The 57671-nt window shown below is 37.9% G+C and carries 57 protein-coding genes, 1 tRNA gene and 1 other annotated feature (2 of these 59 running past the window's edge); of the genes, 15 read left to right on the top strand and 43 right to left on the bottom strand.

Going from position 1 to position 57671, the window contains the following annotated elements; genetic code table 11:
• The 4 genes from IGL23_RS02415 to IGL23_RS02400 all read right to left on the bottom strand — a co-directional run.
• On the bottom strand, positions 1-574 hold the 5' portion of the coding sequence (locus IGL23_RS02415) for an ATP-binding protein (protein ID WP_033594559.1). It extends 2138 nt beyond the left edge of the window; 574 of the gene's 2712 nt are visible here — the first part of the coding sequence; it begins with the start codon at positions 572-574; its stop codon lies beyond the left edge, outside the window.
• Positions 571-1806: a DNA repair exonuclease gene (locus IGL23_RS02410; protein ID WP_010824411.1), complete on the bottom strand. Its 1236-nt coding sequence runs from the start codon at positions 1804-1806 to the stop codon at positions 571-573. Before IGL23_RS02410 ends, IGL23_RS02415 begins: the two co-directional genes overlap by 4 nt.
• 155 nt (positions 1807-1961) lie before the next feature.
• Positions 1962-2303, bottom strand: coding sequence for a YlbF family regulator (locus IGL23_RS02405; protein WP_002355518.1), 342 nt, complete (start codon positions 2301-2303; stop codon positions 1962-1964).
• 62 nt (positions 2304-2365) lie between these two features.
• Positions 2366-4552 carry a PBP1A family penicillin-binding protein gene (locus tag IGL23_RS02400; protein ID WP_430619670.1) on the bottom strand — a complete coding sequence of 729 codons (2187 nt, stop codon included), beginning with the start codon at positions 4550-4552 and terminating at the stop codon, positions 2366-2368.
• 342 nt (positions 4553-4894) lie between these two features.
• Here IGL23_RS02400 and IGL23_RS02395 point away from each other — a divergent pair, with 342 nt between their 5' ends.
• Complete coding sequence (locus IGL23_RS02395; RefSeq protein WP_033594557.1) at positions 4895-5758, top strand: RluA family pseudouridine synthase; 864 nt, start codon at positions 4895-4897, stop codon at positions 5756-5758.
• 123 nt (positions 5759-5881) lie between these two features.
• On the opposite strand, the gene IGL23_RS02390 is transcribed toward IGL23_RS02395, so the two are convergent.
• The 5 genes from IGL23_RS02390 to IGL23_RS02370 form a co-directional block, all read right to left on the bottom strand.
• Entirely contained in the window at positions 5882-6436 is a 555-nt protein-coding gene (locus IGL23_RS02390; protein ID WP_002361240.1) for a GNAT family N-acetyltransferase, read from the bottom strand.
• Positions 6437-6459: 23 nt separating this feature from the next.
• Positions 6460-7968: a phosphoglucomutase gene (locus IGL23_RS02385; RefSeq protein WP_002398142.1), complete on the bottom strand. Its 1509-nt coding sequence runs from the start codon at positions 7966-7968 to the stop codon at positions 6460-6462.
• Between the two features lie 33 nt (positions 7969-8001).
• On the bottom strand, positions 8002-8457 hold the full coding sequence (gene argR, locus IGL23_RS02380; protein WP_002355509.1) for an arginine repressor: 456 nt from the start codon (positions 8455-8457) through the stop codon (positions 8002-8004).
• Positions 8458-8598: 141 nt separating this feature from the next.
• Positions 8599-10116: an ABC transporter permease/substrate-binding protein gene (locus tag IGL23_RS02375; RefSeq protein ID WP_002355507.1), complete on the bottom strand. Its 1518-nt coding sequence runs from the start codon at positions 10114-10116 to the stop codon at positions 8599-8601.
• On the bottom strand, positions 10117-11070 hold the full coding sequence (locus tag IGL23_RS02370) for an ABC transporter ATP-binding protein (RefSeq protein ID WP_010819750.1): 954 nt from the start codon (positions 11068-11070) through the stop codon (positions 10117-10119). It abuts the gene before it with no gap.
• Between the two features lie 236 nt (positions 11071-11306).
• On the opposite strand from IGL23_RS02370, the gene IGL23_RS02365 reads away from it, so the two are divergent.
• Positions 11307-12326, top strand: coding sequence for an acyltransferase family protein (locus IGL23_RS02365; protein ID WP_002355505.1), 1020 nt, complete (start codon positions 11307-11309; stop codon positions 12324-12326).
• Between the two features lie 181 nt (positions 12327-12507).
• Here IGL23_RS02365 and IGL23_RS02360 read toward each other — a convergent pair whose 3' ends face one another.
• From IGL23_RS02360 to IGL23_RS02345, 4 genes are all read right to left on the bottom strand, one after another.
• Positions 12508-12741, bottom strand: a complete 234-nt coding sequence (locus IGL23_RS02360; RefSeq protein ID WP_033594556.1) for a hypothetical protein — start codon at positions 12739-12741, stop codon at positions 12508-12510.
• A gap of 143 nt (positions 12742-12884) precedes the next feature.
• Positions 12885-14300, bottom strand: coding sequence for a dipeptidase PepV (gene pepV / locus IGL23_RS02355; protein ID WP_002358655.1), 1416 nt, complete (start codon positions 14298-14300; stop codon positions 12885-12887).
• A 133-nt stretch (positions 14301-14433) separates the two neighbouring features.
• On the bottom strand, positions 14434-15168 hold the full coding sequence (locus IGL23_RS02350; protein WP_033594554.1) for a pseudouridine synthase: 735 nt from the start codon (positions 15166-15168) through the stop codon (positions 14434-14436).
• Between the two features lie 108 nt (positions 15169-15276).
• Positions 15277-16926 (bottom strand): putative polysaccharide biosynthesis protein, encoded by a 1650-nt coding sequence (locus IGL23_RS02345; protein ID WP_002364837.1) that lies wholly within the window; start codon positions 16924-16926, stop codon positions 15277-15279.
• A gap of 203 nt (positions 16927-17129) precedes the next feature.
• On the opposite strand from IGL23_RS02345, the gene IGL23_RS02340 reads away from it, so the two are divergent.
• Positions 17130-18656, top strand: a complete 1527-nt coding sequence (locus tag IGL23_RS02340) for a UDP-N-acetylmuramoyl-L-alanyl-D-glutamate--L-lysine ligase (RefSeq protein WP_002373306.1) — start codon at positions 17130-17132, stop codon at positions 18654-18656.
• Positions 18657-18721: 65 nt separating this feature from the next.
• Here the strand turns inward: IGL23_RS02340 and IGL23_RS02335 are convergent, their stop codons facing one another.
• Positions 18722-19294, bottom strand: a complete 573-nt coding sequence (locus IGL23_RS02335) for an alpha/beta hydrolase (RefSeq protein WP_002358653.1) — start codon at positions 19292-19294, stop codon at positions 18722-18724.
• Between the two features lie 30 nt (positions 19295-19324).
• On the opposite strand from IGL23_RS02335, the gene IGL23_RS02330 reads away from it, so the two are divergent.
• Together IGL23_RS02330 and IGL23_RS02325 are read left to right on the top strand one after the other, a co-directional pair.
• Positions 19325-20299, top strand: a complete 975-nt coding sequence (locus tag IGL23_RS02330) for a ring-cleaving dioxygenase (protein ID WP_002382960.1) — start codon at positions 19325-19327, stop codon at positions 20297-20299.
• A gap of 112 nt (positions 20300-20411) precedes the next feature.
• Complete coding sequence (locus IGL23_RS02325) at positions 20412-20585, top strand: hypothetical protein (RefSeq protein WP_002355495.1); 174 nt, start codon at positions 20412-20414, stop codon at positions 20583-20585.
• Between the two features lie 75 nt (positions 20586-20660).
• On the opposite strand, the gene IGL23_RS02320 is transcribed toward IGL23_RS02325, so the two are convergent.
• The 3 genes from IGL23_RS02320 to IGL23_RS02310 all read right to left on the bottom strand — a co-directional run bounded on the left by IGL23_RS02320 (position 20661) and on the right by IGL23_RS02310 (position 22552).
• Positions 20661-21131 carry a C-GCAxxG-C-C family protein gene (locus IGL23_RS02320; protein WP_002384891.1) on the bottom strand — a complete coding sequence of 157 codons (471 nt, stop codon included), beginning with the start codon at positions 21129-21131 and terminating at the stop codon, positions 20661-20663.
• A 52-nt stretch (positions 21132-21183) separates the two neighbouring features.
• Positions 21184-21912, bottom strand: coding sequence for a YebC/PmpR family DNA-binding transcriptional regulator (locus IGL23_RS02315; RefSeq protein ID WP_002361233.1), 729 nt, complete (start codon positions 21910-21912; stop codon positions 21184-21186).
• A gap of 130 nt (positions 21913-22042) precedes the next feature.
• A complete protein-coding gene (locus IGL23_RS02310) occupies positions 22043-22552 on the bottom strand; it encodes a VanZ family protein (RefSeq protein ID WP_002366143.1) in 510 nt (169 codons plus the stop codon).
• A 127-nt stretch (positions 22553-22679) separates the two neighbouring features.
• Between IGL23_RS02310 and IGL23_RS02305 the strand changes: the two genes are divergently transcribed.
• Positions 22680-24506 carry a M3 family oligoendopeptidase gene (locus IGL23_RS02305; RefSeq protein WP_002399760.1) on the top strand — a complete coding sequence of 609 codons (1827 nt, stop codon included), beginning with the start codon at positions 22680-22682 and terminating at the stop codon, positions 24504-24506.
• A gap of 24 nt (positions 24507-24530) precedes the next feature.
• On the opposite strand, the gene IGL23_RS02300 is transcribed toward IGL23_RS02305, so the two are convergent.
• The 8 genes from IGL23_RS02300 to IGL23_RS02265 form a co-directional block, all read right to left on the bottom strand.
• Positions 24531-25871, bottom strand: coding sequence for an MATE family efflux transporter (locus IGL23_RS02300; RefSeq protein ID WP_002366141.1), 1341 nt, complete (start codon positions 25869-25871; stop codon positions 24531-24533).
• 174 nt (positions 25872-26045) lie between these two features.
• Complete coding sequence (locus IGL23_RS02295) at positions 26046-26696, bottom strand: uracil-DNA glycosylase (protein ID WP_002355481.1); 651 nt, start codon at positions 26694-26696, stop codon at positions 26046-26048.
• Positions 26697-26783: 87 nt separating this feature from the next.
• Positions 26784-28184: a M24 family metallopeptidase gene (locus IGL23_RS02290; RefSeq protein ID WP_033594552.1), complete on the bottom strand. Its 1401-nt coding sequence runs from the start codon at positions 28182-28184 to the stop codon at positions 26784-26786.
• 12 nt (positions 28185-28196) lie between these two features.
• Positions 28197-28958 carry a DeoR/GlpR family DNA-binding transcription regulator gene (locus IGL23_RS02285; RefSeq protein ID WP_010825014.1) on the bottom strand — a complete coding sequence of 254 codons (762 nt, stop codon included), beginning with the start codon at positions 28956-28958 and terminating at the stop codon, positions 28197-28199.
• Between the two features lie 129 nt (positions 28959-29087).
• Positions 29088-29933 (bottom strand): VOC family protein, encoded by an 846-nt coding sequence (locus IGL23_RS02280; protein ID WP_033594550.1) that lies wholly within the window; start codon positions 29931-29933, stop codon positions 29088-29090.
• Between the two features lie 42 nt (positions 29934-29975).
• On the bottom strand, positions 29976-30572 hold the full coding sequence (locus tag IGL23_RS02275; protein WP_002355475.1) for a nitroreductase family protein: 597 nt from the start codon (positions 30570-30572) through the stop codon (positions 29976-29978).
• A 170-nt stretch (positions 30573-30742) separates the two neighbouring features.
• Positions 30743-31678 carry a LacI family DNA-binding transcriptional regulator gene (locus IGL23_RS02270; RefSeq protein WP_002366137.1) on the bottom strand — a complete coding sequence of 312 codons (936 nt, stop codon included), beginning with the start codon at positions 31676-31678 and terminating at the stop codon, positions 30743-30745.
• Positions 31679-31682: 4 nt separating this feature from the next.
• The gene (locus IGL23_RS02265) at positions 31683-31967 is read right to left on the bottom strand and encodes a hypothetical protein (RefSeq protein WP_002366136.1); all 285 of its coding nucleotides are present in this window, start codon (positions 31965-31967) and stop codon (positions 31683-31685) included.
• A gap of 115 nt (positions 31968-32082) precedes the next feature.
• Between IGL23_RS02265 and IGL23_RS02260 the strand changes: the two genes are divergently transcribed.
• Both IGL23_RS02260 and IGL23_RS02255 read left to right on the top strand, forming a co-directional pair.
• Positions 32083-32418, top strand: coding sequence for a hypothetical protein (locus IGL23_RS02260; RefSeq protein WP_033594548.1), 336 nt, complete (start codon positions 32083-32085; stop codon positions 32416-32418).
• A gap of 182 nt (positions 32419-32600) precedes the next feature.
• A complete protein-coding gene (locus IGL23_RS02255; protein ID WP_002403082.1) occupies positions 32601-33455 on the top strand; it encodes a M48 family metallopeptidase in 855 nt (284 codons plus the stop codon).
• 70 nt (positions 33456-33525) lie between these two features.
• Here IGL23_RS02255 and IGL23_RS02250 read toward each other — a convergent pair whose 3' ends face one another.
• Both IGL23_RS02250 and IGL23_RS02245 read right to left on the bottom strand, forming a co-directional pair.
• Entirely contained in the window at positions 33526-34539 is a 1014-nt protein-coding gene (locus IGL23_RS02250; protein WP_033594546.1) for a lipoate--protein ligase, read from the bottom strand.
• A gap of 186 nt (positions 34540-34725) precedes the next feature.
• A complete protein-coding gene (locus tag IGL23_RS02245; protein ID WP_033594544.1) occupies positions 34726-35343 on the bottom strand; it encodes a nitroreductase family protein in 618 nt (205 codons plus the stop codon).
• A gap of 111 nt (positions 35344-35454) precedes the next feature.
• On the opposite strand from IGL23_RS02245, the gene IGL23_RS02240 reads away from it, so the two are divergent.
• Complete coding sequence (locus IGL23_RS02240) at positions 35455-35802, top strand: winged helix-turn-helix transcriptional regulator (protein ID WP_002355464.1); 348 nt, start codon at positions 35455-35457, stop codon at positions 35800-35802.
• A gap of 13 nt (positions 35803-35815) precedes the next feature.
• Here IGL23_RS02240 and IGL23_RS02235 read toward each other — a convergent pair whose 3' ends face one another.
• Positions 35816-36775: a GDP-mannose 4,6-dehydratase gene (locus tag IGL23_RS02235; protein WP_033594542.1), complete on the bottom strand. Its 960-nt coding sequence runs from the start codon at positions 36773-36775 to the stop codon at positions 35816-35818.
• A gap of 20 nt (positions 36776-36795) precedes the next feature.
• Positions 36796-37764 (bottom strand): TDT family transporter, encoded by a 969-nt coding sequence (locus IGL23_RS02230; RefSeq protein WP_002355462.1) that lies wholly within the window; start codon positions 37762-37764, stop codon positions 36796-36798.
• Between the two features lie 141 nt (positions 37765-37905).
• On the opposite strand from IGL23_RS02230, the gene IGL23_RS02225 reads away from it, so the two are divergent.
• Entirely contained in the window at positions 37906-38733 is an 828-nt protein-coding gene (locus IGL23_RS02225; RefSeq protein ID WP_002355461.1) for a LysR family transcriptional regulator, read from the top strand.
• 46 nt (positions 38734-38779) lie between these two features.
• Here the strand turns inward: IGL23_RS02225 and IGL23_RS02220 are convergent, their stop codons facing one another.
• Positions 38780-39190: a DUF4809 family protein gene (locus tag IGL23_RS02220; RefSeq protein WP_002370887.1), complete on the bottom strand. Its 411-nt coding sequence runs from the start codon at positions 39188-39190 to the stop codon at positions 38780-38782.
• 15 nt (positions 39191-39205) lie between these two features.
• Positions 39206-39568: a DUF4809 family protein gene (locus tag IGL23_RS02215; protein ID WP_033594540.1), complete on the bottom strand. Its 363-nt coding sequence runs from the start codon at positions 39566-39568 to the stop codon at positions 39206-39208.
• 167 nt (positions 39569-39735) lie between these two features.
• Here IGL23_RS02215 and IGL23_RS02210 point away from each other — a divergent pair, with 167 nt between their 5' ends.
• From IGL23_RS02210 to IGL23_RS02200, 3 genes are all read left to right on the top strand, one after another.
• A complete protein-coding gene (locus IGL23_RS02210) occupies positions 39736-40689 on the top strand; it encodes an L-lactate dehydrogenase (protein ID WP_002358635.1) in 954 nt (317 codons plus the stop codon).
• 131 nt (positions 40690-40820) lie between these two features.
• Complete coding sequence (locus tag IGL23_RS02205; protein WP_002355457.1) at positions 40821-41327, top strand: phosphatidylglycerophosphatase A family protein; 507 nt, start codon at positions 40821-40823, stop codon at positions 41325-41327.
• A 138-nt stretch (positions 41328-41465) separates the two neighbouring features.
• The gene (locus IGL23_RS02200) at positions 41466-41915 is read left to right on the top strand and encodes a YehR family lipoprotein (RefSeq protein WP_002355456.1); all 450 of its coding nucleotides are present in this window, start codon (positions 41466-41468) and stop codon (positions 41913-41915) included.
• Positions 41916-41967: 52 nt separating this feature from the next.
• Here the strand turns inward: IGL23_RS02200 and IGL23_RS02195 are convergent, their stop codons facing one another.
• From IGL23_RS02195 to IGL23_RS02140, 12 genes are all read right to left on the bottom strand, one after another.
• Positions 41968-42885 carry a hypothetical protein gene (locus IGL23_RS02195; RefSeq protein WP_016634002.1) on the bottom strand — a complete coding sequence of 306 codons (918 nt, stop codon included), beginning with the start codon at positions 42883-42885 and terminating at the stop codon, positions 41968-41970.
• 356 nt (positions 42886-43241) lie between these two features.
• Entirely contained in the window at positions 43242-44648 is a 1407-nt protein-coding gene (gene nhaC / locus IGL23_RS02190; RefSeq protein ID WP_002363118.1) for a Na+/H+ antiporter NhaC, read from the bottom strand.
• Between the two features lie 124 nt (positions 44649-44772).
• Complete coding sequence (tyrP, locus tag IGL23_RS02185) at positions 44773-46191, bottom strand: tyrosine-tyramine antiporter (protein ID WP_002355453.1); 1419 nt, start codon at positions 46189-46191, stop codon at positions 44773-44775.
• A 202-nt stretch (positions 46192-46393) separates the two neighbouring features.
• Positions 46394-48256, bottom strand: a complete 1863-nt coding sequence (tdc, locus tag IGL23_RS02180; protein ID WP_002355450.1) for a tyrosine decarboxylase — start codon at positions 48254-48256, stop codon at positions 46394-46396.
• A 298-nt stretch (positions 48257-48554) separates the two neighbouring features.
• Positions 48555-49811 (bottom strand): tyrosine--tRNA ligase, encoded by a 1257-nt coding sequence (gene tyrS, locus IGL23_RS02175; protein WP_002355444.1) that lies wholly within the window; start codon positions 49809-49811, stop codon positions 48555-48557.
• A 191-nt stretch (positions 49812-50002) separates the two neighbouring features.
• Positions 50003-50217 (bottom strand) — a binding site (T-box leader).
• 291 nt (positions 50218-50508) lie between these two features.
• A complete protein-coding gene (cls, locus tag IGL23_RS02170) occupies positions 50509-51954 on the bottom strand; it encodes a cardiolipin synthase (RefSeq protein WP_002361214.1) in 1446 nt (481 codons plus the stop codon).
• A gap of 166 nt (positions 51955-52120) precedes the next feature.
• On the bottom strand, positions 52121-52603 hold the full coding sequence (locus IGL23_RS02165; RefSeq protein WP_002355441.1) for a VOC family protein: 483 nt from the start codon (positions 52601-52603) through the stop codon (positions 52121-52123).
• A gap of 22 nt (positions 52604-52625) precedes the next feature.
• Positions 52626-53501, bottom strand: a complete 876-nt coding sequence (locus tag IGL23_RS02160) for an aldo/keto reductase (RefSeq protein WP_016632874.1) — start codon at positions 53499-53501, stop codon at positions 52626-52628.
• Positions 53502-53781: 280 nt separating this feature from the next.
• Positions 53782-53855: transfer RNA gene (locus IGL23_RS02155), tRNA-Lys, on the bottom strand.
• A gap of 81 nt (positions 53856-53936) precedes the next feature.
• Positions 53937-54074: a hypothetical protein gene (locus tag IGL23_RS02150; protein WP_002355364.1), complete on the bottom strand. Its 138-nt coding sequence runs from the start codon at positions 54072-54074 to the stop codon at positions 53937-53939.
• 6 nt (positions 54075-54080) lie between these two features.
• Positions 54081-56231, bottom strand: coding sequence for a ferrous iron transport protein B (gene feoB / locus IGL23_RS02145; RefSeq protein WP_033594537.1), 2151 nt, complete (start codon positions 56229-56231; stop codon positions 54081-54083).
• Entirely contained in the window at positions 56228-56701 is a 474-nt protein-coding gene (locus IGL23_RS02140; RefSeq protein WP_002355361.1) for a ferrous iron transport protein A, read from the bottom strand. The genes feoB and IGL23_RS02140 overlap by 4 nt, the downstream gene beginning before the upstream one ends.
• A gap of 512 nt (positions 56702-57213) precedes the next feature.
• Here IGL23_RS02140 and IGL23_RS02135 point away from each other — a divergent pair.
• Positions 57214-57438: a redoxin NrdH gene (locus tag IGL23_RS02135; RefSeq protein ID WP_002355360.1), complete on the top strand. Its 225-nt coding sequence runs from the start codon at positions 57214-57216 to the stop codon at positions 57436-57438.
• Position 57439: 1 nt separating this feature from the next.
• Positions 57440-57671, top strand: partial view of a class Ib ribonucleoside-diphosphate reductase assembly flavoprotein NrdI gene (nrdI, locus tag IGL23_RS02130; protein WP_002355359.1) — the 5' portion only. The gene runs 146 nt beyond the window's last position; only the first 232 of its 378 coding nucleotides appear in the window; it begins with the start codon at positions 57440-57442; its stop codon lies beyond the right edge, outside the window.

Below are 57671 nucleotides of genomic sequence, written 5' to 3'. Positions count from 1 at the left end.
GTTCTTGATACGCCGCCAACTTCTGATTGAGTAATGGCTGCTGTCCTTTACCTTTAAAGATTTTTTGTGCTTCTTTAAAGTACGCATTTCGGTAAGTCAAAAGTTGTTGACTACCAGAAACACCAATGGCTAACAAGGATGTTTGCAGTTCCTCTTCTGTTAACTTGTCACTCGTAATTAATTGTTCTTGTTGGAAAGTAAAAACCTCTTGAAATAACTTTTTCGTTAGCGGATGTAACATTTGCTGTAAGGTTTTTTCATCCCCCATTTGTTGTTGATAATAAATGATTGCTTGCCCTTTATTTTTTTCTTTAAAACGCTCGACTTGAACTTCCCCAAACACAGGATGTTCCAACCACAAACGACCACCATACGAGCCACCATTTTTAGGTGCGTAATCGCGTTTTCTTTTGCCCTTTGTGGAAAACCCAAACAGCATTGCTTGAATGAATTGATACAATGTGGACTTGCCAACTTCATTTGCGCCGTACAGCAATTGATTACCAGATTCAAATGTAATTTTCTGTTGTTGCCATTTTCCAAAGCCCACAATCTCTACTGCGAGTAATTTCATAGTGGGTCCTCCTGAATAGTAAAGTCTTCATTAATTTGCTCATGTGCTAGGCGCAAGCTCTCTAATCGCCACTGCTCATCCATTGAAAAAATTCCAGCAAATTCTGGATAACGTAACAATTCCTTGGTGGTATCTTCAAAAATAACTGGATCTAAGTATGTTTTTTCTAATGCCGTTAATAAGTTGGGACTAGCGGCTAAATAGATCGGTTCTTTCGTTGGTTCCTCTGCTTGCAATATTAGGCGATAAACAAAAAAATCACCTTGCGTTTTTTGTAAAAGCTGCTGCTGTAAGTAGCTTAATAGTTCACCATTGACAATGGCTTGCACCACGGTCACATCCAAATGTTGCGTTTCTTTCAGTGTCAACGCCATCAATTGCTGTTGCTGATGCGCATGCCACTTCGTCAGCAAACTGGTTTCAAGATAAGACAAAACGCTTTGGGTGTCACGGCATTGCGCAAGCGATACTTCTTCATTCGTCCAATCTATTTCTGCGACTTTTTCAAATTGAACAGTCGCTTGATTTTGGGAAAGTGTGACCACTGCAACCCCTTGTAAAGACTGTTCTTTTTTCGTGTGTCCTTGAGGTGTTCCAGGATAAACAATTAGCGGTTGTTCACTAACAATTTGCGGCTGATGAATGTGGCCCAATGCCCAATAATTATAGCCAGTGGCTTTTAAATCCTTCCATGTAAACGGAGCATAATTTTGTTGCGCTTTCCGACTGGTGTCTCCATGATAAATCCCAATATGAATGTCAGAATCTGCTTGTTTGATAGGAAATTCTAGTGCTTTATTTTCATCAATCCAGGGATGCTCATAACTAAACCCCGAAACAGCCACTTGTTCGCCCGCTTTCGTTTCAAAATACAGTGTCTCAACCATTTCTTTTTCAAATAAAAAAACATTGTCTGGAAAAGAAAACCAATAGCGGTCTTTTTTATAGTAATCATGATTCCCAAATGTTAGAATCACAGGGATTTCTGCTTGTTTCAACTGTTCTAATGCGGCCATCAATTGGGCTTGCATTGAAATAGAGGTCTGACTTTGATGAAACGTATCTCCTGCAAAAATAACCAAGTCCACCGCTTCTCGAATGGCAACTGTTACGATGTTCATTAACAATTGTTGATTAGCTTCTCTTAAGCGCTTCGCTAAGGCTGTCGGGATCCCAGTTAACCCTTCAAAAGACCGATCCATGTGTAAATCAGCTGTATGCAATAGTTTCATCGTTTCCCCTCCTTTTCTCCTTCCTTTATCATATCATTTTCTGCCAGCTTGGTCAGTAAAAACATACGAAAATTTGTTCGTTTTTTTATTTTCAGTAAAAGAAAAACTCTGACAAATTGTCTTATAGACAACTTGTCAGAGTTCAATTACATAAATTAATCGTTATACATATCACGCACAGGAGTCATGATAATTCGGTTTAAATCATTGACAACTAAGCTAAACGCTTGTTCTTTTTGCATTAATTCGTTGATAACTGCTGTTTCTTGCACTTTCGTTGCAATGCTTTGTGCTTTTTCAGCATCTTCATCCGTGAATTCTTCGCCGCGCATTTGTTTTTCTTGTAGTCCTTGTTGGAATCCTTGGAATTCTTTAAACAATGTGTAAGCTGCTTCGTCTGCTTTTACTTCTTCATACGCTGCTTGTAATGCTTTAAATTCGTCTAACTCACGTAGTTCACGTTCAATCTGATTGGCTGTATCATAAATGTTACTCAATGGAATCCCTCTTTTCTCAATAGTTTCATCTTTATTGTACCATTTCTCTTAGGTTTTCCCAACTAATTTCCTAATAAGCCTCCGAAAATTCCTTCAATCTTGTCTTTGACTTTTTTCGCGCCGTCTTTAATTTGTCCCCCAACTTCATTCAATGTATCTCCGAAATTGCTAGCGCCATCTTGAACAGAGTTTCCAAAGTCTTTTAAGTTATCCCGCCAATTAGAATTGGCACCACCGGTTAAACTATCGTTGCTATCAACAACTTTCCCACCTGTGGCATAAGCATCCGCGACAGGAAATTGTGCTTGTTTGACTTGTGGCAAGATGCCACTGGCTTGACTGTTGAACACCTGAGAGGCATATGTGGCGCTACTACCTTCCAAATAATGGGTTTTACTGGTTTCTTGGAAGCCTAGCCAAGTAGCAATGACAACTTCTGGTGTATAACCAATCACCCACTGATCGTTCGTTTTACTACTATCGAAGTTGGTTTCTGTCGTACCTGTTTTACCAGCCATTACGTAGCCTGCTGGTTGTGCGTTGACCCCGCTCCCAGAACTAAAGACCCCTAGTAGCATACTTGTAATCCCATCTGCAACATCTTTGGTAATGACTTGCTCTTTCTTGACTTTAGTATTATCAACTACAATTGCGCCAGTTGAGTCGACGATTTTTGTAATTAAATGCGTTTCAGTTTTATAGCCTTCATTGGCAAAGGCACTATAAGCTCCCGCCATGGTTAGTGGCGAAACACCCGTTTGTAATCCCCCAAGTGCTAAACCATAATATCGATCTTTTTCTGATAATGGAATGCCAAATTTCTCTGTTTTTTCATAGCCTTTATCTAAACCAATTTGATGTAATAACCATACCGCTGGTAAATTTAAGCTTTCTCCTAAGGCTTGGTACATAGGAACTTCTCCACTGTACGTTCGGCTATAGTTTTGCGCTGGATAATAATCTTGTGGTTTATCTTCTAAAACAGAGTCTGGTTTATAGCCAGCCTCTAAAGCTGGTGTATAGACAGAAATTGGTTTTAAGGACGAGCCTGGTAAACGTTTTGTTTGCGTTGCAAAGTTAAAGCCTCGATAAACGTGTTCTCCTCGACCGCCCACCAGTGCTTGCACGCCGCCGGTTTTCGGATCAATGGCTACAGAGCCACTTTGAACCATGGCACCATCTTCTGCATTGGGTGGAAATAGTGCATCATTTTTATAAGTTGCATCCATCGCATCTTGATACCCCTGATTTAAAGAAGTGTAAATCTTGTATCCTTTATTTAAAATATCTTCTTCTTTAAATTTATAACGATTGACCGCTTCATCAATTACCGCATCAAAATAATATGGATATTTGTAACTATTTTCGTCGCCAACATAGGTGTCATTTAATAGACTCGCTAAGTTAACACTCGCTTCTTGATTGGCTTCTTCTTGAGATAGTTTTTTATTGTCGACCATTAGTTGTAAAACGGTATTCCGTCGCGCTGTGGCATTGTCAATATAATCAATTGGGTTATAAATTCCTGGCCCTTTTAACATGCCCGCTAGCGTTGCGGCTTCCCCCACTGTAACTTGGGACGCATCCACGCCAAAGTATTTACGAGCTGCATCTTGCACGCCCCAGACACCATTACCAAAATAAGAATTATTTAAATACATTGCCAAGATATCTTTTTTCGAATATTTCTTTTCGATTTCAATCGCTAAGAATAATTCTCTGGCTTTCCTATCTAACGTTTGCTCTTGCGTTAAGTAAGCATTTTTGGCTAATTGCTGCGTAATTGTACTTCCGCCACCACCGCCACCGATTTTCCCGAAGGTCAATTTTCCAACAACCGCACGGGCAATCCCTTTGATGGAATACCCTTTATGTTGATAAAACCCGCGATCTTCAGTTGAAATAACCGCATCTTGAATATAAGGAGAAATATTATCCAGTTCCACAAAAGTCCCTTTTTGCCCGAATAACTTTCCGACTTCTTTTCCTGATTCATCATAAACGCGTGTTGATTCACTTAGCCCCGATTTTAGGGTCTCAACGTTTGCGGACTTGGCTAAGTAAAATAAATAAATACTGGCACCTAAAGCGACTACCAAACCAATTAACAAGAAAATTTTATTGATTTGATACTTTTTCCAAATCCGCTTTCTGGCTTGATGGAATTGTATTAAATAAGGCTTTATCCACGTCCAAAAATGACGTAATCCGACACCGACTTTACTAAAAAATTGTTTAAGATTGTCCATAGTACTCCCTCTGTTTACGTTTCTTGGCTAAGTCTACCATATTCTTGTGGGTACGACCTAGGTCTAAAGCATGAAAAATTCTTGAAAAACAATTTCAATGGTCTTTTCGCTATAGCAAAGGAAATATGGCCTTCACTAGAGGTAAATAATTGCTTACGTTTAGAAACGAGTCTTTATTTAGCCTCTATTCTATCATGCTTTTCTTCGTTTTTTATGTAAATTTGTTTAAGAATCTCTCAAGGAACTGCCTTTCTAACAAATTTCAGCTTTTTTTCCGTTCTGACTTGACCTTTTGAGTAGCTTTGTTACACTAAATAGCGAATCAGTGAAAGGTGGGATTTGGTGGAATATTCAATGAGATTACCTGAAAATTTTTCAACAATGACTGTAAAAGAACTATTAGAAAATGAGTGGCTAGTCCCTCGAAAAGTGCGCCATTTTTTACGCACGCGAAAAAATGTCAAAATCAACGGAGAAACAGCTGCTTTTCATTTTCCAGTCCAAGCTGGCGATTGTGTCACCTTAACGTTTGAAGAAACCGATTATGTACGTCCCACTATTCATTTGGGGGAAGCAACGCGTGTGAAGGTTCTATATGAAGATGAACATTTAATGATTGTAAATAAACCTTATGGCATTAAAACCCATCCAAATCAGCCACAGGAAACAGACACCTTGTTAAATCATGTTGCTGCCTATTTAGCTGAGAAAAATCAGGTCCCTTATGTCGTTCATCGATTAGATAAAGAAACCAGTGGTGCGATTGTCTTTGCTAAAAATCCTTTTGTCTTACCTATTTTAGGGCGTTTATTAGAAACAAAACAAATTTACCGCCAATATCAAGCGATTGTGGCTGGTCACTTTAACCAAAAAGAGCAGACAATCAATCAGCCGATCGGTCGTGATCGACATGATTGCCGGAAACGACGGATTGATCCTCAAAAAGGGGATTCAGCGATTACACATGTCCAAGTGGTCCAAGCTCTTTCTAATAATCAAACTGCAGTTACCTGTGTTTTAGAAACAGGTCGGACGCACCAAATTCGGGTCCATTTAGCTAGCGAAGGGCATCCAATTATTGGTGATCCGTTATACAACCCAAAATCGCAGGCAGCTCGTTTAATGCTCCATGCTTCAAAACTTCATTTACTCCATCCGTTTACAAAAAAACAAATCGTTGTGACTGCAGCGCCTGGCCTATGGTAAAAAAACAGAAGAAATCGGACGGTAACCGCCGATTTCTTCTGTTTTTTTATTTTACCTCACATTCACTGCTGAGAACGGCATATCTGCGTTTGCTCAGTGTCTTGGTGTTAAACAGTTCCTGAGCTAACTCTCAGCCTTAATCATTTGTAGCCACTCTTTTTGTAAAATTCCGTAATTGTAGATATCCAGCCATTGGCCATCTTGAAATAACGCTTCTCTATCAATTCCTTCTTTTTTGAAGCCTACTTTTTCATAAACATGAATCGCTTTTTGATTGTTACTATTGACAGCTAATCTGATTTTGTGCAAGCCCAATTCATAAAAAGCAAATTTACAAATTAAAGACACCGCCTCAAAGCCATATCCTTGACCTCGTTGCTCTTTTTGTAAAATAGCAATCCCTAAATTGGCCCCTCTATTTTTCAACTGTACATCAGACAACGAGACCCAACCAATAAATTTCTCTGTCGTATTTTCTAAAATAGCAAATAGAAATCGATCATCTTCTCCTTTATTAATCGTGAAATCTTTCCATTCTTCAAGCCCCCACGGATGTAAAGCATCCCAGCTCAAATGCCGAAGCAATTCATTATCCCATTGCTGTTTTGCAATATGTTCGATATATTCTTCTCTAAAATGAGAAAAGCCAATGTGTTTTCCTTTTAAGACATTTTCCATAAGAACACCTTTAATTTCCTAGATTATTTTTCTATTTGCTGACTATCTATTTCCTCATATTTTTGTAAAAAAGTGGCAATTTTTTCGATGACACACGCATTTTTATCGCTTTGGTCATTCTCTACCTGAAGAACAAGCAACGGTTCATGCAGACTTAAGCGTAGCAAAAACCAACCACTGCCATATTGACCAGACACGTTTCCCCGAACACCTTCTTGGTTTTCACGGTCCACAGCAAAGTCTGCTTGATTTTCTACAAACAATTCAAAGTCTCGCAAGACTTGTTGCCCATAACAAGTAACATCCTCCGCAGTAATTTTGAAGCGAAATTCGTTGGTTTCTGCCGGTTGCTTCAATGTAGCAATCAGATCACCTAACGTTTGATTGTTTTGTTTCAATTCTGGTAACAACATTAAAATTTTTGCCACGACATATGCACCATCATCCAGATTGTAGTTTTCTTGAAACGCTGCATGACCACTGGTTTCAATGGCTAACGGTGTCTGAAAGCCCCCATGATTCAATTCAATCATTTTATTAATGACATTTCGGTAACCAGAAATATAACGAATCTGTTGGCCGCCTTTTTCTTCAATAAATGTTTTTAAATGACTTGAGGTTGGCGAATTTGTCACAATATAACTACCAGGCGCTTCTTTTAAAACAATTGCCGCTAAAACAGCAATTAAATTATTTCGGTTTAGTACCTCACCTGATTGGTCCACCACAGCCGAACGATCTACATCTGTATCAAAAATAATGCCCAAATCTGCCTGATTAGCTAAAACAGCTGTTTGAATACTTTTCATTGCTTCAGAATTATCTGGATTAGGTACATGATTAGGAAAATGCCCATCTGGTTCTAAAAACTGTGATCCCGTCGTATCAGCGCCCAAAACTTGAAGAACCTGCTCCGCAAAGAAGCCCCCAGCCCCATTACCCGCATCAACGATAATTCGAAAGCCCTGTAAAGGTTTCTCTTCTGGCGAATGAATTCCTTGGCGGATTTTTTCCACCAAATGCTCCGCATAAATTGGCAGTAACTCTTGCTTCATCAGTGTGCCATTTTCATTGGCCGTCAGCGGATCAGTATGAGATAAAATATACCGAATATCTTCTTTCTCTGCTCCACCTTCTGCTGTGAAGAACTTCAAGCCATTAAAGTAATAAGGCAAATGGCTAGCTGTAATCATAATCGCTGCATCACATTGAAGCGTTGGAAATTGAGTAGCCATAAACATAGCAGGCGTCGTAGCTAAACCAACGTCAATCACCTGAATACCTAATGAAAGAAACGTATCTACTAATGCTTGCTTAATCGGCTCCGCCGTTAGACGACTATCATGTCCGATTGCAATTGTCAGGCGCTGTTGTGCCTTTCGTGGCAGCTGTTTTTTGTCCTGTAACCAACGAACCACGCCCACCGCAATCTCGGCTACTGCTGTTGCGGTTAATGTTGCAGTTTGCTCTTCCGTATCCAAAGCAATTCCCCGAATATCCGAACCATTTTGTAGCGCTTTCAATTCTACCAAGAAAAAAACTCCCTTCTATTGATGCTTTCAATTTTAAAAAATCATATTTTCGATGCGTTCGATAAAGTGTTCCGCATCCTCTTCTGAACGTGTAATCACAATAATCGTATCCGCACCAGCCACTGTACCAGCCACTTCTGGATAAGCTACTTCATCTAAAAAGTTACTCACCACATCGGCATTTCCCATCTCTGTATGCAAGATGACAATAAATTGTACTCGCTCCATTCGAACAACTGAATCTTTTACTGATTCTCGTAATTTCTCTTCACTGCTTGTGCCTTGTGCTTGAGAAAAAATTGCATATTTGACACGACCATCTGCACCATGTGTTTTAACAATACTCATTTCACGGATATCTCTTGAAACAGTCGCTTGAGTGGCTCGGACGCCAAGTTCTTCCAAACGAGTGATTAATTCATCTTGTGTTTCAATTTCTTGTTGCATAATTAATTGTTTAATCAAACGTTGACGTTCTGCTTTTTTCATATAGACCACTCCTCTCCATTCATTTCTTTTATTATATCCAAAAATGAGCAAAAATACAGGTACTTTTCACATTAAACTCTTTATTTATCTGAAAAAGACTGGATAAATGTTTATATACCAGTCTTTTTCAGTAAAAAATACTTATTTAAGAAGATTCTTTTCTTTTAAATAGTCTTTCGCCACTATGCTAGGGTCTTGCCCCTCCACATTGACTTGATAATTCATTTCACTCATTTCTTCTTCGCTAATTTTTCCTGCCAATTTATTCAATATTTCTGCTAATTCTGGATATTTTTCCAACGTTGCTGTTTTAATAAGTGGTGCTCCTTGATAAGGCGGAAATAGCGCTTGATCATCTTCTAACGTTACTAAATCGTATTGTCTCAATTCACTATCCGTTGAATAGGCATCAATCACATTTACCTCACCATTATTAATCGCTTGATAGCGTAACGCCGGTTCCATCGATTGGACATTCAGATTTAAATGATATTTTTCTTGTAATCCCTTATAACCATCTTGCCGATCAATAAATTCTAACGTAAAACCTGCTTTCAACTGATTGCTGATTTTCTGTAAATCACTAATCGTTTTTAATTGATGCGCTTTTGCAAATGAGCGCTTAACTGCGACGGCATACGTATTTTCATAGCGCATCGGTTTCAACAAAGTAAGGTTTTCTTGTTTTTTCAAGCCAGCGCGTGCCGCTTCATAGACTACTTGAGGTTGATTGTCTAGCTGAGGAGGATTTTTTAAAAAGGTTTCGATTACTGTTCCTGTAAATTCCGGATAAAGATCGATTTCATCTGATTTCAAGGCATTATATAAAAAAGTAGTCTTGCCAAAGTTTGGCTTTAACGTCACCTGAATGTCGCTATTTTCTTCAATTAAGGCTTTATACATATTAATAATAATATCTGGTTCCGCTCCTAATTTGCCAGCAATTGTCAGCTGTTTTTCCTTTGAAGAAGTTTGTTGATTCCAGAAAAATGAACCACCTAACAAAAGGCCTAAAATAGTACCGCCAATGATTAGTCGCCGCCCATTCGCTTTTTCCAACCAATGAATTCCATAATTAAATAAGACTGCTAGTGCAGCCGATGAAAGGGCTCCAATAAAAATCAACGATAAATTATTTCGATCAATTCCTAATAAAATGAATGTCCCTAAACCGCCTGCTCCAATTAACGCTGCCAACGTGGCCGTACCAATAATTAAAACGGTAGCCGTTCGAATCCCAGAAATAATAAATGGTAACGCCATTTGTAACTCAAACTTAAACAATTTTTCTTTTTTACTCATCCCAAATGCTTCTGCGGCTTCTTCTAACGAAGGATCAATTTCCGTCAAACCAGTATAGGTGTTTTGTAAAATTGGGAATAAGGCATAAATCACTAGCGCAACAATTGCCGGTGGTCGACCAATACCAATTAACGGAATCAATAAGCCTAGCAAAGCTAAAGAAGGGATTGTTTGGAAAATCCCAGTCACTTGTAACAGACTTTCCGCTAACTTGCGATGACTCGTTAAATAAATGGCTAAAGGAATTGCAATCAACGCAGCGAATAATAACGAAATAAAGGACAATTGCATATGCTCGATTAACGCTTGCAGATATTCTTCTTTTCGAGCGAAAAAAGTTTCAATCAGTGCTTGCATCTACTGTTCCTCGCTTTCCAACAGCTGTTCCATAAAACGAGTAATCGTTTTTGAGGTGATACACCCTAAAACTTGTTGTTTTTCTACTAAATTTGCTTTCTCTTGCGCATTAATGAGTTGGACAATCTCTTTTAAATTGGTTTCCATGAAAACAGTCGGCACTGGCTCAATCGTCTCATCTGCGGCTTCTAAAAATGCAGTCAAGTCAGCGCCACAATAGTTCGCTAGTTCTGGCGAAGATTGTTTGAAAAATTGACCGACAAAATTATTTTTCGGATGTTTTTGAATGGCTTCTGGCGTATCGACTTGAATAATTTTGCCAGCGTCCATAATACAGATGCGCTCACCTAACAATAAAGCTTCATTCATATCATGGGTCACAAAAACAATGGTACTCGCTAATTCCTGATGAAGTTCTTTCACCAAACGTTGAAGATGATGTCTTGAAATTGGATCTAGCGCGCTAAAAGGTTCATCCATTAAAATCACTTCTGGTTCAGCTGCAATGGCACGTAAAATCCCGATACGTTGTTGTTCGCCTCCTGAAAGCGCTGCTGGCTTACGATGCAGATATTCCTCAGGATCCAGCTGAACTTTTTTCAATAGTTCAATGGTTCGCTCTCTGCGTTGCTCTTTGGGCCATTTTTTCATTTCAGGAATCAACTCAATATTTTCCGCCACGGTTAAGTTAGGAAATAAGGCAATTTGCTGAAGAACATAGCCAATTTTTAGTCGTAATTCACGTAAAGGGTAGTTGGTTACCGCTTGTTCATTGAGAGCCACTTCACCTGTCGTTGGCTCAATGAGCCGATTAATCATTTTCAAAGTCGTCGTTTTTCCACTACCACTCGGCCCTACTAATACAAAAAATTCGCCTTGTTGGATTGTTAAATTCACATCGGACAAAACAGCATTTTCTCGATATACTTTTGAAACATTTTGAAATTTTATCATTTATTTTCACCGCATCTTTCACTTCTTAATAAACAAAATCTTTGGAGGATCGTCACTCTTTCAGTATAATTTAAGACTAACATCCTGCCTAATTTTTTGTTTTAAGCGCAAGTATGTGGGGGCTCATTTAACGGCTGCCGGTTCGTATCTACAATTATCTACTCAATGAATGGAAAAATTGTCCTCTTCTGCCTTAAACAAAAGTGAACTGTTTTCTACTAAAAGGAGTGATCGTTATGGAAAACGACAAGCGAATTTATAAATGGGACAACGTGAAACTTTTTTTAATTTTCTTAGTGATTTTTGGGCATATTTTAGATCGTGAAGCTTCTCCTTCACGACTCATGGAAACGATCAACTTTTGGATCTATTCATTCCATATGCCAGCCTTTATTTTTGTCTCTGGACTCTTTAGTAAACATGCAATTAAACAACGAAAATATCTCCGCTTACTTTCCTTTGTTTGGCTTTATCTCTTAGCGAAGTTGTTGATTACGCTTGCTAATTTCGCCTTTGCAAATAAAATGAATTTTGATTTACTGAACGAAACAGGCGTTCCTTGGTACTTACTTTCCTTAGCAAGTTTCTACTTAATTACCATCTTTCTTCAGCGCGTTCAGCCGAAAATCATGTTGCCAATCATCATTGTTATCGGCTGCGCCTCAGGCTATTTACCTGTGGAAGGTTTCTTGTCTTTAGGACGGACTCTGGGCTTCTTCCCTTTCTTTTATTGTGGCTACTTAATGGATATTCAAAAGCTACAAACCTTTTTAGATCATCGCAAAGTCAAATGGGCAGCGATAGGCGTAATTTTAAGCTCCTTTTTATTTGTAAATAGTCAATGGTCATTGGCAACGAAATTTTGGGGCTTCTTAACTGGTTGGGCTTCCTACGCTGAAATTAGTCCGGCCTTTGAATACAGTAGTTTCATTCAGCTGTTCTTTTACGTTGCTGCAGCATTGGTGTCTCTTTCTTGGTTTGCATTATTGCCGAAACGAAAGTTACCTTTAAGCGCCCTCGGAAAAGATACCCTCTACCCTTATCTCTTGCATATGCCCTTAATTATTCTGTTGGAAAGTGGTTTACAATTAGACACACTCTTTAAAGAATGGTTTACTTTCCGAATCCTGGCACTTTTCTTCTTAGCCCTCTTCATTTTAGCTATTACGAATATGCCTGTGGTGAAACGGGGAGCGGATTATCTTTTTAATCCAATTGCGTATGTGTTGCCAAAACAATGGTTAAAAGTTAAATAAAAAAGAAGAGCGTGGGACAAAAATCACTTTGGATTTTTGCTCCACGCTCAAAAACTGTTAAACGGCGAGAGTTGCAATGTTTCACTGTGAAGCATGAACAGATGAAATCATCGTACCTACTTGGTTCTTGGAGCTAAACACTTTTGTCTCAGCCTCCACTTTTATCTCAGATTTTTTCCAACTATTGAAACAATCCTTTAATTTTATCAAACAAACCATCGGTCGTTGTATCAGCTAACATCGCTGTAATTTTATGATAGTGTTCGCCTAATTCATCTTTATGTTCTTCAATGAATTGTTGCGCATGTTCCACGTTGCCTTCTCTAATTAAATCTTTTGCTTTTTGAACTAATTCTTCTACGTTCATCTTCACACGTCCTTTGATTAAATAGTTAACAATAAGTGTTTCACTCATTGCCTTTTCTCCTATTTATCGTATCGTGGGATCCCTTGATTTGCAAGAAATTTTCAGTAAATTAGCGGTTCTGATTTTGGGTTTTTAAAAGGCAAAAATTGCAAAAAAAGCTGTTTTCGAAAATCGAAAACAGCTTTTTTACTTTACTTCGCTAAACGATAAATCGCATCTGCATAAATAGCAGCTGCTCGGAATAAGTCATCTAATTCCATAAATTCGTTGGCTTGGTGCATTGTGTCTGTGTAGCCAGGGAACATTGCGCCATAGGCAACACCACGTTTTAATAAGCGGCCATAAGTACCGCCACCAATGATTTGTTCTTGGCCTTTTTCGCCTGTATGGTCTTCGTAAACTTGTAGTAACGTTGCCACCAATGGATCATCAACTGGTACATAATGCGGTTCTTGGTTGCGATCTCCTTGTGTTGCAGTGACCGTTTCACCGACTGTTGCTTGAACTTTTGCTTGTAATTCTTCTGCTGAAGTTCCTTTTGGATAGCGGAAGTTTAATGTTACTAAGCTATTTTCAGGATTTTCTGGATCAAAGTTAACAATCCCAGCGTTCATTGTCAATTTACCCATTTTTTCGTCTTCAAAAGCCACGCCTAATTTTTCACCATAAAAATCTTCATGGATAAATTCAGCAATGGTATTAATAAAGCTATATGCGCCTTCTGCAAAGCTGTAATCATTTAAGAAAGTTGCCAAGAAAGTCGCTGCGTTAATTCCAGATTGTGGGCTAGCACCGTGAGCACCTTTACCAACTACATGGAAAGTCACTGTTTTATCTGAAAGTTCTGCGTTACCTGAAATTTTTGCTTCTTGTTTGATGAATGTTTCAAAGCTAGCAGCTAGTGAAGCCGCTTCGTCTGCTGAAGCAGCCGTTACAACAGCATCTGCTGTTCCCGGAACCATGTTTTCACGTAAGCCAGATTTGAAGCTTTCTAATTTATAATCAGCGCCGTTACCGCCTCGGAAAGTTAAACGAATAGTCACATTTCCTTTTTCCCCATTGATAATTGGGAACTCAGCATCTGGTGAGAAACCAAAGTCTGGCGCTTCTTCATGTTGGAAATAGTAATCCATATCGCCCCAGCCGCTTTCTTCGTCACTTCCTACTACGAAACGGATTTTTTTAGACACGGGTAAGCCTAATTCTTTGATAATTTTCATTGCGTAATAAGCAGCCATACTTGGGCCTTTATCATCGCTTGCACCACGTGCATAAATTTTGCCATCTTTAATGACTGGTTCATAAGGATCTGTTTCCCAACCATCACCAGCAGGAACAACGTCCATATGACCAAAAATTCCTAATGTTTCGTCGCCTTCGCCATATTCAATATGTCCAGCGTAATTGTCGACATTTTTCACCGTAAAGCCATCACGTTCACCATAAGCTAACATGTGTTTTAAGCCAGCAACTGGCCCAGGTCCAAAGGGCGCTTCAGGTGTTGCTTGTGCATCATCACGTTCACTGTTGATCCGTAATAAGTTTTGTAAATCTTCTAATAAGTCGTCTTTACGTGCTTCGACTTCTTTTGTCCAATCAATTGTCATTTGTTGTCACTCCTATTCATAAAGTTCTACATAGTCAATCATACCATTTTATGCAGAAAAAGAAAGAAACCCGACACTATTTTTCGAGAAAATTTTTATCTTTTCCGCAGAAAGGGCTGGGTTTTTGTTTATTTTAATTGAGGTATGATTGTTTAGGTTGTAGTTGTTGCAATTCGGCTTCTGTTAAGGGCCGATATTCCCCTAGTTCTAACGTTTCATCCAACCATAGTTCGCCCATTCGTAATCGTTTTAAATACGTCACAGGTTTGCCTACAGTGGCTAACATCCGTTTGACTTGATGGAATTTTCCCTCTTGAATCACTAAACGGACTACGGAAGTCCCTTCTTCCTCATTGATCGTCTCAATGACTAAACGACTTGGTTTAACTATTTCTCCATCTTTCAAGGCAAATCCTTGCGCAAACAGTTGACAATCTTCCGCTGTCACAAGTCCCTCAACTTCAGCTAAATATTCTTTATCCACATGCTTTTTGGGTGATAATAATTGATGCGCTAACTGGCCATCATTTGTTAATAGAAGCAAGCCTTCGGTATCTTTATCCAAGCGACCAACTGGGAACAAGTCGGCACGGTAATCCTGATCAGTTAACAAGTCAATTACCGTTTCATCTCGCTGATCTTCCGTCGCAGAAATGACACCTTGTGGCTTATGCAACATGTAATAAAAGAATTTCTGATACGTAAGAATTTCTCCCATCAAGGCAATTTGATCTGTTTCTTCATTTACTTGTATTTTGGCTTCTTTTACGACGTCACCATTCACCGTAACGACTTTTTTCTTTAACAATTGTTTGATTTCTTTACGACTACCGATACCAACATCGACTAAAAATTTATCTAAACGCATCGTCATTCCTCTTTCCTTTAAAAAAATAGCTTGGGACATAAATCGAATCGATCGATGTCTCAAGCCTTGTCTCTTAAGAGAATCTGCTGAAAGGAGTTCAATCAGCTATTATTTAATATTGAATTTTGCACGTAATTTTGCGGCATTTTTCCCTAATAAACGATCAGCTAAGCGAATCTTCAAGACCGAATAGCCATAAAAAGCGCCTCCTGCAGCAGCCACAATTACAACGATAATGAAGGCTTGGAAACGTCTAGTTGGATCTAAAAATAGATACAAGAACTGACGGAAAATCAAAGCGATAATCATCATGATGACTGTAATACAGAACATTAACAATGTTCGCCGTAAGGTTAATTTGTAATTAAAACGTGTCACTTGACGAATTCTTCTTAGAATCAATACGCAAGAAACCGTAAAGCCAATCATCGTTGCTAATAACGGACCGTAAACTTCAAATAAACGGATTGCGGGGAATTGCACGATTAATTTCACAGCTAAACCAATTCCTAAATAACGCATTGCGTCACGATTTTCATACATCCCCATTAACATATTTGACACTAACATATACAAGCCCAAGAATAAACTAGCATAACAAGCTTGCACTAATAAAGAAGTGCCTAAAGCATCTGGCATGTAAAAAACAGTGTATAGTGGTTGCGCTAAAACAATCATACCGAACGTTGCTGGCAACATTACAAACACAAAAAGTTGTAAATTATTACTAATCAAACGCGCTAACTCACGGTGATTTTTTAAGGTGACCGCTTCTGTAATCAACGGTAATCCAGTAGCCGAAATCGAAGTCGCTAAAGCCACGACAATCATGGTTAATTTGTCCGGATTGGCATTAAAAATACCGAAAAGCTCTCGTAATTGGGTATCTGAATAATCCGTAAACAAACGCATAAAGTTTGAGAAAGTAAACTGATCGACAAGTTTAAAGACCGTCACCCCTGAGCCAACTACGATAAAAGGAATCGCCTCTTTAAAAGTTTCAATCAATAACTCTTTTGGAGCAATTTCATGTTCATTGGCGCTGTGTTCTTCTAAATAATCAAATAATGGTTTTTGTTTGTACATGTAATAACCTAAAACCGCAAAACTTGCGAGCATCCCAATAAATGCCGCAAAAGTGGCTTGGGTCACCGCTGTAACGTAATTACCTTCAAAGACTTTCATGATAATAAAAGCAGTTAATAACATGTAAAAAACTCGTGCTACTTGTTCAACAATTTGTGATAAAGCAAAGGGCATCATTTCTTGATTTCCTTGGAAATAACCGCGAATGACACTCATGCTTGGGAAAACTAAAACGGCTAAACTTAATGAACGCATCGTTGGAACTAATTCAGGTCCTCCGCCAGACAAAGCTGCTAATGCCGGAGATGCCAAATACATCACAATAGCAAAAACCACACCTAAGCCACCCATTAGTTGTAAGGCACGATAAAAGAGCTGTCGACTAATTTTATATTCGTTCAATGAATTATAATGCGAGGTCTGCTTGGCAATCGCACCTGGAATTCCGGCGGTAGAGATCATTAGGAATAAGGCATAAATCGTATACCCCATTGAAAACAAACTGTTCGCTTCGTTTCCGTGCTCGCCCATCCAAGCGTACCAGGGGATGATGTAAATCGCCCCTAACATGCGGGAGATAATATTACTAGCTGTCATCCAAGCTGAGCCTTTGACCATTTTTTCTTGGTTCGTCAGGATTGGTTGATCAACTGAATTTGGTTGATTGATCATTTTGTCCTCCAATATTCTTTGAGTATGCTTTCTTTATTTTAATTGTTCATCTTGGGATATGCAACGACTTTCTCGAAGAATTATCCTATTTTAACATTTCTCATGGATTTTCTCACGCTAACGAGATGGTTTTTTTAAAAGAAAAATAATGCTATAATGACATCAGTTTTGAAATTTCGTTGAAACGTTTGGAGGCAAAAAAAGTGACGATTTCATTATTCGCAATTCGCGATTGCTTAGAAAAAGAAGATTTATTAAAAGAATTTATTTCACCAGAAGGCTGGCACTTGACCCTTTCCGACACGTTAGGTCAACGAGAAGTAACGGCTCTTTCTTACGATTCGAGAGACGTAACAGCAGAAACACTCTTTTTTTGTAAAGGATTAAACTTTAAAGAAATCTATTTAGAAAATGCTGTAAAAGACGGCCTAGAAATCTATGTTTCTGAGGTGCCTTATGAGGTTCCGGCGCAACTAGGAATTATCGTGACTGACATTAAAAAAGCAATGGCTGTGTTAAGCATGGCTTTTTATGATTATCCACAAAATAAATTAAAACTGATTGGCTTTACTGGAACCAAAGGTAAAACAACAGCGGCTTATTTCACCAAATATATTTTAGATGTTGCTACACAACAAAAAACAGCCTTGCTTTCTACCATGAATTCAACATTAGATGGCAAAACATTCTTTAAATCTGCATTGACTACACCCGAATCTTTGGACTTGTATCGAATGATGGCAACCGCTGTTGCTAACGGGATGACTCATTTTATTATGGAAGTTTCTTCCCAAGCCTACAAAACTAATCGTGTCTACAAGCTGTTTTTTGATGTCGGCATTTTTTTAAACATTACCCCCGACCATATCAGTCCAATTGAACATCCAACCTTTGACGATTACTTTTATTGCAAACGTCAATTGATTACACATTCTAAAGTCATTGTGTTGAATCACGAAGCTGATTATTTTCCATTACTTAAAGAAACCGCACAACAGCAAAAAGTCCCTGCCATTGTCTATGGCAGTCAGCCAGCTTCAGAAGTTGACTATTCATTCGCTGTTTCTTCAGAGGATTCCTTACGTTTTATCGTTGAAAGTCCTGCAGATGCGTTAGGATTGGCCGGCTCTTATCACCTTCGTTTAGGTGGTGATTTTAACAAAGGTAATGCGTTAAGTGCGGCGATTGCTAGTGTCCTTGTGGGAGCTTCAAAAGAAGAGTGTCAACAAGGGATCGCAGCAACCACCGTCCCTGGCCGGATGGAATCTTTAACGAATACCAATGGTGCAACCGTCTATGTTGATTACGCTCATAACTATGACAGTTTGAAGAATCTTTTAACCTTTGTCCGTGAAGAACATCCTGACGGCCGCTTAATTGTTCTTGTCGGTAGCACGGGAGACAAAGCGATTTCTCGCCGCAAAGACTTTGGTAGGGTTCTTTCTGAATTGGCTGATGTTGCAGTCCTAACAACCGATGACCCAGCCAGTGAAGATCCAGCAAAAATTTGCCAAGAAATCCAAGCCCATATTACCAAAGAAATGCCTGTTTACACCGTTTTAGATCGTGGCGAAGCAATTGCTCACGCATTATCTTTAAGCACAACGGCTGATGATGCGATTGTCTTAGCTGGTAAAGGCGCCGACCTTTATCAAAAAGTAAACGGCGTAGATGAACCTTACGCAGGAGACTTTGCCCTTGCGGAAGCTTTCATTAATAAAAAGAACTAAATCATTTGAACACACATGAAAAAACAAGCTGCAACCACTTATCAACAAAGGTTGCAGCTTGTTTTTTAAAGAACTTCTTTTATTTTCGTTACTTCTTCTTCTGATAAGCCATGACCGCCATCCACTAGTAAAAAGTCGACTGGAAAATGTTTCTTTAATTGGTTAGCTAAAGAAAGAACTTGTCCCGGAATACTCAACTCATCCTGAGCCCCTGTTGTGACAATCACTTTTGTCGCAAACTCACCAGATACATATTGATAGCCTAAATTGCTTGGATGCAGTAAAATAACAGTGTTAGCAATAGTCGGGTTCTTTTCTAACAGGCCTAAAATAAAATTGGCACCGTTAGAGTACCCTATAAAAATAACTTCATCGTATAACTTTTGCGGTTGCCAAACTTCTTCTAGAAACGCCGTCACTCGCTCATCAAAGTTAGCACGAGGTAATGCTCCATTGACTAATGGCGCAAAAAAGCGTCGCTGTTCGCCTACACCTTCTGTCCCTAAGTAACTTAGAACACTCGCTTCTGGATAAAGGGTTGCGATGGTGGTTAATAATTGATATTCATTGCCACCAGTACCATGGAAAGCGACAACTAATTGATTAGGTTTCGACCCTTTTTGAAAAAATTGTTTCATTTAATAAACCTCCAAGAAAGGAATTTTACTATGTATGCACAAATTCATCATATCTCTATTTTAAATCGATTGATAAAGCCTACATTTGACTTCTATCATAATACACTGGGATTAAAATTACTAATGAAAACGATCAACCAAGATGATCACACCATGTATCACTTATTTTTCTCAGATAATGAGCAACGAACAGGTACCGAATTAACTTTTTTTGAATTGAATGATGGCCAAGATCAATCCTTTGGGACAAATACGATTGAACGAACTATTTTAAAAGTACCAACGCGCGCCTCTTTGGATTTTTGGGCAGAACGTCTTGAGCAAGCGGGTATCTGCCACTATGGTGTGGAAACATTTAACCAACACCCAATTTTGCGTTTTGAAGCGCCCGATAATACGCAAATGGCGCTTGTTCCGTTACGTGAATTTGAAAATGCGGAAGATTATTTTCCAGCTGAGCATGCTGAAATTCCAGTAGAACATGCAATTTTAGGCATTGATGCAATTCAATTACGCGTCCAATATGCCGCAGCTACCAAACAACCTTTAGTGGATTATTTACATTGGCATGAAAAAGAAACAGTACCTTTTTTTGAAACTGCACATGAAGTAACCGTTCTGGAAAATCATCATCCACAGTTTTATCAAGAGGTACACATCATTGATGACCGTACCAATCCGCTTGCCATTGAAGGAATTGGTGGCGTTCATCACGTCGCCTTTGGGGTGGAAGATACGCAAGAATTAACGCAAGTTGATAGCCTATTGGATGAAAAGAATTTTACAAACTCAGGGATTAAAGACCGTGAATTTTTCAAATCATTGTATTTTAGAGAACCGAACCACTTATTATTTGAAGTAGCCACACAAAAAGGCCTGCTAGATGCCGAAGCCTATGAAAATCAAAGTTCAAACTTTGATGAAATCCCCCTTTATTTGCCTCACTTTTTGGCAGATCAAAGAGAACGAATCGAAGCGATTTTAGCACAACAACGCCATGAGTAAACAAAAATAGCGGTTCTAACCGCTATTTTTGTTTTTTAATATCCTATTATTGCCCTTTTTTGAAAAAAAGGAGTACACTAATAGTAGATGAACTGCGCAAGGAGGTGAGTACATGTTATCTAAGGAAGAAGTTCTACACTTATTGAACGAAGCAAAAAAAGAAGTCGATCGTTTAGAAACAAACCGCCAAGAAGATTTAGGTAATTCAATCAACTATATTGAAAATGAATTACAGCTCCAACGTGTCTTATCTCAAGTGGAAGCTTATGAAAAAGTACTTGGTTAATTGATTACGTATTAAATGAGAGAGGAGCAACCAGATTCAGGTGAATGAATCTGGTTGCTCCTCTCTCATTTTTTACTAGACTAATTCGTAAGCAAGTTCTCGTGCAATAATTTTTGCGGTTGTTTCAGCGATTTCTCCAGTAAAGCCAATGCATTGTTCCATATGCTCAGGTGAACCCATCGTCATTTTACTTGTCAAAATACTGCAGCAAACCACTCGATGCTTTTGTCGAAAACTTTGATGCAATTCGTTGGCTAAAGCCATCGTTTTATTTACTTGTTCTCCTTTGGCTTCTGTCCGACCAAAAAAGTAGCCCAGACACATAACCCCGCCTGAAAGAGCACCACAAATACACTTCGCTCCTCCAACACCTACAGGAAACCCAGAAGCCATGGCCACAGCTTCAATGGGAATCTCCGCATCGAAGTGTTGCCGAATGGTCGCCACAATCGCTTCCGAGCAATAAAAATCACCGTTACGATAATAGGCTTCCGCTTCTTCCCTGATTGCTTGTAAACAAATTCTCTTTTTCAAAATGCCCTCCATTCTGTATCCGCTTTCATTTTATGAATAAAAGGATGCCAAGCATCCCTTTATTTTATAGATTTTCTGCAGAGGTAAATACTTCTGACACATCATCATCGTCTTCTAACTTGTCAACCAAGCGCTCTAATTGCGCTTTTTGTTCATCGTTCAAGGTTAGTAAGGTTTGCGGAACCATTGTTAATTCAGCTTGTGCTAATGAATAACCTGCTTGTTCTAAAGCATCGCGAACCGCTGTAAAATCTTCTGGTGCTGTGTAAATTTCAAATACTTCTGGTGATGTTTCTAAATCCTCGCCGCCTGCTTCCAAAACGACTTCTAGCATGTCGTCTTCCTCAATTGCATGATCTTCTCGCTTAATGACAATATAGCCTTTACGATCAAACATATAATTCACCGAACCCGTTTCACCTAAAGAGCCACCATTTCGAGTAAACGCGACGCGAACATTGGTGGCCGTTCGGTTGCGGTTATCTGTTAGTGCATGAACTAAAACTGCCACGCCACCTGGCCCGTATCCTTCATAAGTTACCTCGTCATAATGTTCCCCTTCCCCAGCACTACTGGCTTTTTTTATGGCGCGCGCAATATTATCATTGGGCATATTGGCTGACTTAGCTTTATCGACTGCTAAACGTAAAGCAGGATTCATTGCGGGGTCAGGGCCACCTGCTTTTGCCGCCATATAGATTTCCCTTGAAACTTTTTGGAAAATTTTCCCACGTTTGGCATCTTGCGCATTTTTACGCCCTTGAATGTTGCTCCATTTGCTGTGTCCTGACATCCTTGATTCCTCCTGACTTTTCGTTACTATTCTCCTTTATTCTACTCTTCTTTTCAGTTAGGAACAAGCGCTACCAAAAAAAGACCCTCGCTTATCCACCTTTCTGACGAATAAACGAAGCTCTTCTAAATTAGCGTCTTCTTTTTTTATTTTTCTTCAAACCATGAACCACCAAACAAATAACGATGGCTGTCAAAGCACCCATGGCATCCAACATAACATCTTGAAAAAGAGGGGTCCTTCCGCCCGTGATCATTTGATGAAATTCATCTAAACCTGCATAGCCAGTAGCAGCTAGCCAGGAAACAACAGCTGTTAAAAACAGACCTTTGATTCTTGGCACTAATCCAATAAACCAACTACCACCTAATAGAAAATACGTACCAAAATGGGCTCCCTTACGAATAAAAAATTCAACAAATTTACTATAACCACTAGCTTGAATGCTCACTTCACTGCCAGCATATTGAAAAGAAATATTTTTTAATTGTTCTTCAAAAGGATGACTGCTCAGAAGTTTATCTAAAAGACCAACTTGTGATTGCTGTTCATACGTCTGTGATGAACTGAAAAATAAAATGGCCATAATAACAAACGCAATGACTAAATATAAATTACTATCTTTCAAATAATTTTTCATATAATCCTCTTTTCTTGGTTTCAAGTTGCCCCGTGCCTGCCACGGAAAATTCTTTTTTATTATAGTCGGTTTCGAGGGAAAAAGAAACAACTTCTCTTAGGTCTTATGATATACTGAAAAGAAAAAAATGAAAGAAGGATTGGATATGACCTATTCTATTACATGGGATTTAGACAGTATTTTCCCCAATGGGAGCGAGTCCAAAGAACTTAGCCAACGAATGACTCAATTAACCGAACAAACGAAAGAGTACCATCAATTAATCACAGAATGGACACCAGAAAGTGCCCAAGGCAAAGAACAATTTGCTGAAATCTTAACGTTACAAGGGAAAATCTCAAATGGCTTTTCACAATGTAATAGTTTTTTAACTGCTTTAATTTCTGCTAATACTAATGATACCAAGGCCAAAATTTTATCAGGCGATTTATACAATCTGTTGCCAGCGATTCAATTAGCTGAAACCATTTTTACTAAAAAAATCACCGAGATTTCAGCAGAACATTGGCAAGCCCTGTTAGCCGAAGAACCGTTTAAAACAATGGCTTTTCGCTTAAATGAATTACGCCGTGATGGAAAAAAACTGCTTTCCGAACAAGAAGAAAATATCATCAATACGCTTTCTCTAGATGGTTTAAATGCTTGGAGTACACATTACGATACGATTGTTGCTTCCATTGTGATTCCTTTTGAAGAAAAAGATGGCTCTGTGACAGAACTATCTGCAGGCCAAGCCTTTAACCGCATGATGGGAGATCCTGACAAAGAGGTTCGTCAACGTTTGTTTACAGCCTGGGAGAAAGCTTGGAGTGGCAAAGCTTCAATTTTAGCAGACACCCTAAATCACTTAGATGGGTTCCGTTTATCTGATTACAAATTGCATGGCACTACAGATTATTTAGAAAATCCCTTAAACTATAATCGAATGAGTCAAGAAACATTAACGGTTATGTGGGAAACCATCCAAAAAAATAAACAACCATTCGTCGACTTTCTAACGCGCAAAGCGCAATTATTCGGCAAAGAAAAAATGGATTGGCAAGACCAAGATGCACCAATTATTTTAGGTGATTTAGAAGAAAAAACGTATTCCTTTGATCAAGCCGCTGCCTTTATTTTAGAAAATTTCCGTAAATTCAGTCCGAAAATGGCTGATTTTGCCCAGATGGCTTTTGAAAAAAGTTGGATTGAAGCTGAAGATCGTCCAGGCAAACGTCCTGGGGGTTATTGTACAGAATTACCTGAAACACAAGAGTCACGGATTTTCATGACCTTTGGCAATTCAATCAACGAAGTAGCTACTTTAGCCCATGAATTAGGTCACGCTTTCCATAGTAGCGTGATGTGGGATTTACCTTCATTGAATCGAGAGTATGCCATGAACGTAGCAGAAACGGCTAGTACCTTTGCAGAATTGATTGTTGCTGACGCCACCTTAAAAGAGGCCAAATCAGACGTTGAAAAGATTAACCTTTTAGACACAAAAATGCAAAATGCCATTGCCATGTTTATGAACATTCATGCGCGTTTTATCTTTGAAAATAATTTTTATCAAGCGCGCCAAAAAGGTTTAGTAGCGGAAGAAGATATTACTGAATTAATGTTAGCGGCGCAAAAAGAAAGCTACAAAGATAGTCTTGGCAGTTATCATCCTCATTTCTGGGCGAGCAAATTGCACTTCTTTATTGATGATGTGCCTTTCTATAATTTCCCATATACTTTTGGCTATCTATTCAGCATGGGTATCTATGCGTATGCTAATCAACAAGGCAGCTCTTTTGAAGACCAATACATTGCGTTATTAAGAGACACTGCTTCGATGACAAGCGAAGAATTAGCGAAAAAACATTTAAATGTTGACTTAACAAAACCTGATTTCTGGCAAGCCGGCATTGATCAAGTCCTAAAAGATGTGGAACAATTCATGACTTTAACTGAAAACTATGTAAACTAAGCAAAAAAGAAGCAGTAACCAACATCAGGTTACTGCTTCTCTTTTTTTCAAATAGTTTCGATATGCAAGGTAGCCCACAAGCATTAGTCCAAACGTAACAAATTCAACTACGGGCATGGCTAGCCAAACACCGGTTAATCCTAGTAATTTCACCAAAATAAATAAAACTGGCACAATTAAAAAGAATCCACGCAAAGAGGAAATCATTAGCGCCATTTTCGGTTTACGAACTGCCGAAAAGTAATAAATCCCCATAAAATTCAATCCTGTAAACAAGAAGGAAATCGCATATAAGCGGATGGCTGTCCTAGCAATTTGCGCCAACTGGTCGTTCCCTTCGCTATTAAAGACCTCAATAATTTGTCCCGTAAACACTTGGCTGATTAAAAAGAACAGGAAGCCGGCGACCAAGTACGTAATAAAGCTAAGTTTAACAAATTTACGCAACACCTTCGTTTCCCCTAAACCATAATATCTGCTGAGTAATGGTTGCGCCCCTTGCCCAATCCCTGTAAAAATGGCAATCACAATAATATTGAGGTTGGCAACAATCGCATAAGCTGAAATCGCCACATGACCAACTAAGTTTAACAAAACAATATTAAATAAAAACATGACAAAGGCCGAAGAAAATTCATTTAAAAAGGAAGAAAAACCAATCGACATAATTTCTCGAACATCCTGAAATTTCACTTTAAACTTTTCAAAACGTAAAACTCGTTGCGGCGACCACTTATGCAACGTAATCAGTATTAAGCTTGTTAAAGGTGACATCACCGTTGCAATGGCCGCACCTGCCATGCCCCACCCAAATTGATAAATAAAGACATAGTCCAAAATAATATTGACAATTCCCCCACTGACAAAAGCAATCGTTGCCAAACGAGGATTATGGTCATTTCTTAAAAAAGTAATCAGGCAATTGTTTAAAATAAATAATAATGAACAGCTAAGGTAAATCATATAATATTCCTTTGCCAAACCAAACAAGACACCGGTCCCCTGAAGTCCCCGAATAATTTGATCGGAAAAAATCAAGCTCACTAAAGTAAAGAGACTCCCTATAACGAAAACTAACCCAATCGTTAAACTAAAATACTGATTGGCTTTTTTGATTTCTTTTTGCGCAACCGTGGTCGAAAACAACGTAGCGCCGCCAACCCCAAACATCCAACCTAATCCATTAATAATATTAACGAGTGGTAAGACAATGTTAAGCCCCGCCAACGCCTCGGTGCCGATCCCATTTGCAATGAAAAATGTGTCCGCCAAAATAAAAATTGATTGCGCCGCCATACTTAAAATTCCTAACAGAACATTTTTATAAAACAACGCAGTAAAATGGTTTTGCTGTGTTTGCTCCATACCCAAATCTCCTTCTAACAAAAAAAGGACTCATTCTTTTTGCTTCAAGGCTTACGCAAAAATCAGAATCCTTCAATTATTCAACCCAGCGATTAAATAATCTGTCTATTTATTGATACTTCTAGGGTAGCATTCTCTCTTCGAAAAAACAACCATCCTTTTATTTTTCTCATTTTAAACTTTCTTAAGCAGTTGCAGTTGTTTTTGAACCACTTGCCAATCTTCTTTCACGACTTCTTTTAAACGATAATTATAAAAGACAGCCGCTGGATGGAAGAGTGGAATGATTTGATAGGTTTTCTGCGTCCAATGATAGTTTTGTGATTGCTCATCAAATGTTTGAATGGGCGACTGAATGACCGTTCCGTGCACTGCAGTGATTGTTGGCTTTGGTCCTAAAAGTCGTTGCAACCCAATATTCCCCAGTGTCAAAATTAGTTCAGGTTGGCAAACAGCGATTTCCCAATCAAGCAAAGGCGCAAAAATTTTGATTTCTTCTTTGGTTGGCGTTCGATTAGGAAATTTGGTTACTCTTTCTCCCGTTTTTGCAATCTGCTTCGTTTTTACAGAAAAAGGCCGACTCCTAACCGCACTGGTGATATACACCGTTTCACGACTTAAGCCAACTTGTTGTAATTGTTCCATCAACAATTGACCTGAACGCCCTATAAATGGTACGTTTTCTTTAATTTCTTCTTTTCCAGGTGCTTCCCCAATCAGCATCACTTTTGGCTGTTGCGGGCCTTGCCCTTCCACAAAACCTTCTAATGGTAAGTCTTTCGCTTTAGCTAAAACTGCTTTTTTCAGATGTTCAGGATAGTGCATTTACCATCACGCCTCTCTTCTGGTGTTCTTCCTTCGCTATATTGATTATAAATAGGACCCAAAAGAAACTCAAAAAAAGGGACCTACTCATTTAGGAGCTGGTTTTTCTACACACAAAGCTTTGTCTTTAGCTAGATAAAAAGGCCGTAAGTAACCAACTAAATTAGACATTGGTAAAACCTCCGATGGTAAATCGATCTTTAATGTCTCCTTTAAATAGGCTTTGCGTGTCGCAATCCGTTGCCACATGTCTGGATAAGTTTGCTGAATCTCTTTTTGCAGTGTTTCATCAGCCAAAGCCACACATTCTTCTGCACTCACCCCTGTATAACCAGGTACAGAAGGAATAATATCCACTTGAAAGAGCATGCCACTTTCCAAGCGAATGGCTGAATCTGGATAAATAGGCGACGACATCCATTCATCATCCGAAACTAAATGCCCAGGATTCAAATGCCAGTGATAGATTTCTTTTGGTAACTGTTCTTCAATCGCTTGGTACATTTCTCGCCCTAACAGTCCGATTCGAATGGTTTCAAGCCAGTGAACGACAGCTTGAAAATAGGGTTTTGCTACGCGCTCTAAATAATCACGTTGCGCTTCTGGCAATTGCTGCTCGTTTTCAATAACAAAACCTGTTCGGCTAGACAAGCCGCCTTTGTAGCCTGTAGTTAATGATAAGGCATCACCTAACTGAATTTCTTTGGCAGTCGGATACATGTTTGCATATTCAAAACGTTGACCAGTTGCCGCAATGGTTACTACCGTCGGCGTTTGACCTTCATCATTTAACAAAGCCCCAATGTCCGTTTCACGCTGTCCTATTTCAATTGCATTTAAGGCCTTTAACATACTGCGAGAAGCCAAATTCGCCCCATATTCATAGTGCGCCAATTCGTTGGCATTATTTGTTGTGCGGGCCCCCTTTGCTCCAATCAATAAGTGGGTCCCATTTAGTAAACGAGCTTCTTTCGGCAGCGCTTTTTTCAGTGCTTCGACAATAAAATGTGGCACATCAAACATAGTAGCAGGTTCTTGCTGTTGTGTTGTAAACATTTTCCAACCAACGATACCTATTTTTTGAGCAGTTTCATCGAGAAGCGTTTCAAAAATCTGCGACAACTTTTGTTCCCCAGCCATTGGTTGATTAGGTAGTGAAAAAGCTGGATAATGAATTAAATCAGCTGAGATGCGTGCATGTTGGCACAGTTTTAAATTTTCATTGCCTAAAATAAGTGTCGCCATACCATCCTTATTTAACACAAGAAGTCCTTCTTCAAACCTTGGAATAAAGCCAGTTAAGTATTCAAAATTACTGCCATGCTCTTTGTCTGCATAGAAGACCAATTGATCGAATTTTTCTGTTTCCATTCGTTGTAATACTTTCTGCTTACGCGCCATCATCGTTTCATTCGTCAAATACGTTGGAAAAACATTCTCAAAAACAGTAGGTTCAGCAATATGTGTATAATTAATTTTTCGCTTCATTATTATCCTCCATTATTCATCTGCGACAATCAACGTTACGCCTGCTTGCGCTAACTGCTCACAGAATTTTTCATCAGGTCGTGCATCTGTCACTAAACAATCAATTTCTGTTAATTCGCAAATTTTAAATAAACCCGTTTTGTTTAATTTCGTTTGGTCTGCTAAGGCAATGACTTGTTTGCCTTGTTGAATCATTCGCCGTTTGACTTGACCTTCTTCTTCTGTGTGAATAAATAATCCTTGTTCAGATAACGCAAACACACCTAATAATGTATAGTCGGGGGCAAATTCCCCAACCTTAGCGACTGTTTCTGCCCCAAACAAAAAGAGTTGTTGTTTATGCAGTTGCCCAGGTAATACTGTAATTTTTGTCTGATCCATTTGCGCTAGAAGTAGCGCATGACTGAGAGAGTTCGTGATCGCGTGAATCGGACTATTTTCCATCGCTCGAATAGCTGCTTCCACCGTGGTTGATGAATCAAAAAAAATGGACGCTTGTTTGGGAATATTTGCCCAAACTTTTTGGGCAATCGCTTGTTTTTTCTCTGGATGCTTCACTATTCGTTGAGCATAATCGTAAATAGTTGCTTCAGACTGCACTGAGATAGCGCCACCGTGCGTTCTCTTTAAATGTCCTTCCTTTTCTAAACGAATTAAATCTCGCCGAATAGTATCTTTTGAAACGGAGACTTGCTCCGCTAACGCTTCCATGGAAATACTTTTTTGTTCATTCACTATTTTTTGAATCTTGGCTAAACGTTCTTCAATCAACATGCTTCCTCACCTCTTCTAAGTAAAGATAGCACCTTTTGCATAATTTTGCAAATAAATGCAAAACAATGCAAAAAAAGACAAAAAAACTAGTCCTTCATTTTCTAACGAAGGGCTAGTTTGAGAGTGGTTTTAATAGGTAAATTGAATAATCATGCCGCTAGGATCTTCTAACGCAAGTAAATGATCTTTGGCAATAAAATGTAACTTTGCTTCTTCCGCATTGGCTTGGACTATCTCTAAATCTGCCGCAGTTGGTAAACGGAAGGTGTAATTTTCTAAGCCAAATTGATTTTCTTGCATCGTTGGCAGCTGTTTGCCGCTCCATGTATTTGTCCCAATATGATGATGGTACTGACCCGCTGCAAAAAACTTCGCTTGTTGACCAAAGTTAGACTTTAAGCCAAACCCTAAGTTTTTATAGAACGTTTCAGTGGTATCTAAATCGGCCACTTTCAAATGAATGTGCCCAATTTTAGAACCTTCGGAAATTCCTAGCCAGTGACCGTCAGCTTCTGCAGCTAAACTATCACCGTCTAATTCTTCTGTCACACCGATAATTTCACCATTTGGACGAATATCCCAGACTTCTTCTGGTTTATCCCAATAAATTTCGATGCCATTATTTTCTGGATCACTTAAGTAAAGGGCTTCACTATAGCCATGATCTGCTGCGCCAATTTGTACATTTTCCTGCAAAAGCCACAGCAACATATTGCCTAAATCTTTGCGGGTTGGTAGCAGGAAAGCAATATGGTACAAGCCAGTGGTACCCTGATTTTCTTCCCCAGCTGTTAGTTCTTTTAAGACAAGAATTGCATCGTTGGTGCCTTGTGGCGCTAGCCAAGCACGTCCCTCTCCTTGTTTTAAAAGTTTTAAGCCAATTGTTTTCGTATAAAAGTTTACCATTTTATCTAAATCAGCCACTTTCAAAGTGACTTGTTGAATCCCAATATTACTTGGTAATGCTTGAACCATTTGCTTTCACTCCTCTCCTCTTCATTTTACTAAAGCAATGATTTAGTTGAATTCTTTAAAACGAGCACTATCTTCCATGTATTCTTTTTCGCCAGCTGGCGCTTCAATGGAACCAATGACCATTTGTGCACGTAAATTCCAGTTTGCAGGAATTGACCATTCTGCAGCAACCGCTTCGTCAATGACTGGGTTGTAGTGTTGTAAGTTTGCGCCAATATTTTCTTGCGCTAAGGCAGTCCAAACGTTCGCTTGTGTTAAACCAGTTGCTTGTTCAGACCAAACAGGAAAGTTATCCGCATATAATGGGAAGCTATCTTGTAAGTTTTTCACGATATCTGTATCTTCAAAGAATAAAATTGTGCCCGCACCAGCTGCAAAACCTTGTAATTTAGCTTGTGTGTTTGGAAATGCTTCTGCTGGAGTTAATGGTTTTAAGGCATCTTCAGTCATTGCCCATAATTTTTTGTGAGCATCGCCGAATAAGAACACAACACGTTGTGTTTGAGAGTTAAAAGCTGTTGGACTTTCTCTAACAACTTCTTTTACTAAAGCAGTTACTTCTTCTTTTGAAATTGGTAAATTTTCTCCTAAAGCATAGATTGAACGACGGTTTTTCATCATTTCAGTAAATTTTGACATAACATGTTCATCCTTTCGAATTTCCTCAGTAAATTCATTTAATTTTGTTTACATGCTTACTATACTACCTTACTAAAAGTAAGCAAAGTTTTTTGCCTTACTTTTTGTAAGTTTTTTTATTTTTTAGTGAAAAACCTTATTCTACCAAAGAAAAAACAACCAGCTTTTTTCTAAGAAAAAGAAAAATCTGGTTGTCGATTAATAAATGTAGAAGTCAATTGAATCGTTTTCGGCCGTTTTTCTTGAAATAAATGTGTGGCTTTTTCCCCTAATTCCATTAATGGATGACAGATTGTTGAAAAATTTAAAATTTCACTTAATAAAGTTTGTTCCTGTCCCACTAAAAAGAGTGGTCTTTCAATAACGGCTTGAATCCCTGCGGCAATTTCATCACCGTTGGTCACAACCGCCTGGAGCGTTGAATCTTGCCCACAGTGTCGTCCTACTTCACACCCATCTTCATAGGTTAAACAGTCCTTAAATAACCGATTTTCAGGAATCGCTCCATAAATTTCCTGATATGCGTCAACTAAATAGCGTGCGCTTGTACTTTTTTCTGGTGCACGGTTAATCGTAATTGCCACTTCACTACATCCTTGTTGTTTCAACGCTTGGAAAACCCGCCGATAAACGGTTAAACGATCGATATAGATACTAGCATAACTAGGGTCTTCTATTTTTTCACAAAAAACAACTTGCTCTTTATACGGAGCAAACACACTTAAAGGATTTGCCTTTGACAAAACAATCATGCCATCAAACGCACCCGTGGCCATTTTTTCCAAGTAACTTTTTTCAACTTCTTTATCATAATCCGTTGGTAATAAACTAACCATCATCCCTTGCTGAAATGCTTGGTGGATAATCCCACTTAAAATAGCATCAAAATAAGGTTGATTCGTATAAGGAACCATGACACCTAATGTATTACTTTTCCCAAAGCTAAGATTTCTCGCTAATATATTGGGCTTATAGCCCAACTCATCGATAATTGCTTGGATTTTCAGTCGTTTTTCTTCAGAAACATACGGATGATGATTAATCACACGCGAAACAGTCGTAACTGAAGATCCTGAAAGGCGCGCAATTTCTCGAATTGTTGTCATACTTTCACCTCATTACTTTACAAAATTGAGTTAAATAAGGCACAATCCCTGTCCCGTAATCAACAAAACGATAAAAGGTCTCCTGCCAAGCAAAAGAAATTTCCTGAATATCCTCCTGCTGTGTCAAGTGCCACTCCGTTATCTGATGGTACGGAATTTCTTGATGCCAAATCTTATAGTATTTTTTGGGACTATTTAACTGCAGACTTTTGGCCGTCGTAGTCACCGAGACAAAATAGTAATCCATACCAAGTCTATCGCTTATCTCCACTATAACATTCATTTTCATGCCCTCCAATATTTTGATACACCTAGATTACCTTATGAAACGCGTACCAGAGCAAGAGGAAAAATAAAAAAAAGTGAGACCATGTTATACTAGATGTATCATATAAAAGCAAAGGATGAGTGCAATGGAAACTGTTACAGTAGCAACAAAAAGCGACTTACTAACGAATTTGAACAAGCAAACGGATGAAATCATTATCTTGGGGGCACTTGCACAAGAAATTTACCACTTAAAAAAACAACAATTAACCGAAACGGAAGAAATGGGCTTTTTAGTGGGCAGCCAAGGTGCTGGCTCATTTTTAACCTATTTAATCGAGAAGTTATCCTATATAAATTCGGCGCTATCGCCAGAAGAACAAAAAATTGAACATGCAATTTTGCGTTTGTATGTTATTAAAAAATTAACTCCAGAAACTACTTTATTACGTCTAAAACAGTTAGATTATTAAAATTTTATTTAATCAAGGTAGACCAATTCCCTGCGTACAACGAGTCCCTTTCATTAATCACTTGATATAATTACCTTTATTCAAGTTCCCACCATTGTCATTATCGATTAACCAATGGTATATTAGAAGTAACAGATAAGTCATTTTATTTGAAAAAGTGTTTGGGAAATGTTTGGGGAGGAATGTTTATGTGTCAACCGCAGGAAAAAAAGAAAGAAATTTCTGTTGCTAAGTTACGTTATCGTTTTGAATTACCAATGATTATCATTGGTTTTGTTTTATTGTTTTTCGCATTGGGGTTAGTCGCTTTATTGATATTGAGTGATTTGCCGATTCCTGACTGGTTATTAATTGTCTTAATTGCACCAATTGCGCCAGTCATTGCTTTTTTTACCATTCGTTATATGTACATGGATACTGCTTCTAACGGAGTGGAAATTACAGAAAATCAGTTACCAGAAATTTATTCCTTGTATATTGATTTGGCAAAAGAAATGGGCTTTGGCACTAAAAAATTAAGGATGCCACGTCTTTATTTAATCAACGGGAATGGTGTCTTAAACGCTTTTGCGGCAAAATGCTCTTTACACAGACGCTATGTTGTCATTCACAGTGATTTGTTGGACATCGCGTACAATACAGGCGATTTTTCGCTGATTCGCTTTATTTTGGCACACGAGCTAGGACACCATAAATGTGGGCACACTAATTTATGGCGGCTAATGTTATCCATTATTTTAAAACCAGTTGCGTTAGATAAAAGTTTTACAAGAACGCAAGAATATACCGCTGATCGCGCAGGTTTATACTACGCAGAAGAAGGTGCTTTAAGCATGATTTATTTATTTTCAGGAAAATACATGGGCAGTCGTGTGGATTTAGAAGAATACTTTCACAGTATTGATTTACATGATGATACCATCTGGCTTAAGTTGAGTAACTTCTTATCCGATCATCCTGTTGGCTTCCGTCGAATGCAAACATTGAAAAAAGCCAAAGATACTGGCAATTGGGACGTTCATGGGAAATTTTTCTAGCAAGAGCCAACCATCATTAAATAAACGTGCTGGGACAAAAGATTCTTTAACTTTTGTCCCAGCACGTTTATTAATCCACCAATAAATGAACAAATTCTTCTTTGGTGATATTTACAAAGTAGTCTTCAAAGTTAAACGCTGCTAATGCTTGCCAAATTGATGAATACTGATAGTCCACACCTAATAAAGCTGCAACGATTTCCGCTGTTTCTTTTTTGGCAAAGTAATCACCATAAATCGTTAACTCAATTATTTTACCTTTTTCAACAGTCAAACGTGCATCCACAATGCCGCCTTTAAACTTTTCTTCTTTTTTGATCGTAAATTTAGGCGCTTCACCAAAAATCCAAGCTTCATTGCCATACACTTCAGCGACCAATTTCCTAATTTCCTGTTGATCTGCTTTAGTTAGGACATATTCTTTCTCCGCAATTTCAGTTAGAGATTCGACATCAAAGAGCTCCATCAGTAAACGATTGCGAAATTCCTCAATGGTTAATTGTTGATATTTTTCGTCTAAGTACGGCCGTAAATTGGTTACGCGTCCCCGAACAGATTTTGTCCCTTTTGATTCAATTTTTTTCTTAGAAACAGTTAAGACACGTTGAACTTCTGCCAAATCAACATCATACATCAAGGTACCATGAGTATACATCTTCCCCTTTTTTGTATACATGGCATTGCCAGAAAATTTTTTCCCATCAATTAATAAATCATTGCGACCGCTAATCTCGGCCCCCGTTGCGCCCATTTTACGTAATGCTTCAATAATTGGTTTAGTGAACGCTTTAAAATCCCCAAAAGCTTGATGTCCTTCCTGAACAACAAAACTAAAGCTGACATTCCCGAGATCATCATAAACAGCACCCCCACCCGATAAACGGCGAGTAATAACGATTCCCTTCTCTCTAGCATAAGCTAAGTCAATTTCTTCATAAGCATTTTGATTTCGGCCTAAAATAACACAGGGTTCCTGAATATAGAACAACACTAAGGGCTCTTCAAAAGAGAGAGTGTTTAATAGATAATCTTCCGTTGCTAAATTTTCACGAATATCTCGTGACTGCATTATGACATAACGCATAAGGTCGCCCCACTTCTTTTTCTTCTAGTGTATCACTTTCTTTCAAAATTGGTTCACTAAACGTCTTCTCTGGCCATTCTCAAAAGCGGATGATCAACAAAAAAAGAACGTGGGACAACAATCACTTTGGATGTTTGTTCCACGCTCAAAATCTAATAAACAGCAATTGCAGAACTGTTTAGCTTTTTAATCTAACCAAGTTACTACTTCTGAAACATCTCGTCGGACTGTTTCAAAGCCGGGTGTTTGAGCTTTGCCAATCGGAATAATCAGTCCGTTCACTAAATGATCCTCAATATTAAATAACTTGCGAACCGCTTCTGTTTCAAAACCAGACATCGCCACAGTATCATAGCCTCGATCTTTTGCAGAAAGCATCAGCTGCATTGCAACTAAGCCTTGGTCTAACATTAGCCACTCTCTTTTTTGTTCTTCGCTAACATCATAGTACCAAGAAACATTTTCATTAATTCCTTGACGAATTTCTTCCGTCATCGTTCCTTGTGCGACAGCTTTAGCACTGACTTCATCTGCATTGGCCACTGTATAAGCAGTCAAATCACCTAATAAAATAATCACCGCCGCTGCCCCTTTAACTGCTGGTTGTTGCATCGAAACTTCGTAAAGGGCCTCTTTTTGTTCTTTTTCTGTGACAATTAAAAAACGCCATGAATTTAAATTGGTACTATTTGGCGCGAACATCGCTTCCTCAATTATGGCCATTAATTCCTCTTTAGGAATCTCAACATCTGGCATAAAATCCCGAACTGAGCGGCGGCTGCGAACAACATCTTGATACATCATATTTCTTCTTCCTTCCTCTTACCTTACTTGACATAGTTATTATTACTCACTATGATGGAGAAAAAAAGTACGCACTTTTTATTCACCTAGGAAGAAAAAAGTAACCATTACGTGTCACAAGGAGAAACTATGACAACTGATAAACAAACCAGTATCAACTTAGCCCTTTCCACCATTAACGGCAAATGGAAATTATCATTAATGGATGAATTATTCCAAGGAACCAAGCGCAACGGTGAATTGATGCGTGCGCTCGACGGAATCACTCAGCGCGTCCTGACAGATCGCTTGAGAGAAATGGAAAAAGATGGCCTAGTCCATCGAGAATCCTTTAACGAACTGCCCCCTCGTGTGGAATATACGCTCACTCCGGAAGGATATGCTCTTTACGATGCCCTCTCTTCACTTTGCCATTGGGGCGAAACATTTGCACAAAAAAAGGCGAGACTTAACAAATAAGTCTCGTCTTTTTTTATCTATTTTGGGTATTATGGGTAAACTTAAGATATTTTTGAAGTCCTTCTTGAATTGAATAAACGGGTGAAAAACCTAAGCCTTTCAAAGCAGAACTATCTGAAAGAGAATATTTTATATCGCCATCTCGTTCCTTTTGATAAGAAACTGGCAAAGAAAGTCCCACTAATTGGTTCATTTCTTCAATTAATTGATTAAGGGAAATGGCAACTTCGGTACCCACATTATAAACATGTCCCAACGCTTCACTTTTGGTTGCTACTAAATTTAACGCAGTTAAGACATCATCAATGTAGATAAAGTCACGTGTTTGCTGACCATCTCCAAATATTTGAAATTGGCTCGCTTGCCCTTGTTCTAACTGGATATAACGATCCATCAAAATGGACAGGACACCAGAATAGGGTGAAGCAGGATTTTGATTGGGACCATAGACATTAAAGAAGCGAACTGCGCTCGTGGGTACCCCGTGTAAATGGTATTCATTGAGAACATAACGTTCAGCAGCAAACTTATCAATAGCATAGGGACTCAAAGGGCAAATCACCGAAGTTTCTCTTTTAGGCAACGTTGGCTCTGCACCGTAAACGGCTGCCGACGAAGCAAAAACAAAACGTTTGAGCTCTTTTTGATATTTTTTTATTGATTCCAATATTTTCAATACACTTAAAAAATTGACCTCATGTGTCTCTAGAGGCTGTGCCACAGAACTTGCCACGCTTGCCACGGCCGCAAGATGAAAGATATACTCAAACGAATGCTTTGAAAGTACTTCGTCCAATAATTGCTGATCCGTCACACTTCCTTTAATAAAAACCAACTGCTCAGTTTGTTGCAAATTTGACACTCGCCCCATGGACAAATCATCAATCACAAAAACTTGATACTGTTGACTATAAAAATTAGCCAAATTAGAACCAATAAAGCCAGCTCCTCCAGTAATTAATAGTTTCTTCACCTCTTTGCTTCCTCTCTTTTTTAATTTAATTCCACTTTTTTCGTGTTATTTTCTCTTTGGAATAAAAAAATGCAATATCGAATGAACACATAACTTACAATAGCCACAGCTAATAAGAGTTCAAAAGTAGACAAAATATTTAACAGACTCGTTAGGCCTACCTTTTCTGCAAATAAAGGTTTAACTTTGACTAATGCTGTCGCAGAAATCACTAATGGGAATGTAAAGGCAGCATAACTTGGATAGAATGTCACTTGCATAATTTTATATAGATTTACTACTACAATCCCATAAATACATTGAGATAAAATTAGCAAGAAAACAACTAATGGCATATACAAATGACCACCCATTGAAATATAGCCAGCTAAACATAACGAACCTGGCGCTGTCATAATCGTCAATAAAGGAATGGTCGATTCAGGCATTTCTTTCGACTTCGTAATTCTCTTGATTAAAATTGGTAACAAGAGTAAATAAAAGAACAACGCTACCCAAAAAACAATTTTTCCCAACTCATTGATAAACAATTGAGAAGTATTAGGAATAACGCCAATGCCGACAAACGTAATAAACCAGCTTGGATAAATATGTTCCAGTTCGATTTTTGTTGGAAAAATATGCACCGCTACAAAATAAATCATTAAAATAAAATGTAAAATCACTGCGCCAATCCACAACACGTTAATCCAAGCAGCATTGGTAAATATCCGATCTAAGAAAACACAGATAACCATTAAAGCCATTGTAAATGTTGGTGATACCGAAGCAATAATTGGATCATCTAAGGTGCTTAATGCATGTTTCATTGTAAAAATAATTTTTAAAATAACTAAAATCATTAAGAGACTGCCAAGTACACAATAAATGGTCCCAATTGTTGCATATCCCAAGGAATAAAGTAAATTCCCCAAAGAAACCATCCCTAAAATTAGTCCGCAAATGGGAATCGGGACTTTCCGCAAGAATTTTTTCGCACTTTCTACCATTATGTAGTCACACTCCGTCTTTATTTATTATTATTGATATTAATCAAAAGTATGTTATTATACTAAATGAAATATTTATATTTGTAAAATAAATATTTGCAATACCAACTATTAAGATAGTAAATAGAAAGAGGCGATTTTATGTTCGAATGGATCAAAACATTTATTGCTGTGTATGAAACCAAAAATTTTAGTGCGGCGGCCAAACAATTGTATATTTCTCAGCCAACTGTTTCTTTGCAAATCAAGAAATTAGAGCAACACTTTTCGATCAAGCTGTTCTATCGTAATGGAAAACAATCGGTTATTCCAACCAAAGAAGCTGATTTTTTATATCCAAAAATGCTCTCGATTATTGAAAGCTTAACTACTTCTTTTGCGCAAGCTGCAGAAAAAGAGAATTTTAAAGAAGACTGCATTATAGCCTCTTCAAATACAGTTGCTATTTATTTATTGCCAGATATTATGGAGAGTTTGGTTACCGCTTTTCCACTCATCAACTTTTCGATTCAACTGATGAATTCAAACGAAGTCGTGGATATGGTTCAAAATAATCATGCCCACATTGGACTAATTGAAAAACCCATTGAAACCAAAAATCTACACAAAGAAATTGTTTATGAAGATCAACTAGTTCTAGCAGGAGATGCCGCTTCAAAATTTTGGCTCTTAAGAGAAAAGAACTCTGGCTTACGTTTTTTCAATGAGCTTTATCTCAACGAACACAGCATCAACTTACCAATTATCGAATTAAACAACAACGAAGTCCTGTTACAATTGCTAAAAAATAACATTGGGCAATCAATTGTTTCTCGATTATCTATTTCCGATGAGATCCCTTGGCAACCAATTGATCAGTCCTTTGCTTCTCGAAAAATTTTCATTGTCCAGACCGATCACCATGCCAATACTTCCTTCTCTGAAGTTTATAACCGAATCGTTGAAAAAATTCGTGAACGACAAGCCTAAAAAACAGGAGAACGACTTAGCTTTCGCTAAATCGTTTTCCTGTTTTTTATTCATCAGTTTCTTCTACCAATTCAAATTCAAAAGGTTCTAACTCAAATAGTTGGTGTAAAATTTGCTGGGTTTCTTGGAACACTTGTTGTGGCTCTTTAGACAAAAGAGTGCTTTGAATGGTCTGTTTTTTTGATTGAAAAAGAATTCTCGTCTCCTCTTCCTTAAATACAACTTGATGAGTTTCCCTTTCAAACATCGTATATTCTTCGAACATTTCCATAACTAATTTTTGACGAAACCCTTCTTTGAGTGCTAATAAAGTTACTAAATCTGCAACGGTTAGCGTTTCTAACGCAATTGTTTCATCTTCTACATGAACAAGATAATTCGTACACTTCACATTCGGACAGGCATTGCAGCCGCCATTAATCAAGTCTGAGGTAGTTGTTATTTTCACCTGTTTCATCTTAATCCTTCTTTCCTACTTTTCGAGAAAAACACAAGGGGTCTCCTCAAAAATATTCAATAAAATATGATTGACTTCTTGAAAGACTTCTTCGTGATTTCGGCATTGTTTTTCCATTACTAAACGCAGATCATTCACAACAAAAGTCAACGTCGTCGCTTGTTGGGAAACATGTATACAACGGTTGCCTTTAACAAAACATTCTGTTTGTTCTTCAATGAATGGTTCTTTTTGATAGCCATATGCTGAAGCGATACATTCCAGAATTTCGTAGATTTCTATTTTTGGAAGTTCATAGCTACAGCTACCGATAACTAGTTGAAAACGGTTCGGCTGTTTTTCATTATTGCTTGCATAATACACTGTTGTCGTTGTCATTTTGCCTCCTTATCTCCTCTATTTTCCTACTCTTATCATAACAAAAAAAGCACGCTTCCCTTATTTAAATTGTTAATAAAGACTATTACAGATTGGTATAACCACACCTAAAAAGTTCGTGATATAATTCACTAAGAAAGAAATATTACAGAAAGAAGAGATGAACGATGAAAGTATTTAACAAAAAAGTCGCAATTATTGGTACTGGTTTTGTTGGCACAAGTATCGCCTATTCCATGATCAACCAAGGGATTGCGAATGAATTAATCTTAGTTGATATTGACAAAGCCAAATCTGAAGGCGAAGCAATTGACTTATTAGATGGTGTGTCTTGGGGTCAAGAAAATGTAAACGTCTGGGCTGGCGACTATCAAGACTGCCAAGATGCCGATATCGTCGTGATTACAGCTGGTGCTAATCAAAAACCTGGGCAAAGTCGTCTAGATTTGGTTTCAATCAATGCAGAAATTATGAAAACAATTGTTAACAATATCATGAAATCTGGTTTTGATGGAATTTTAGTGATTGCCTCAAATCCTGTCGATGTACTGACTTATGTGGCTTGGCAAGCTTCTGGTTTACCTGTTTCAAGAGTAATTGGAACTGGTACAACTTTGGACACAACTCGTTTCCGCAAAGAACTGTCTCAACGTTTAGCGATTGATCCACGCAATGTTCACGGCTATATTATTGGCGAACACGGGGATTCTGAAGTGGCTGTCTGGTCTCATACCATGATTGGTACCAAACCTATTTTAGAAATTGTGGATACGACAGAGCGCTTAACTAGTGACGATTTACCAATCATTTCTGATAAAGTGAAAAATACAGCTTATGAAATTATCGATCGCAAACAAGCGACCTATTATGGGATTGGTATGAGTACTGCACGCATTGTTAAAGCCATTTTAAATAATGAACAAGCTATTTTACCTGTCTCAGCTTACTTAGATGGGCAATATGGGCAACAAGATGTATTTACAGGGATTCCTGCAGTCGTTGGCAATCAAGGTGTGACTGACATTATTGAATTGAATCTGAATGCCGCTGAAAAAGAACTCTTCCAAAAATCAGTGACACAATTAAAACAAGTGATGGCATCGTTACAACCGAACGCTTAGTAATTTTTAACTAAAAATAACACTTCAACTAAATTATTCTCTACCAAAATAGATTCTAATTCCCCTTTATCGTTCTTTTTGGTACCATGAAAGAAGAACTTCAACTAAAGCAGAAATTAGGAGGACAAAAAATGGTAATCCAAGGAGATACGTTAGAAAATAGCGCACGTCGTTTATTGCAAGAACGTGGCGTAACAATGAATGATTTAGCTGAACTTGTGTTATTTTTACAAAAAGATTATATTGACAATTTAACATTAGATACTTGTTTAGAAAGTGTTGATGCCGTGTTAACAAAGCGTGAAGTACACAACGCGATTATTACAGGTGTCCAACTGGATATTCTGGCGGAAGAAAACAAGCTACTTTCACCGTTACAAGAAATTTTAACGGAAGATGAAGGGCTTTATGGCATTGATGAAATTATGGCGCTCTCCATTGTAAATGTTTATGGATCTATCGGTTTTACGAACTATGGGTATATCGACAAGGTAAAACCAGGCATTTTAAAAGAGTTAAATGCGCATGATGGCGAACATGTCCACACATTCTTGGATGATATCGTGGGCGCAATTGCGGCTGCAGCTGCCAGTCGGTTGGCTCACTCACAACCAGATTTAAGTGATATTACTAAATAAAAAACTTGCCTCTTCATTTTTATGAGAAGAGGCAAGTTTTTTATTTGCTGGACTTCTCACAAGCTTTCTACTTAACAGTAATTATTTGCCATGTTATGTTACAGTCAAGAATAAACAGCTAAAGGAGGTTATCTAGAAATGAAAAAATTTTTACGCGTATTTTTAATTTTTATTGGGGTATTCTTTCTTGCAAGTTGCGGTTCAAAAATAGAGACAAAAACCTTTGTAGGTTCGCCACAAGATGGGATTGATTCCACCTTAACCTATACGTACCAAGGAGATAAAGTCTTAACGCAAACGGCTAAAAACATTGTTTCTTATGACAAATTGGGGATTACAAAAGAAGAGGCAAAAACAGCGTTGGAACCCGTTTCTAAACAATATGAGGACATCAAAGGGCTTGATTACAAACTGACCTATGAGGACAAACAAGCCATCGAAAAATTGACGATTAATTATGAAAAACTTGATTATGATAAAGCCAAAAAAGTGGATGGTATCCAGATTGATGGAGATTCTTCTAAGGGAATCAGCATGAAGAAAAGCCAAGAATTGGTGGAGTCACAAGGTTATACAGAACAAAAATAATAAAAAGAAAGCGTGCGCCAATGTCCATTGTCGCACGCTTTCTTTTTATTATTTAAATCGATGTTGCCATCTTCACTGCTTGAATTGGGTCAAAATGGTGGATAGAGTAAACGACTGTACCGGCTTGCCAAACTACTGAGTTGCGATTATAGTCAGTGGTTCCTGCCACGTTCAGTGTGATTTGACCAACGGTATTCGGTGCTGGTAATGTTTCTTGTTCCAAAATGTTGACAACATTTTTCGCTAAATCATCAGGCGATTCCCCATTGATATTTGAGGCCCGTACGACTAAACTCCAATTGCCTTCTTGCCAAGATAAGTAACTAGAACCTGCCGCCCCTTGTTTATACCCAGTAATATTGTAACCTAAATCTACTGGTTGACCGCCATTGTCAATGATTTGGTTCACTGCATTTTTTGCTTCAGCATCAGAGCCATATGTTTTTTTCTCAAAAGAACTAATTGGCGTTAACTGATTAACACGTGCATCATTCACTGGAATCGCTTCTTTTTCTGCATAATATAAAACACGGAAATTGTTTTGATCCGCTTGTGATGTTGTCGCTGCAGTTAAAAAGTTATTCGTTTGACTCGTTAAAATTGCCTGCGGTAAGCCTTGACTAGGAAACATGTTTGCTAGCTGGTTAAGCACTTGCTTGGCTTGGTCATCTGGATTCGCATTTTTCGCTGGTGATTGTTTTTCTGCTGAGCCATTATTTGCCGCTTCCTTCGTAGAAGAAGCTGTTGCTTTCGAATCAGCTGTTGTTGTTCCTGACGGTTTCGCATCACTAGATTTTGTTGCTGCTTTGCTACTTGATTCTTTTGTAGCAGATGCTTTTGTACTCTCGACTGTGGTACTTTCCGCAGCACTGGAACGACTATCCGTATTTTCTGTACTTTTTCCGCCGCCACATGCTGCTAAAGCAAGGGTTAAAAGAAAAGCACTAGAAATAAGCCCTATCTTTTTCATAAGAATTCCTCCTTGTTTTCCCTACCCTTATTGTACCTTAATCATGTGTATCCGTCACTTGTTTGTGTTTCGTTCTAAGTTGGTTTAAATAACAGAAAGTGGACGGTAGGATTCGAACCTACACCTCAACATTGAGCAAGAATAAACTACTGTTAGTCTCTATGAGTTTAACACCACGTTCATCCACCTATTTGATTGATCCTTTGTATCATAACTTAGAATAATTAAATTGCCTTTAAGGAGCTTCAAAGATTATATGAAGAATTGTAAAAAATCTGTGACGAAAAAACGATTGAACCAATCAGTAGATACACTGAGGTTCAATCGTAACCAATTGTTTAATTATCTGAAAAAACTCACAATTCAACGTTAGTCCCTGGTGCTTTTTTGTTTTCCCCTTGTTGTTTTTTTAAGAATATCCCCAAAATGACAGTGATAATAGGACAAAGCAATGGGAAAAAGGCATATGGTAAGTATTCTAGTGCACCAACTTTTAACGTTCCCATAATGAAGGTACCACTAACTCCCCAAGGAATTAACGAGTTGACTGCCGCCCCAGCATCTGCCAAAGTACGAGTTAAATATTTTTTATCAATACCTAAACGAGTAAATGAGGATTTAAATGTTTCCCCTGGTAAAATAATTGACAAATATTGTTCGCCAACTAGTAAGTTAATTCCCACAGAACTTAAAGCAGTTAAAGCGATTAATTTAGCTGGATTATTCACATAGCCTTTAATTTTATCAATTAAAGTAGCCACGATGTTAAACTTAATCAACAAGCCGCCCAAACCTAATGCCAAAATAATCAACGCAGCAGAACCTAACATGCTTTCAATCCCACCACGAGATAAAAGTGTATCAATACTTTGGTCCCCTGTATCTGCCACATAACCACTCATTAAGATGGTAGAAACTTTCGCTAAACTTAGGTGATGATCATTTATAAAAGCTAAGATGACCGCCACTGTAGAGCCGACTAGTAACGTTGGAATAGCCGGTACCTTTTTCCAGGCGAATAAGAATAAAACCGCTACTGGCAACAATGTAATCGGTGAAATCCAGAATCCTTGATGTAACGTTTGGACCATTGCATCAACCGATTGTAAATCCGCTGAACCAGATTGATGCCCCAAGAAGATATAGCCGACAATCGAAATAATAAACGCCGGAATAACAGTGTACATCATGTTTAGTATATGTTCAAAAAGGTTCACGCCACCAATTCCAGCAGCTAAGTTTGTTGTATCAGATAACGGTGAAATGTTGTTCCCTAAAAAGGCACCTGAAACAACTGCGCCAGCTGTCATCGCATTGTCGAATCCAAGAATATGTCCAATACCTAGAAAGGCAATCCCCATAGTTGAAACAGTTGTAAAGGAGCTCCCTACTGTCACACCAACTAGTGCACAGACCACAAAAACGGTTGGTAAGAAGAACTTCACTGAGATAATTTTAAAACCATAGACCATAATTGTTGGAATCGTCCCAGACAAGATCCAAGTAGCAACTAAGACACCTATCAACAAGAAAATAATAATCGGAATGATTCCTGGTTTAATCCCTTCCACAATGCCTTCGTGGATTTCATCCCAAGAAAATCCTTTCCATTTGCCATAAAGCAACAACAACATGAATACAAAAAGAATCGGTATGTGAGGGGTTAATTTTTGACCAATAATTAAGTACCCGAGAATCGCTAACAAGGCAATCAAAATGCCTAAACTTTCAGCGAACGAAACAGTGGGTTTCGTTGATTTCATATGAAAACCTCCTTTTATGGAAAGCGAAAACTGAAGCAATAATCGAACTTGCTTCAGTTTCCAAACGACAATTTACTATAGTCATCAGGTGAAGAGGCACTCAGCAAAATAATTGCTAGCCTTTTTATTCACCTAAATCTTCTTTTACTTCCGTTGCCCAACTTGCTTTTTTAAAGCGATTAATGATTAACGGAATCACAAACATAACAATAGTGATTAATGCAACTAAGACTGCATCAGTCACGGTTGTTGTACCTAATGTGGCGAAAATAACAATGATAACACTAAAAATTAACATTGCTGCCACTAAATAAGCTAAGCCATTACCTTTTTTACCAATTCGGTAAGGACGTAGTGTATCTGGTTGAGATTTACGTAATTTAATTAGGGAAATCGCAATCAATACATACACAATACTATAAATAATTGTTGTTGCATTTGTTAAAGTTAAGAATACAGCGTTGACATCATCCATTACCCCATAAAGTAAAGCGAATAATGAGATAACTACAGATTGTGTTAACACAACGTTACGAGAAACGCCATATTTATTTTCGCGATGGAAACCAAATTTTGGTGGCAATAAGCCATCACGAGCAACTTGAATAATTGTTTTTGATGGTCCAGTAACCCAAGCAGATAATTGTAATAACACACCTAAGAAGACCATGAAACTAAAGATATTACCAATAATTGTTGGTAAACCTAAAACGTCACAATAAAGCAAAATTGGTTGTGTAATGTTAGACAATTCCATTTTGCCATTTGGAACAATATTAGCAACAAACATTGCATTAATAACGTTTAATAAAACTAAACCAATTAATGAAATGAAAACGCCTTTTGTATAATTTTTTGTTGCATCTTTCAAACGAGGAATATAAACAGAAGACATTTCAATCCCAACAAAGATAAACGCAATCCCTGCTAGATATTTAAATGTGTCCATATTTTCTAAGTTTGGTAAAACTTTTGACCAAGAGAAGGCACCTAAATAGCCGCCAGGTGTTAAGCCTACTTTAATCATTGAAAGAAGACCTAAAACAAACATAACTAATACTGGGATGTAAACACCTAGCCAAACACCAATATTTCCGCCAACTTTCGCCATGTCAAATTTCAAGTTCAAGATTGTAATAATCCAGTAAATCACTAAGATACAACCTAATACGAACCAATGATTTTCACCTAAATGAACATTACCAAATGTATTACCTAGCAAAGGGCCTAATGTAGAAGCAACCATTACCATTCCTGGGAACATTTGCACCCATAGTAACCAAGCGACAACAAAACCCCATTTGCTACCTAAGGCAGTTTTAACCCAAAGTTGAGGGCCACCTTCTTGAGGAAGCATCGTAGATAATTCACCAGATATCAATGCGATTGGACCAGCAAAGAATAAGACCGCGAAAATTGTGTAAGAAATTAATGTCCAACCAACAGCAGCAAGTGTTGGGATACTACGTACAGTTGCACACAATGCCATTGTTAAACCGATAAAAGTACCTAATTCAATTTTTTTAACTTGTTGTTTATCCAATTTTGTACACTCCTTATAAGATTTTGGATAAGGAGCATGAATGACTGTTATACGCTGAGTAAAACAGTCATTCGACTGCCTCTTACCCAGACAAAGAATTGGTTAAGAGGTTAGCCGTCTGGTTGATTTATCTCTTGAATAAATCAACCAGACGAACGTTCCCTCGTTCGGTTACCATTTCTTTTTTCCGTTTAAGATTCAATTATTTTACGTCGTAAATTTGTTCTAATTTTTCTTGTAAAGCAGCTTGAATCTTAGGAGCGTAAACATCAAATTCTTCTTTATCGTTCATGTATGGAGTCATTACAGCAGCACGTAACACAGTTACTTTACCTGCACGGTTCCATTCTTCGTCACTAAATCCTAAGCTGTTTACAAATTTTAATGGGCTGTTGCCATAATCTGGAATAGCAAAGTCAGTATGTGAAGTAATGAATTCGTTGTTGTAAATATTTCCTTTAACGTATGATGCATAGTCATATACATCATGGTTTAATTTGTTCATTGCTACTAAATCATCGTTGCCTTTTTCTTTAAACACATAGTCAACCATGTTGAAGTCTGGATGAGTTAATGTGTGGACTTCGATTTCTTTGTCGCCAACTTTGAATGTTAAATCATTCAAGAAGTTATAGAAATGATGTGAGCCTTCAATTGAAGCACCAATTAATTTACCATAACCTGCAACGTTTAAAGGTAAAACGTGATGTGCAGCCCATACAGAAGCAGCTGTTGCACCAGCTTTTGAACCTTCAAGGATATAAGCACCTAGTAACGCAGGAATATCGGCACCTTTTTCAAATACGTAAGTTGCAAAGTAAGAAATAACGTCGCGCATACGGATATCTTGGATAACGATACCACCAGCTGAATAAGGGATATAACCCATTTTATGAGGGTCAATTGTTACTGATTCTGCTAATTCGATTGCTTTATATGCATCATACACTTCTCTTGAAATGTGTTCTTTTTTCTCTTTGAAGACACCGTATTCTTCGTGAACATCTTGTAAATCTTCGTAAGGGATGAAGTTGTTGTCTTCGTCTAAGAAGATGGCACGTCCATAACCACCATAAGCAGCATCAACGTGTACATAATAGTAAATACCGTCTTTCATTAATTCATCGCGTAAAGCAATAATTTTATCGATTGAGTCAACGGCACCTTCTTCAGTAGAACCAACTACACCGACAACACCTAGCACTGGAATTTGTTCTTCTGCTAAGCCACGAACGATTTTTTCTAATTCGTTGATATCCATACGGTAGTTATGGTCAACTGGTACTGGGATAACTTGATCTAAACCGATACCGATAATATCAGCAGCTTTTAACCAAGAATAGTGTTTAGTTTGTGGGACTAACCATTTACCGATTGCTTGTAAATGTTTACCTGAACGAGCTGAATGAGCTTTGATTTCATCAATTTCATCTTCAGCTGATTCTAATAAGTCCATAATTTCTTTTGTTGGCATGTTCAATAGTTCCCAATCTGATTTGCCAGCCACTAATTCTGGTTTTACTTCTTTCATAGCAAATGGTAATGATTTAATGTTACGGGCATACCATAAGCCTTCTAAGTTAGCTAAAGAACCATCAGCAACGATGTGTCCCCAACCATTTTTGTAGCTCATTAAGTGAGCAAATTCATGTCCTACTTCTTCTTCCATTTGAGAAGTTGCTGGAGAAGATTCATAGGCAACGTTGTTCCCGTTCCATAGCATTGCAAAGTTGTAAGCTAATAGAGAAGGCATTAATGTTTCTGAGTTCATATGTCCCCAATATCTACCTGCTGTATGCCATGGAACTGAATGTGTACGCATGCGAGAAGAAATTTCATTCAATACATCTTTCATATGGTTGACAGTTTTTTCGTAGCTTTCAGATGTGCGTTCTTGAGAAGAGATAACTGGCATGTCTTGTGGCATGTAGTTTTGACGCCATCCTAAATGTTCATCTACTAAGTCGATCAACAAGTCTTTATATAATTGTCCGTTTTCGGCTTTGTCCCCAATGAATAGTGCATTAAGGTTCATTTCGCCTTTTGCTAATTTTTCGTTTTTCATACGAAAATTCCTCCTTACAAATTTTAATGAATTAGATTTTGCATTCACAACTTACACCCAAACGGCTAAAGTGTAAAGAAGAAAAATAACAATGGTTATCATAGCTCTTTAATTTTATAATTTTTTCACAAGGTGTCTTGTCAGAACCATTATATAAAAAAATAAGAGTGGGATTGTGTGTACAATCCCACTCTTATTAGGTGTATTAACGGTTTCACCACTACCTGTAAGGAGAAATAGAATTTTAACTTTGATCAAATAATCACACGTCTTCTCTTCGTGAAATTATTATCAATTTCTAATCCATTACTTTTGCTAAAAAGTAATTTTTCTTCCCTTTCCGTACAACAACGAATTTTCCATCGAAATGTTGTGTTGGATCGACTGCAAAATCTAAATCGGTAACTCGGTCACCGTTAATACTTATAGCTCCTCCGCTCACATCTTCGCGAGCTTGACGTTTTGATGGTTCGATTTCTGTGTCAACTAACCAATCTACGATGTTTTTAGCATCTTTGGTAATTTCAACAGTTGGCACATGTTCTAACCCTTGCTCGATTTCCTCAATCGTTAAGTCTTTAATATTGCCTGAGAAAAGAGCTTCTGAAATTTTTTGCGCTTCTTCTAATGCTGCATCATCGTGAACAAATCGTGTCACTTCTTCAGCTAAGCGTCTTTGTGCTTCACGTTTACCTGGTTCTTTTTCAACTTTTTCAGCTAACGCATCGATTTCTTCTTTATCTAAGAAAGTAAAGAATTTCAAGTATTTGATGACATCACGATCATCTTGGTTTAACCAGAATTGGTAGAATTCAAATGGTGAGGTTTTCTTAGGATCTAACCAGATAGCGCCACCCGCTGTTTTCCCAAATTTTGTACCATCTGCTTTTAGCATTAAAGGAATGGTTAACCCGAATACTTTGGCTTCTGGTCCTTCTTTTTTACGAATCAAATCTAATCCTGCAGTGATATTGCCCCATTGATCAGCGCCACCAATTTGCAATTGAATATTATGTTTTTTATGCAATGTGTAAAAGTCAATTGATTGAAGAATTTGGTATGTGAATTCTGTAAAGGAAATGCCACTTTCTAAACGACTAGCGACAATGTCTTTTGCCAACATCGTGTTGACATTAAAGTTTTTCCCGTAATCTCTTAAAAAATCTAATAAAGATAGTTCTGATAACCAATCGTAGTTGTTCACCATTGTTACCTCAGCATCTTTACCAAATAATTTTTTCATTTGGTTTGAAAGACTGTCCACATTATGTTGCACAGCTTCCATCGTTTGTAAGACACGTTCGGTTGTTCGTCCACTTGGGTCACCAATTGTTCCAGTTCCGCCACCAATTAAAATGTATGGGTGATGACCTGCTAATTGGAATCGTTTCATCATCATAAAAGGAATTAAATGTCCAATATGCATGCTATCTCCAGTTGGATCGACACCGCAATATAGCGAAATGCTCGTATTTTCTGTAAGTTCTCTTAGTCCTTCTTCGTTTGTTTGTTGATTGATTGCATCACGCCATGCTAGCTCGTCAATGATATTCATGTTATCACCCTCCATATTTATAATTATCTCTTTATAGGAAATCGTTCATTTAAAGAAATAAACGATTAACACACTTGTTTTTACACGATATCCCGTGTTTATTTCTATGTATACACGTGTTCACGAAATTTTCTTTGGTCTGCCACGTATTCAAAAAAAGAATACAAAAAATCCCTAAGCCGTCGAAACGACTTAGGGACGAATTTCTCGTGGTACCACCCAAATTTATACATAGTTTAGTTTATTTAAAATACTATATACCTCTTAACAAATAACGCTGTTACCCGTGCCCTGTAGGCAGAAGCTCAAGAATGTAATTCGATAAATAACGTGTACTAGTTTCCAGCGCCACTAGCTTTCTGTAACAGTGGTTATTTCTCTACTGCTTTTCTGTCATTGCTTTGTATTTAACTTGTACATGTAGCATATTCCTTTTCGTTTTTTTTGTCAACACTCTTTGCTTAATTTTTTTTACTTTTACAAAAGATGTCCCTTTTTCGCAAAAATAAAATAACAAATTAACAATAATATTTATTTGTTTTAACAGCAACTACAGATAAAAAAATAACGAATAAAATTAAAAAATATTCTTTTAAATTTTTTTGACTTTTTTTGTGATTTTCTATACTTTTATAAAATTCCCGAAGAAAAATGACGAACTTCGGATCAGAAGTTCGTCATTTTGTGAAAAACAGTTTTAAAGAATTGGTGAAAATAATCGTGAAATTTGCTGTTTAAAAATCAACCATTTTGACATGTCGCGAACAACTTCTGGAGTCATTGTTGTACATTTTTTTCGATCTTCTAAGAAAATTGCTTCTAATTGATCAATGATTTTTTTATCATATAACACAGCATTTGCTTCAAAGTTTAATTTGTAACTTCGGATATCTTGATTGGCTGAACCAACTGTGCAGACTTCATCATCCATAATCATTGTTTTCGCATGTAAGAAACCACCGTTATAAATTAAAATTTCAATATTTTCTTTCATCAATAAGCGGCCGTAATACTGTGTTGCTCGATAAATAAACGGATGGTCGGGCTTATCTGGAATCATAATTTTAACATCTACTCCTGAAGCCGCAGCAACCTTTAAAGCAGCCAAGACACTATCATCAGGAACTAAATACGGCGTTTGAATCCAGACTCTTTTCTTGGCAGAAGTAATCAATTTAATAAAGGCCAATTTAATTTGTTCACGGTCACTGTTAGGACCACTGGCAATCATCTGAATGGATGTATTTGCCTCTGGCACCAATGCTTCAAGTTTAAAGAAATAATCCAATTGATACGCCACACGATTTTTCTCGGGGGAAGAGACGTTCCAATCCATTAAAAAACGCATTTGCAGTAATGAGGCTGCTGGCCCTTGAATCCGTAAATGCGTATCCCGCCAATAGCCAAACTTTTTAGTCGTTCCAGCATATTGATCGGCAACATTAAAGCCGCCAATGTAGCCTACTTTTCCGTCAATAACAACAATTTTCCGGTGATCATGATAATTCAAACGAAACTTCAAAAGTGCTTTTTGAGAAGTAATAAACGTTTGGACAAAACCACCGTTTTTTTTCAATTCATTCAAATGATGAACCTTGGTGCCCTTTGAGCCAAAGGCATCGTAAAGCAACCGCACTTCAACCCCTTCAGCCGCCTTTTCTTCTAATAAGTTCAAAATTTTGGTACCGATATGATCCGTTACAAAGGCATAATATTCAATATGAATAGAGTGCTGAGCTTTTTTTATATCCGCCATCAACGCATTGAATTTTTCCGTACCATCCGTAAAAATTTCAACATCATTTTTCTTAGTCAGAGGCATCCTATTTAACGAGGAAAAAAAGTCTGTAAACTGTTGTTGCTCCTCCGTCGGCATCTTTTGACTATAAAGTTCAAAACTTTCTTCTTGGAAATTCTGAAAATTCTCTAATTCCCGCAAATCACTTTGTTGCAAATAAAATTTCTTTTTGTCGGTTAAACCGCGACCAAAGAATAAATATAAGAAAAAACCAAAAACGGGTAGAGCAATCAGTACGAGTAGCCATGCCCAAATTGCTGCTACATCTCGAGGTTTTAACAAAATGGTAATTCCCGCAATAATTGCATTAATAAAATAAATAACTGTTAAGACGCTAAGAATCAATTGTCTTCCTCCTTTATTTGTTACGTTTTAGTATACCATCAATTACGGATTTGGAATATCTTTTCTTTAGCTGCTTCTGTCTCAAAAAATAAAAAGACCCCCTCATTCTAGTACCAGTAACTAGAATGAGGGGGTCTTTTTGATGTTTGTTTGAAAGTCTTTTAACTTAATTTCGTGTAAATGGACCTTTAGGAGCAATCAATTCTAAATTTGTACCATCTGGATCGGTAAAGTAAGCAACCCCTGTACCAAAACCGCTCTTCAAGCCATCTTCTTCTTGGAATGTAATCGGCTCTCCATCAGGTTCTACGCCAATCGCTCTTAAACGTGCAACAGCTGCATCAATATCTTCCACTTCGAAACACATATGCATTGCACTAATTTGTTCGTTGGAATAAGAAGCTTTTTCTGATTTTGGTTTAACATATTCTAATAAATCAATATTGATGTTTTCTAGATGCACATTGGCATACTTGATTAATGTATCATCTAACCCTTGTGTTTGGGCCATCCGTTTTCCACCAATTTCATCACGATTTGCGATTTTTGTTCCTGTTAATGCTTCATAAAACTTCACTGATTCATCCAAATTACTGACTGTAATCCCCACGTGGTTGACTACTGAAAAACCTTTAACTGCTTCACTCATTGTATCTCCTCCTAGTTAATTTTTAGAAATCAAACGTGTCTGGATCTGGTCCCACACGTAACGATTCATTCAATTGGTTGATTTGTGCCATTTCTTCTGCACTTAGTTCAAAATCAAAGACCGCTGCATTGCTAATCATCCGTTCTTTGTGGACAGATTTCACGGCTAATAAGATATCTTGTTGAATATCCCAACGTAAAATCACTTGGGCTGCTGATTTATTATGGTTCTCAGCAATCGCCAAAATGGTTTCATTAGATAATAATTGGCCTTGCATCAATGGTGACCAAGCTTGGACTTTGATATCATGTTTTTCACAGAAATTACGCACTTCTTTTTGATCCAATTTTGGATGTAGTTCCACTTGGTTAATTACCGGAACAACTTTTGCATAAGAAAGTAAATCTTCTAAATGATGAACTTGGAAGTTGCTGACACCAATTGCTTTCACTTTTCCTTCGGCGTATAAAGTTTCTAAAGCTTGCCATGATTCTTTGTAAGAATTATTTCCTGGCCAATGAATTAAATACAAATCTAAATAATCTAAACCTAAACGTTCCAAACTATCATTGAAAGCTTGAATTGTTTCATCATAGGAAATATGCGCGTTCCAAACTTTCGAGGTAACAAATAAGTCCTCACGGTTCAAACCAGTTGCCGCTAAGCCTGCTTTAATTCCCGCTCCTGTGCCAGATTCATTGCCATAGATTTGCGCTGTATCGATTAAACGATAACCATTGACAATCCCTTCTTCGACCACTTTTGCTGTCTCTTCATCTGGTATTTGGAATACCCCGAGACCCATTCCTGGAATTTTAGTGCCGTTGTTTAATGTTACTGTATCTGCTAGTGATGTAATCATTTGATTCGCTCCTTTAACGTTTTCTGATATCATCATATACCGTGCCGTACATGCTGTATAGTACGTACTTTTTCGTTTCATAGGAACCAAAAAGTGCGCTTTTTGTTAAATTCGCTTTTTTAGCCTGAAAAATTTTTCAACTTTTTTTATATAACGTACTTTCTCGCTCTTCTAAGCGTAGCATTCTTTAAGCGATTTAACTAGTGTATCTCTCACGACACACGACATTTTATGTAAAAAAAAGAGAACGCGTACTCCGTCTTCGAAACGTCCTAAGACGCCGACAGAATACCGTTCTCGTGGGTTTGGCACCCAATGGGGGCATAGGGATTCGAACCCTAGACCCTCTGATTAAGAGTCAGATGCTCTAACCAACTGAGCTATGCCCCCGTTGTATAAAATAGCTTTTCAGCTACCTCAATATTGTAGCACTCCGCTATTATTTATACAAGAGGGAATTTTTTTCAGTTGTTATTCTTGTGAAGATTGTTCTTTTTTTACAGGACAAGCTGTTTGACAATCTTCACAACTTTCCCCTTTTTTGATTCGTCGATAGGTGATGATTCCTGCTGTTCCAAAAATTAAAATGGATAAAATAATTGTTGCCATCCGTTATTACCCTCTTTCTAAAGAAGTGATTGCTTGGACACTTTCTTTGCCTGGCTTTGGTTTTCTTATAAGGAAATAAAATCCAGCTAAAACAACACCCATCGCTAAAAAAGTCCCCAGAGTTAGTGTGCCTTTTTCGACTAACACATGGCCTAATTGATAAATCACAAAACTAACCATATAAGCCAAACCGCATTGATAACCAATGGCTCCTAATGTCCATTTGAGGTCTCCCATTTCACGACGAATTGCGCCAATTGCAGCAAAACAAGGTGCACATAATAAGTTAAAAGTTAAGAACGAATAGGCCGCGACTGGCGTAAAGGTGTGTTGCAGTGCGCCCCAGACTTCTACCCCATTTTCAGAAACATCTTTCACATTGCCAAATAAAATGCCTAAGGTACCAATAATATTTTCTTTCGCTATCAATCCTGTAATTGTGGCAACTGCCCCTTGCCAATTACCCCAGCCTAATGGGATAAATAGCACCGCCAACCCTTTACCTAGAAATGCTAGAATACTTTGACTTTCTGGAACGGGTTGAAACGTCACAGAATAATGTGACATGAACCAAATGAGAATACTGGAAACAAAAATAATCGTGCCTGCTTTTTTTACAAATGAGCGACATCGTTCATAGGCATGTCGAACCACACTTCTAAGCTGTGGCAAATGATAGGCGGGAAGTTCCATAATAAATGGTGCTGGATCTCCCGAAAAATGCTTGGTCTTTTTTAAAGCAATCCCTGATAACACAATGGAAGCAACCCCTAAGAAATAAGCAGAGGGCGAGACCCAACTTTGGTTAGGAAAAAATGCACCTGCAATCAGAGCGATAATTGGCAACTTCGCCGAACATGGCATAAAAGTCGTGACCATAATAGTCATTCGCCGATCGCGTTCGTTTTCAATCGTTCGACTAGCCATCACGCCTGGGACCCCACAACCTGTCGCAATTAACATTGGAATAAACGACTTACCAGATAGGCCGAATTTCCGAAACAAACGATCCATGACAAAGGCAATCCGTGCCATATAGCCACAATCTTCTAAAAAACCTAAACATAAAAACAGGACGGCCAGTTGTGGTAAAAAACCTAACACAGCCCCAACACCTGCAATGATCCCATCTAAAATTAAACTTTGCATCCATGGTGCTACTTGCCATTGCGCCAACCAATTTCCCACAAATTGAGGAACCCATTCCCCGAAAAAGACATCGTTTAACCAGTCTGTCCCCATTATACCAACCGTTTGAATAGACAAGTAATAGACCAACCACATCACAAACGCAAAGATTGGCAACGCCAACCACCGATTGGTTACCACTCGGTCAATCTTATCACTGTGAGTAAATGTCATTTCTGTTTTTTTCGTCGCACACAAAGCAATTAATCGAGCAATAAAGGCATAGCGTTCATTAATGATAATCGCTTCACTTTCATCTTGAAAGATTTTTTCGGTAATTTGTATGACTTCTTCAATTTCTTTTTCTTGAAAAGAACTCAATAATAATTGCTCTTTGGTTCGAACATCTCGTTCAAAAAGTTTTAAACTATACCAACGCTGTTGCGATTCAGGAACAGTATTCCCTAAAATATCAACAATTTCAGCAAGTGCTGCTTCTAAGCGATTATCATAAGAAGGATAAATAACCTCTGTCTCTATGGCATTCGCTCGCTGCTTACTTTGTTTTAAAGCATGATCCAACCCACGATTCTTCAAAGCACTAATCTCAACGACAGGCACGCCTAAGCCATAACTTAACTTTTCACTATTCAATGTTTGGCCGTTTTTTTCCAACAAATCCATCATATTTAACGCACAAACAACCGGTAATCCAGTTTCAATTAATTGTGTTGTTAAATAAAGATTCCGTTCCAAATTGGTCACATCGAGAATATTCAAAATCACTGAAGGTTGGTCCTCCAAAAGATAATCTCGTGCTACAATTTCTTCAGGCGTATAAGGAGAAAGAGAGTAAATCCCTGGCAAATCTTGAATAATGAGTGTCTTATCTTTCTTTGCCACCCCCTCTTTGCGTTCCACAGTCACCCCTGGCCAGTTTCCAACATATTGGTTGGCTCCTGTTAACATATTGAACGTTGTCGTTTTACCGCTATTAGGGTTACCAGCTAGTGCAATTTGCTGAGTCATTCGCTTTCCTCCTTTTCAACCAAGATCAGTTCCGCTTCACTTTTTCGTAACGTTAGTTCGTAACCACGTACATTGATTTCAATTGGATCGGCTAAAGGAGCTACTTTGCGAATAAAAATTACTGTTCCTTTTGTTAAGCCCATATCCATCAACCGACGTTTCACCGCTCCTTGTCCGTGGATCCCTACTATTGTAGCGCGTTCTCCAACTTTCAAGGTATCCAAGGAGACCCAAACTTTCTCATTCGCCGAGCGCTCCTCCACATGAATCGCTTGTAAAATCGTATCTGTCAGCGCAATTCGACTATTATGTAATAAAACAATACCATTTTGATTCTGATAATTGACAAGGACAACTGCTTGGCCTGCTACGACACCTAAATTGTTCAGATGTTTCTTTGTCTGAACATCTGCTTGGACGCTTTCGACTGTATAGACTTTCCCAACTTCTGCCTGCGCTAACGTAATCATTTACTTTCCTCCATGTGAAAAAGTTTCAAACGAAAATGAGAATCGTTCTCAATTAAAAGAATACGCTTGCTTACACGGAAAGTCAATGAATTTCTGGATGTATCTCCTGTTTTCTTCTATTTTCCTTCTATATAGAGACACTTTTTTCAGGTTACCATTTTTGAAAAAAGTCAGCTCTTGTTTTTTATGTTACTAGCTACTATAAAATTTCACTCATTCAATAACAAATCCGCTTATTTTTTCTTCTTGTGCCTAACTCAAATGTCAACACAATATTTAGTGTTTTTTCACTAAATGTTCTCTTTCAAAATTTTAATTTTTTTGTTTGTCAAACACTGACCAATGTGTTTTTTCTCCCAAAAACGAGGATTCACGTGTTTTCATTTTTCTTTCAAAAACACAAAAACTAGTATTATGAGAAAAACGCACCACAATATATAGTGTTAAAGTGTTGACTTTTTTCTACATAGATTTATACTAGTCTATGTAGAAAAAAAGAGGAGGAACTTTCAATGAACGTAAAAATCTTTTCAAAAAATAACTGTATCCAATGTAAAATGGCGAAACGTTTCCTAAGTGAAAATAACATCGCTTTTGAAGAAATCAATATCGACGCACAACCAGATGCTATCGACTGGTTAAAAGAACAAGGGTTCCAAAGCGTACCGGTAATCACATCTGAAGCAACAACCGTTGTTGGCTTCCGTCCAGACCAATTAAAACAATTGGCTAGCTAAGATGAAACTTGTTTATTTTTCAGTCACCGGTCAAACAAGGCGCTTTATTAAAAAATTGGATTTGCCTGCTTATGAACTTGAGCCAGCGAATCCTTTTTTTGAAATAAATGAGCCTTTTATTCTTGTCATTCCTACCTATGATGCAGAAATTACAGAGGTAGTGAATGACTTTCTTGATTATAAAAGTAATCAAGAACTGTTAGTTGGTGTAGCCGGTGGGGGCAACCGTAATT

The sequence above is a fragment of the Enterococcus sp. MSG3299 genome (assembly GCF_050555765.1).
GTDB lineage: Bacteria > Bacillota > Bacilli > Lactobacillales > Enterococcaceae > Enterococcus > Enterococcus faecalis.
This window is presented reverse-complemented; position numbering and strand designations above follow the sequence as displayed.

Coding starts and splice junctions, on each gene's coding strand:
- feoB (WP_033594537.1), bottom strand. CDS start 56,231: ATGACTCAGCAAATTGCACTAGCTGGTAACCCTAATAGCGGTAAAACG.
- IGL23_RS02375 (WP_002355507.1), bottom strand. CDS start 10,116: ATGCAAGCACTGATTGAAACTTTTTTCGCTCGAAAAGAAGAATATCTG.
- nhaC (WP_002363118.1), bottom strand. CDS start 44,648: ATGAAATCAACGAAACCCACTGTTTCGTTCGCTGAAAGTTTAGGCATT.
- IGL23_RS02290 (WP_033594552.1), bottom strand. CDS start 28,184: ATGAAGCGAAAAATTAATTATACACATATTGCTGAACCTACTGTTTTT.
- IGL23_RS02140 (WP_002355361.1), bottom strand. CDS start 56,701: ATGATTACGTTAGCGCAGGCAGAAGTTGGGAAAGTCTATACAGTCGAA.
- IGL23_RS02205 (WP_002355457.1), top strand. CDS start 40,821: ATGGTAATCCAAGGAGATACGTTAGAAAATAGCGCACGTCGTTTATTG.
- IGL23_RS02280 (WP_033594550.1), bottom strand. CDS start 29,933: ATGGTTCAAGCATTACCAAGTAATATTGGGATTCAACAAGTCACTTTG.
- IGL23_RS02390 (WP_002361240.1), bottom strand. CDS start 6,436: ATGGAAAATGTCTTAAAAGGAAAACACATTGGCTTTTCTCATTTTAGA.
- IGL23_RS02230 (WP_002355462.1), bottom strand. CDS start 37,764: ATGGTAGAAAGTGCGAAAAAATTCTTGCGGAAAGTCCCGATTCCCATT.
- IGL23_RS02295 (WP_002355481.1), bottom strand. CDS start 26,696: ATGCACTATCCTGAACATCTGAAAAAAGCAGTTTTAGCTAAAGCGAAA.
- IGL23_RS02220 (WP_002370887.1), bottom strand. CDS start 39,190: ATGAAACAGGTGAAAATAACAACTACCTCAGACTTGATTAATGGCGGC.
- IGL23_RS02150 (WP_002355364.1), bottom strand. CDS start 54,074: ATGGCAACAATTATTTTATCCATTTTAATTTTTGGAACAGCAGGAATC.
- IGL23_RS02200 (WP_002355456.1), top strand. CDS start 41,466: ATGAAAAAATTTTTACGCGTATTTTTAATTTTTATTGGGGTATTCTTT.
- IGL23_RS02350 (WP_033594554.1), bottom strand. CDS start 15,168: ATGCGTTTAGATAAATTTTTAGTCGATGTTGGTATCGGTAGTCGTAAA.
- IGL23_RS02270 (WP_002366137.1), bottom strand. CDS start 31,678: ATGACAACAATTCGAGAAATTGCGCGCCTTTCAGGATCTTCAGTTACG.
- IGL23_RS02305 (WP_002399760.1), top strand. CDS start 22,680: ATGAAAGAAGGATTGGATATGACCTATTCTATTACATGGGATTTAGAC.
- tyrS (WP_002355444.1), bottom strand. CDS start 49,811: ATGAATATCATTGACGAGCTAGCATGGCGTGATGCAATCAATCAACAA.
- IGL23_RS02265 (WP_002366136.1), bottom strand. CDS start 31,967: ATGAAAATGAATGTTATAGTGGAGATAAGCGATAGACTTGGTATGGAT.
- argR (WP_002355509.1), bottom strand. CDS start 8,457: ATGAAAAAAGCAGAACGTCAACGTTTGATTAAACAATTAATTATGCAA.
- IGL23_RS02315 (WP_002361233.1), bottom strand. CDS start 21,912: ATGTCAGGACACAGCAAATGGAGCAACATTCAAGGGCGTAAAAATGCG.
- IGL23_RS02370 (WP_010819750.1), bottom strand. CDS start 11,070: ATGATAAAATTTCAAAATGTTTCAAAAGTATATCGAGAAAATGCTGTT.
- IGL23_RS02250 (WP_033594546.1), bottom strand. CDS start 34,539: ATGCGTTATGTCATAATGCAGTCACGAGATATTCGTGAAAATTTAGCA.
- IGL23_RS02225 (WP_002355461.1), top strand. CDS start 37,906: ATGTTCGAATGGATCAAAACATTTATTGCTGTGTATGAAACCAAAAAT.
- IGL23_RS02410 (WP_010824411.1), bottom strand. CDS start 1,806: ATGAAACTATTGCATACAGCTGATTTACACATGGATCGGTCTTTTGAA.
- IGL23_RS02360 (WP_033594556.1), bottom strand. CDS start 12,741: ATGAGTGAAACACTTATTGTTAACTATTTAATCAAAGGACGTGTGAAG.
- IGL23_RS02195 (WP_016634002.1), bottom strand. CDS start 42,885: ATGAAAAAGATAGGGCTTATTTCTAGTGCTTTTCTTTTAACCCTTGCT.
- IGL23_RS02215 (WP_033594540.1), bottom strand. CDS start 39,568: ATGACAACGACAACAGTGTATTATGCAAGCAATAATGAAAAACAGCCG.
- IGL23_RS02365 (WP_002355505.1), top strand. CDS start 11,307: ATGGAAAACGACAAGCGAATTTATAAATGGGACAACGTGAAACTTTTT.
- IGL23_RS02275 (WP_002355475.1), bottom strand. CDS start 30,572: ATGTCAAAATTTACTGAAATGATGAAAAACCGTCGTTCAATCTATGCT.
- IGL23_RS02210 (WP_002358635.1), top strand. CDS start 39,736: ATGAAAGTATTTAACAAAAAAGTCGCAATTATTGGTACTGGTTTTGTT.
- IGL23_RS02300 (WP_002366141.1), bottom strand. CDS start 25,871: ATGGAGCAAACACAGCAAAACCATTTTACTGCGTTGTTTTATAAAAAT.
- tdc (WP_002355450.1), bottom strand. CDS start 48,256: ATGAAAAACGAAAAATTAGCAAAAGGCGAAATGAACCTTAATGCACTA.
- IGL23_RS02245 (WP_033594544.1), bottom strand. CDS start 35,343: ATGATGTATCAAGATGTTGTTCGCAGCCGCCGCTCAGTTCGGGATTTT.
- IGL23_RS02285 (WP_010825014.1), bottom strand. CDS start 28,958: ATGTTGATTGAAGAACGTTTAGCCAAGATTCAAAAAATAGTGAATGAA.
- IGL23_RS02335 (WP_002358653.1), bottom strand. CDS start 19,294: ATGAAACAATTTTTTCAAAAAGGGTCGAAACCTAATCAATTAGTTGTC.
- IGL23_RS02310 (WP_002366143.1), bottom strand. CDS start 22,552: ATGAAAAATTATTTGAAAGATAGTAATTTATATTTAGTCATTGCGTTT.
- pepV (WP_002358655.1), bottom strand. CDS start 14,300: ATGACAATTGATTGGACAAAAGAAGTCGAAGCACGTAAAGACGACTTA.
- IGL23_RS02255 (WP_002403082.1), top strand. CDS start 32,601: ATGTTTATGTGTCAACCGCAGGAAAAAAAGAAAGAAATTTCTGTTGCT.
- IGL23_RS02135 (WP_002355360.1), top strand. CDS start 57,214: ATGAACGTAAAAATCTTTTCAAAAAATAACTGTATCCAATGTAAAATG.
- IGL23_RS02320 (WP_002384891.1), bottom strand. CDS start 21,131: ATGGAGGGCATTTTGAAAAAGAGAATTTGTTTACAAGCAATCAGGGAA.
- IGL23_RS02165 (WP_002355441.1), bottom strand. CDS start 52,603: ATGAGTGAAGCAGTTAAAGGTTTTTCAGTAGTCAACCACGTGGGGATT.
- IGL23_RS02330 (WP_002382960.1), top strand. CDS start 19,325: ATGTATGCACAAATTCATCATATCTCTATTTTAAATCGATTGATAAAG.
- IGL23_RS02345 (WP_002364837.1), bottom strand. CDS start 16,926: ATGATCAATCAACCAAATTCAGTTGATCAACCAATCCTGACGAACCAA.
- IGL23_RS02400 (WP_430619670.1), bottom strand. CDS start 4,552: ATGGACAATCTTAAACAATTTTTTAGTAAAGTCGGTGTCGGATTACGT.
- IGL23_RS02160 (WP_016632874.1), bottom strand. CDS start 53,501: ATGATGATATCAGAAAACGTTAAAGGAGCGAATCAAATGATTACATCA.
- IGL23_RS02260 (WP_033594548.1), top strand. CDS start 32,083: ATGAGTGCAATGGAAACTGTTACAGTAGCAACAAAAAGCGACTTACTA.
- IGL23_RS02325 (WP_002355495.1), top strand. CDS start 20,412: ATGTTATCTAAGGAAGAAGTTCTACACTTATTGAACGAAGCAAAAAAA.